At 74.4% G+C, this 57,208-nt stretch carries 50 protein-coding genes (1 of these 50 cut by a window edge); 14 read left to right on the forward strand and 36 right to left on the reverse strand.

What is annotated here, in order from left to right:
* Positions 1–48: 48 nt before the first annotated feature.
* Entirely contained in the window at positions 49–549 is a 501-nt protein-coding gene (locus tag ACWGB8_RS03740) for an SRPBCC family protein (RefSeq protein WP_452209906.1), read from the reverse strand.
* 102 nt (positions 550–651) lie between these two features.
* On the opposite strand from ACWGB8_RS03740, the gene ACWGB8_RS03745 reads away from it, so the two are divergent.
* Complete coding sequence (locus tag ACWGB8_RS03745) at positions 652–1,257, forward strand: TetR/AcrR family transcriptional regulator (protein ID WP_452209908.1); 606 nt, start codon at positions 652–654, stop codon at positions 1,255–1,257.
* A gap of 464 nt (positions 1,258–1,721) precedes the next feature.
* On the forward strand, positions 1,722–3,023 hold the full coding sequence (locus ACWGB8_RS03750) for a hypothetical protein (protein ID WP_452209910.1): 1,302 nt from the start codon (positions 1,722–1,724) through the stop codon (positions 3,021–3,023).
* Between the two features lie 162 nt (positions 3,024–3,185).
* Here the strand turns inward: ACWGB8_RS03750 and ACWGB8_RS03755 are convergent, their stop codons facing one another.
* Entirely contained in the window at positions 3,186–5,174 is a 1,989-nt protein-coding gene (locus ACWGB8_RS03755; protein WP_452209912.1) for a protein kinase domain-containing protein, read from the reverse strand.
* Positions 5,175–5,378: 204 nt separating this feature from the next.
* Between ACWGB8_RS03755 and ACWGB8_RS03760 the strand changes: the two genes are divergently transcribed.
* On the forward strand, positions 5,379–5,672 hold the full coding sequence (locus ACWGB8_RS03760; RefSeq protein WP_452209914.1) for a hypothetical protein: 294 nt from the start codon (positions 5,379–5,381) through the stop codon (positions 5,670–5,672).
* On the forward strand, positions 5,669–5,914 hold the full coding sequence (locus tag ACWGB8_RS03765; RefSeq protein ID WP_452209915.1) for a hypothetical protein: 246 nt from the start codon (positions 5,669–5,671) through the stop codon (positions 5,912–5,914). Before ACWGB8_RS03760 ends, ACWGB8_RS03765 begins: the two co-directional genes overlap by 4 nt.
* A gap of 7 nt (positions 5,915–5,921) precedes the next feature.
* On the opposite strand, the gene ACWGB8_RS03770 is transcribed toward ACWGB8_RS03765, so the two are convergent.
* Complete coding sequence (locus ACWGB8_RS03770; protein ID WP_452209917.1) at positions 5,922–6,575, reverse strand: peroxiredoxin-like family protein; 654 nt, start codon at positions 6,573–6,575, stop codon at positions 5,922–5,924.
* A 93-nt stretch (positions 6,576–6,668) separates the two neighbouring features.
* On the opposite strand from ACWGB8_RS03770, the gene ACWGB8_RS03775 reads away from it, so the two are divergent.
* Both ACWGB8_RS03775 and ACWGB8_RS03780 read left to right on the forward strand, forming a co-directional pair.
* Positions 6,669–7,283 carry a TetR/AcrR family transcriptional regulator gene (locus tag ACWGB8_RS03775; RefSeq protein WP_452209919.1) on the forward strand — a complete coding sequence of 205 codons (615 nt, stop codon included), beginning with the start codon at positions 6,669–6,671 and terminating at the stop codon, positions 7,281–7,283.
* Between the two features lie 107 nt (positions 7,284–7,390).
* On the forward strand, positions 7,391–8,602 hold the full coding sequence (locus ACWGB8_RS03780) for a threonine synthase (RefSeq protein ID WP_452209921.1): 1,212 nt from the start codon (positions 7,391–7,393) through the stop codon (positions 8,600–8,602).
* Here the strand turns inward: ACWGB8_RS03780 and ACWGB8_RS03785 are convergent, their stop codons facing one another.
* The 4 genes from ACWGB8_RS03785 to ACWGB8_RS03800 all read right to left on the reverse strand — a co-directional run bounded on the left by ACWGB8_RS03785 (position 8,603) and on the right by ACWGB8_RS03800 (position 15,974).
* Complete coding sequence (locus tag ACWGB8_RS03785) at positions 8,603–9,607, reverse strand: TolB family protein (RefSeq protein WP_452209923.1); 1,005 nt, start codon at positions 9,605–9,607, stop codon at positions 8,603–8,605. It lies immediately after the preceding gene.
* Positions 9,604–10,869 carry an MFS transporter gene (locus tag ACWGB8_RS03790; RefSeq protein WP_452209925.1) on the reverse strand — a complete coding sequence of 422 codons (1,266 nt, stop codon included), beginning with the start codon at positions 10,867–10,869 and terminating at the stop codon, positions 9,604–9,606. Before ACWGB8_RS03790 ends, ACWGB8_RS03785 begins: the two co-directional genes overlap by 4 nt.
* 66 nt (positions 10,870–10,935) lie before the next feature.
* Complete coding sequence (locus ACWGB8_RS03795; RefSeq protein WP_452209927.1) at positions 10,936–12,348, reverse strand: CBM96 family carbohydrate-binding protein; 1,413 nt, start codon at positions 12,346–12,348, stop codon at positions 10,936–10,938.
* 425 nt (positions 12,349–12,773) lie between these two features.
* Positions 12,774–15,974, reverse strand: coding sequence for a M20/M25/M40 family metallo-hydrolase (locus ACWGB8_RS03800; RefSeq protein ID WP_452209929.1), 3,201 nt, complete (start codon positions 15,972–15,974; stop codon positions 12,774–12,776).
* A gap of 332 nt (positions 15,975–16,306) precedes the next feature.
* On the opposite strand from ACWGB8_RS03800, the gene ACWGB8_RS03805 reads away from it, so the two are divergent.
* Positions 16,307–17,779 carry a helix-turn-helix domain-containing protein gene (locus ACWGB8_RS03805; RefSeq protein ID WP_452209931.1) on the forward strand — a complete coding sequence of 491 codons (1,473 nt, stop codon included), beginning with the start codon at positions 16,307–16,309 and terminating at the stop codon, positions 17,777–17,779.
* 96 nt (positions 17,780–17,875) lie between these two features.
* Here ACWGB8_RS03805 and ACWGB8_RS03810 read toward each other — a convergent pair whose 3' ends face one another.
* The 25 genes from ACWGB8_RS03810 to ACWGB8_RS03930 form a co-directional block, all read right to left on the reverse strand.
* Entirely contained in the window at positions 17,876–19,993 is a 2,118-nt protein-coding gene (locus ACWGB8_RS03810) for a molybdopterin-containing oxidoreductase family protein (protein WP_452209932.1), read from the reverse strand.
* Positions 19,994–20,011: 18 nt separating this feature from the next.
* A complete protein-coding gene (locus ACWGB8_RS03815) occupies positions 20,012–20,824 on the reverse strand; it encodes a DNA alkylation repair protein (RefSeq protein ID WP_452209934.1) in 813 nt (270 codons plus the stop codon).
* Between the two features lie 86 nt (positions 20,825–20,910).
* Positions 20,911–21,612: a hypothetical protein gene (locus ACWGB8_RS03820; RefSeq protein ID WP_452209936.1), complete on the reverse strand. Its 702-nt coding sequence runs from the start codon at positions 21,610–21,612 to the stop codon at positions 20,911–20,913.
* Positions 21,613–21,707: 95 nt separating this feature from the next.
* Positions 21,708–23,375: an MFS transporter gene (locus tag ACWGB8_RS03825; protein WP_452209937.1), complete on the reverse strand. Its 1,668-nt coding sequence runs from the start codon at positions 23,373–23,375 to the stop codon at positions 21,708–21,710.
* Between the two features lie 190 nt (positions 23,376–23,565).
* Entirely contained in the window at positions 23,566–24,186 is a 621-nt protein-coding gene (locus ACWGB8_RS03830) for a class I SAM-dependent methyltransferase (protein ID WP_452209939.1), read from the reverse strand.
* A complete protein-coding gene (locus ACWGB8_RS03835; RefSeq protein WP_452209941.1) occupies positions 24,183–24,761 on the reverse strand; it encodes a hypothetical protein in 579 nt (192 codons plus the stop codon). The genes ACWGB8_RS03830 and ACWGB8_RS03835 overlap by 4 nt, the downstream gene beginning before the upstream one ends.
* Positions 24,762–24,839: 78 nt before the next feature.
* Entirely contained in the window at positions 24,840–25,454 is a 615-nt protein-coding gene (locus tag ACWGB8_RS03840) for an NADPH-dependent FMN reductase (RefSeq protein WP_452209943.1), read from the reverse strand.
* Positions 25,451–25,687, reverse strand: coding sequence for a ferredoxin (locus tag ACWGB8_RS03845; protein ID WP_452209945.1), 237 nt, complete (start codon positions 25,685–25,687; stop codon positions 25,451–25,453). Before ACWGB8_RS03845 ends, ACWGB8_RS03840 begins: the two co-directional genes overlap by 4 nt.
* Entirely contained in the window at positions 25,684–26,310 is a 627-nt protein-coding gene (locus ACWGB8_RS03850) for a hypothetical protein (RefSeq protein WP_452209946.1), read from the reverse strand. Before ACWGB8_RS03850 ends, ACWGB8_RS03845 begins: the two co-directional genes overlap by 4 nt.
* 6 nt (positions 26,311–26,316) lie before the next feature.
* Positions 26,317–27,246: a carbon-nitrogen hydrolase family protein gene (locus tag ACWGB8_RS03855; RefSeq protein ID WP_452209948.1), complete on the reverse strand. Its 930-nt coding sequence runs from the start codon at positions 27,244–27,246 to the stop codon at positions 26,317–26,319.
* On the reverse strand, positions 27,243–28,163 hold the full coding sequence (locus tag ACWGB8_RS03860) for a carbon-nitrogen hydrolase family protein (RefSeq protein WP_452209949.1): 921 nt from the start codon (positions 28,161–28,163) through the stop codon (positions 27,243–27,245). Before ACWGB8_RS03860 ends, ACWGB8_RS03855 begins: the two co-directional genes overlap by 4 nt.
* Positions 28,164–28,235: 72 nt before the next feature.
* Positions 28,236–28,994: a class I SAM-dependent methyltransferase gene (locus tag ACWGB8_RS03865; protein ID WP_452209951.1), complete on the reverse strand. Its 759-nt coding sequence runs from the start codon at positions 28,992–28,994 to the stop codon at positions 28,236–28,238.
* Positions 28,981–30,480: a coproporphyrinogen-III oxidase family protein gene (locus ACWGB8_RS03870; RefSeq protein WP_452209953.1), complete on the reverse strand. Its 1,500-nt coding sequence runs from the start codon at positions 30,478–30,480 to the stop codon at positions 28,981–28,983. The genes ACWGB8_RS03865 and ACWGB8_RS03870 overlap by 14 nt, the downstream gene beginning before the upstream one ends.
* A gap of 16 nt (positions 30,481–30,496) precedes the next feature.
* The gene (locus tag ACWGB8_RS03875) at positions 30,497–31,168 is read right to left on the reverse strand and encodes a methyltransferase domain-containing protein (RefSeq protein ID WP_452209954.1); all 672 of its coding nucleotides are present in this window, start codon (positions 31,166–31,168) and stop codon (positions 30,497–30,499) included.
* Positions 31,169–31,173: 5 nt separating this feature from the next.
* On the reverse strand, positions 31,174–32,313 hold the full coding sequence (locus ACWGB8_RS03880) for a BtrH N-terminal domain-containing protein (protein WP_452209955.1): 1,140 nt from the start codon (positions 32,311–32,313) through the stop codon (positions 31,174–31,176).
* Positions 32,310–33,146 (reverse strand): NAD(P)-binding domain-containing protein, encoded by an 837-nt coding sequence (locus tag ACWGB8_RS03885; RefSeq protein WP_452209957.1) that lies wholly within the window; start codon positions 33,144–33,146, stop codon positions 32,310–32,312. Before ACWGB8_RS03885 ends, ACWGB8_RS03880 begins: the two co-directional genes overlap by 4 nt.
* A complete protein-coding gene (locus ACWGB8_RS03890; RefSeq protein ID WP_452209959.1) occupies positions 33,143–34,474 on the reverse strand; it encodes a phenylacetate--CoA ligase family protein in 1,332 nt (443 codons plus the stop codon). Before ACWGB8_RS03890 ends, ACWGB8_RS03885 begins: the two co-directional genes overlap by 4 nt.
* Positions 34,471–35,541: an alcohol dehydrogenase catalytic domain-containing protein gene (locus ACWGB8_RS03895; protein ID WP_452209961.1), complete on the reverse strand. Its 1,071-nt coding sequence runs from the start codon at positions 35,539–35,541 to the stop codon at positions 34,471–34,473. The genes ACWGB8_RS03890 and ACWGB8_RS03895 overlap by 4 nt, the downstream gene beginning before the upstream one ends.
* Positions 35,538–36,983: a B12-binding domain-containing radical SAM protein gene (locus ACWGB8_RS03900; RefSeq protein WP_452209963.1), complete on the reverse strand. Its 1,446-nt coding sequence runs from the start codon at positions 36,981–36,983 to the stop codon at positions 35,538–35,540. Before ACWGB8_RS03900 ends, ACWGB8_RS03895 begins: the two co-directional genes overlap by 4 nt.
* Positions 36,980–38,209: a tyrosine decarboxylase MfnA gene (gene mfnA, locus ACWGB8_RS03905; protein WP_452209965.1), complete on the reverse strand. Its 1,230-nt coding sequence runs from the start codon at positions 38,207–38,209 to the stop codon at positions 36,980–36,982. The genes ACWGB8_RS03900 and mfnA overlap by 4 nt, the downstream gene beginning before the upstream one ends.
* Entirely contained in the window at positions 38,160–39,080 is a 921-nt protein-coding gene (locus ACWGB8_RS03910) for a deoxyribonuclease (protein WP_452209967.1), read from the reverse strand. Before ACWGB8_RS03910 ends, mfnA begins: the two co-directional genes overlap by 50 nt.
* An 8-nt stretch (positions 39,081–39,088) precedes the next feature.
* A complete protein-coding gene (locus ACWGB8_RS03915; protein WP_452209969.1) occupies positions 39,089–39,931 on the reverse strand; it encodes a sugar phosphate isomerase/epimerase family protein in 843 nt (280 codons plus the stop codon).
* 38 nt (positions 39,932–39,969) lie between these two features.
* Positions 39,970–40,608, reverse strand: coding sequence for a class I SAM-dependent methyltransferase (locus ACWGB8_RS03920; RefSeq protein ID WP_452209971.1), 639 nt, complete (start codon positions 40,606–40,608; stop codon positions 39,970–39,972).
* A 38-nt stretch (positions 40,609–40,646) separates the two neighbouring features.
* Positions 40,647–41,756: a 2-deoxy-scyllo-inosose synthase gene (locus ACWGB8_RS03925; RefSeq protein ID WP_452209974.1), complete on the reverse strand. Its 1,110-nt coding sequence runs from the start codon at positions 41,754–41,756 to the stop codon at positions 40,647–40,649.
* A 154-nt stretch (positions 41,757–41,910) separates the two neighbouring features.
* The gene (locus tag ACWGB8_RS03930; protein WP_452209975.1) at positions 41,911–43,173 is read right to left on the reverse strand and encodes a TrpB-like pyridoxal phosphate-dependent enzyme; all 1,263 of its coding nucleotides are present in this window, start codon (positions 43,171–43,173) and stop codon (positions 41,911–41,913) included.
* A gap of 374 nt (positions 43,174–43,547) precedes the next feature.
* On the opposite strand from ACWGB8_RS03930, the gene ACWGB8_RS03935 reads away from it, so the two are divergent.
* The 4 genes from ACWGB8_RS03935 (at position 43,548) to ACWGB8_RS03950 (ending at position 50,041) form a co-directional block, all read left to right on the forward strand.
* Positions 43,548–44,411 (forward strand): GyrI-like domain-containing protein, encoded by an 864-nt coding sequence (locus tag ACWGB8_RS03935; protein WP_452209977.1) that lies wholly within the window; start codon positions 43,548–43,550, stop codon positions 44,409–44,411.
* Positions 44,412–44,877: 466 nt separating this feature from the next.
* Positions 44,878–45,747, forward strand: a complete 870-nt coding sequence (locus ACWGB8_RS03940) for an AraC family transcriptional regulator (RefSeq protein ID WP_452209979.1) — start codon at positions 44,878–44,880, stop codon at positions 45,745–45,747.
* 332 nt (positions 45,748–46,079) lie between these two features.
* Entirely contained in the window at positions 46,080–47,486 is a 1,407-nt protein-coding gene (locus ACWGB8_RS03945) for an amidase (protein ID WP_452209980.1), read from the forward strand.
* 158 nt (positions 47,487–47,644) lie between these two features.
* Positions 47,645–50,041, forward strand: a complete 2,397-nt coding sequence (locus tag ACWGB8_RS03950) for a penicillin acylase family protein (protein ID WP_452209982.1) — start codon at positions 47,645–47,647, stop codon at positions 50,039–50,041.
* Between the two features lie 92 nt (positions 50,042–50,133).
* Here the strand turns inward: ACWGB8_RS03950 and ACWGB8_RS03955 are convergent, their stop codons facing one another.
* The gene (locus ACWGB8_RS03955; protein ID WP_452209984.1) at positions 50,134–50,508 is read right to left on the reverse strand and encodes a cupin domain-containing protein; all 375 of its coding nucleotides are present in this window, start codon (positions 50,506–50,508) and stop codon (positions 50,134–50,136) included.
* 216 nt (positions 50,509–50,724) lie between these two features.
* Between ACWGB8_RS03955 and ACWGB8_RS03960 the strand changes: the two genes are divergently transcribed.
* Complete coding sequence (locus ACWGB8_RS03960; protein WP_452209987.1) at positions 50,725–51,342, forward strand: flavodoxin family protein; 618 nt, start codon at positions 50,725–50,727, stop codon at positions 51,340–51,342.
* Positions 51,343–51,499: 157 nt separating this feature from the next.
* On the opposite strand, the gene ACWGB8_RS03965 is transcribed toward ACWGB8_RS03960, so the two are convergent.
* Entirely contained in the window at positions 51,500–52,081 is a 582-nt protein-coding gene (locus ACWGB8_RS03965) for a hypothetical protein (RefSeq protein WP_452209989.1), read from the reverse strand.
* Positions 52,082–52,561: 480 nt separating this feature from the next.
* Here ACWGB8_RS03965 and ACWGB8_RS03970 point away from each other — a divergent pair, with 480 nt between their 5' ends.
* A complete protein-coding gene (locus ACWGB8_RS03970; RefSeq protein ID WP_452210044.1) occupies positions 52,562–53,221 on the forward strand; it encodes a DUF4360 domain-containing protein in 660 nt (219 codons plus the stop codon).
* A 255-nt stretch (positions 53,222–53,476) separates the two neighbouring features.
* On the opposite strand, the gene ACWGB8_RS03975 is transcribed toward ACWGB8_RS03970, so the two are convergent.
* Entirely contained in the window at positions 53,477–54,415 is a 939-nt protein-coding gene (locus ACWGB8_RS03975; RefSeq protein ID WP_452209991.1) for a zinc-binding dehydrogenase, read from the reverse strand.
* Between the two features lie 199 nt (positions 54,416–54,614).
* Positions 54,615–55,997: a M64 family metallopeptidase gene (locus tag ACWGB8_RS03980; RefSeq protein WP_452209993.1), complete on the reverse strand. Its 1,383-nt coding sequence runs from the start codon at positions 55,995–55,997 to the stop codon at positions 54,615–54,617.
* 136 nt (positions 55,998–56,133) lie between these two features.
* On the opposite strand from ACWGB8_RS03980, the gene ACWGB8_RS03985 reads away from it, so the two are divergent.
* On the forward strand, positions 56,134–57,208 hold the 5' portion of the coding sequence (locus tag ACWGB8_RS03985; RefSeq protein ID WP_452209994.1) for a helix-turn-helix domain-containing protein. It continues 368 nt past the right edge of the window; the window shows 1,075 of its 1,443 coding nt (coding positions 1–1,075); its start codon is at positions 56,134–56,136; its stop codon lies beyond the right edge, outside the window.

The following is a 57,208-nucleotide window of genomic DNA, read 5'->3' on the forward strand; positions in this document are numbered from 1 at the left end:
CTCGGCTGCCGCCCCCGCCGTGGCCGACCCGTCGCTGCCGCCCGGCCGTCACCGCTTGCGCTGGACCATCCGGGCGAGGCCGAACAGCAGCCGGGCGTACGGGCGGTGCCGGTACGGCCGGGCGACCGTGCCGGTGAGGTGCCGTTCGGCCTTGTCGAAGGCGTCCTCGAGGACGGCGTCGTGCGCCCAGCGGTAGGCGAGCGGCCAGCTGAACCGGGCCGGACCGACGGTGCGCATGGCGAGGGTGTGCCGCATGAGGGTCTGCCCGCCGGGGGCCGGGTCGACGGTGAACTCGTGGAACCCGAGGAAGCCGCGGGGGCCGGTGAAGGCGAACCGCACCGACCGGCCGGGCCGGTGGGAGGCCACCGTGTAGCGGACCGGCCCGTGGCCGCCGGCCGAACCGACGTCGAGCCCCCGGTCGAGGATCATCGGCTCGCAGGTGTGCACCGGCCAGAGCCGGTCGTCCGGCCCCGACAGCGACTCCAGGAGTTCGCCGGCCCGGTCCTCGCCGACGGGCAGCAGCCGTTCGTGGATGTTGAGTACCGCCATGTCGTCCTCCCCTTCGCCGTCCCGGGACGGACGGCCGTGGCGCGGGTGTGCACAGGTATTGGAGAGGTGTCTCCAATACAAGTGGAGAGTACTCTCCACTCCATGCCGAGGCCACCCCGCTACGACGACACCGTCCTGCTCGACGCCGCCGTGCGCCTCGCCGCGACCTCCGGGCCCGCCGCCGTCACCATGTCCGCCGTCGCCAGGGCGAGCGGGGCCCCCAACGGCTCGGTGTACCACCGCTTCCCGCACCGGGCCGTGCTGCTGGCCGAACTCTGGCTGCGCAGCGTCGGCCGGTTCCAGCAGGCCTACCTGGCCGAACTGGCCGCCCACCGGGAGCCGATGGCCGCCGCCCGGGCCGGGGCCCGGCACGTCGTCGCCTGGAGCCGGGCGCACCCCGAGGAGGCCGTCCTGCTGCTGCACGGCCCGCACGCCTTCGGCCGCGCCGACTGGCCCGCGGAGTACGCCGAGCGCGCGGACGCCGACAACCGGCGGGTGTTCGGCGCGGTCGCGGAGCTCGGGGGCCGCCTCGGGGCCGCCGACCCGGTCGGGCAGGAGCGGGTCGCCCTGGCGCTGGTCGACCTGCCGCTGGCCCTGGTCCGCCGCCACCTGCGCGACGGCGGCACCCTCCCGGCCTACGCGGAGGAGCTGGCCGAGCACACAACGACCGACCTGCTGACCGGACTTGGCGCACCCACCGACCGCTGACCGGGAGCCGGCGAAAGCCGGGCGGCGCACCCGCCGCGGTGCGGACGCGGAATGGCTCCGCGCGGAATTCCGGACGGGCATTCCGGCCGAGCTAACGAATTGAACGCGGAGAATCGGACATCCCGCCCAAAGCCTGATCAGCCGACCGATTAACCGGCTGTCATTGACAGGGGGGTGGGGTAGAGTCCCCTTCGGATTGCCGGGGACCGGTCGGTGGGCGAAGGGCTTCGCACCGTTCCGCACCGTCCGCCGGAATGCCGTTCCGGTCCGGCGCACGACCTGGCCGGACGCGCGGCACATCCCCGAGGCGCGGCCCGAGTTCGCCGATCGGTACTTTCATATCGCCCCCGGTTTCCGGCCGTTGACCCGATTCCTCGGAATACGGGGCCGGCCGGCGGCACCGCCGAACACCACCGCTCCGGTCGCCACCGGCGCGCTGCTCACAGGAGAATCGCATCAACATCGTGATACGTCGCACCGTCCGCGCCGCGATCGCCGCGACGGCCGGTACCGCCATGCTGACCACCGGCCTGGTGGCCTGCGGCACGGTCGAGCAGCTCAGCGCCGCCGACCGGGTGTCGAAGGCGTTCGAGAAGCTCGGTGACGGCAAGTCCTTCAAGGCGCGGCTGTCCGTCGAGGCCACCCCCGACCAGCTGATCGCGTTCGGCGACGCCGTCGACGACCCGATCGAGCGCAAGGACGCCGAGGCGCTGTCCGACCTCGCCCTCACGGTCGCGATGAGCGCGGACAAGCCGCTCAAGGACGTCGAGTCCTTCAAGAAGGGCAAGGCGCCGGGCGCCGGCAGCCTGGCCGACTACCAGGACGTCGACCTCGTCTACTCGCTGGGCTCCAAGAGCGGCAGCCAGACCTACGCCGAGGTGCGCCTGGTCGACGCCAAGCTCTACCTCAAGGTCGACCTCAAGGGCCTCGCCCGGGTGACCGGCGAGGACCCCGCCCAGTTCAGCGCGCTGAGCGACGAACTGCCGGCCGAGGCCAAGGCGCTCAAGGACGTCTTCGACGGCAAGTGGGTCTCGGTCGACGGCAAGCTGCTCGACAAGACCCTGCAGGAGAAGGCGGGCGAGGGCGCCCCCGGCGCCCCCTCGGCGCAGCCGACGCTGGACCAGAAGGCCGCCGACAACCTGGTCAACACCGTCAAGGGCGTGCTCACCAAGAACCTCACCTTCGAGGACAAGGGCAAGCACGACGGCGCCGACCACATCGTCGTCTCGGCCCCGGCCCGCGCCCTGGTGGACGGCATGCTCAAGGGCATCGCGCCGATCGCCAAGGACATCCCGCAGCTGTCCCCGCTGCCCACCGAGGTGCCGGCCGACGTCCCGGACCGCAAGCTCTCCGTCGACCTCTACCTCAAGAAGGGCGCGGTCTCCTCGCTGACCTTCGACGCCGCCCAGTTCGCGGAGAAGGCCGGCCCGGACGTCCGCTTCCCGCTGACCCTCGGCTTCAGCGCCGACGCCACCCCGGTGCAGGCGCCCAGCGGTGCCACCGTGGTCACCGAGGGCGACCTCGACACCATCGGCGAGCTGATGGCCCCCGCGTACGACCCGGACTTCGACCCGGACCTCGACCCGGGGTTCGACCCCGGGCTCGACCCGGAGCTCGACCTCGGCGGCGAGCCGAAGCCGGCCCCGCCGCTCACCGAGGCGCAGCTCAAGGAGCTCGAAGCGGCCGGGATGGGCCGGGACGAGGCCAAGGTGATGAACTCGATCGGCGCCACCTTCGAGGAGCTGAAGGCGATCGCCGGGTCCTGACCCGGCCGGCCCGCCCGGCACGGCGGTCCACCCCCCCCAGCGGTACCCGCGCAGCGGCCCACCGGCATCCCGCCGGTGGGCCGCCGCCGTTCCGGGCGCGTGCCGCCGCCGTTCCGCCGGTGGGATGCCGCCGCCGGTCCGGCGCCGTCCGGTGCTGCGGCGTCAGCGCTGGTGGTTGGCGGGGCCGGCCGAGTCCACGGCGGAATCGGCCGCGGCCTTCACCCACGGCTCGACGTCCTGGCTCTGGGTGAGGCTGACATAGACGGCCAGCGAGTGGAGCACGTACCGGTGCGTGCGGCGGATGAAGCCCGACTTGGTGGCCCGGTCGGTGTCCCGCCCGGCGTCGCAGACCTGCGAGCCGGCCCCGCTCTTCGGGCAGCGGACACCCCAGTCGTCGTCGTACACGCCGTCGAGCGAGCTGTAGAGCGACTTGGCGGACGCCAGGTCCGGCAGCGGGAGGACCCAGAGCACGACCATGATGCGCTCCGACTCGTCCAGGTAGACCCCGGTGACCATGTCCCCGCAGCCGGACTTGCGCAGGACGGACCGCAGGCTCTCCTTCATGCCGGTGTCCACGCACGGGTGCACCCCGGAGGCGGTGCGCTTGTAGCGCACGCCCTTGCCGTCGACGAACGAGGAGGCGAGCAGCGCGTCGGCCGTCAGCGGGGTGCGGTCGGTGGTGGCGCTGTCCAGGCTCTCCGGGTCGAAGGCGGGCGTACCCGTCGCGGTGGGCCGCTCGGTGGCGGGCGCGGGCCGGGGGGAGGGCGTGCCGGGCGGGGTCGAACGGCCGGTGGGCGACTGCGCGGGCGACGTCCTGGGCGGGGTCGTCGGGGCCGTCGGGGTCGAGGGCGACGTGCCGGCCGCCGCGGCGCCCCGCCGGGGCTTCACGCAGAGCGTCCGTGCGCCGGACCGCGTCGACTCCCGGATGACCGTGCCGCCCTCGCCGGCTCCGCTCGCGCCGCACCGGTCGGTGTCGCCGGAGGCCGCCACCAGCACGGTGTGGTCGGCCGAGGCCGCGAAGCACGGCACCTGCGCCCAGCCGCCCGCGCTGCCGCCGTCGGCGTCCCGGTGCAGGCAGTCGCCGCGGGCGGCCGTCCAGGCGGTACCCCTCAGGTGGAGCTCCTCGGTGACGAACTCGGAGAAGCCGCGGTTGCCGGCGTAGAAGCCGGCCGTGACGGCGACGGCGAGGAGGGCGGCGAGCACCCGCGCGGCCCGGTTCGGCCCGCTGGGGCGTACCTGCGGCGTGCGTTCCCGCGGCGACTGCTGCTGCGCCCGGTTGCCGTCCTGCCCCGGCGGCCGCTGTCGTTCGGCCTCCCGGTGCGGGGGCGGCTGGGGCGGTTCCAGCAGCCGCTGCGCCTCGGCGACGTCCGGACGGGCCGCCGGGTCCTTGGCCATGAGCCGGGTGACGACGGGCCCCAGCCGCCCGGCCCGCACCGGCGCCGGGGCCTCCTCGTACGCGACGGCGTGCAGCGCGGCGAACGGGTTGTCCCGCTGGAACGGGGAGACGCCCTCGACGGCGTGGTAGAGCGTCACCCCCAGCGAGAACAGGTCGCTCCGGGCGTCCCCGCGGTCCCCGCGCGCCCGCTCCGGGGCCATGTACTCGACCGAGCCGATGACCATCCCGTCGGCGGTCAGCGTGAGGGTGTTGGCGCTCGGCCGGGCGGCGATCCCGAAGTCGGTGAGCAGCACCTCGCCGTCGCCGGAGACCATCACGTTGCCGGGCTTCACGTCGCGGTGCACGATGCCCGCCCGGTGGGCCGTGTCCAGCGCCTTGAGCAGGGCCGCCGCGATGCCCACCGCGGTGTCCACGGGCACCGGTCCGCGGCGGATCAGATCGGACAGCGAGACCCCGCGCACCAGTTGCATGACGATCCACGGCACGCCGTCCTCGACCACGACGTCGTGCACGGTGACGATGTTCGGGTGGTCCCGCAGCCTGGCGGCGCTGCGGGCCTCGCGTTCGGCGCGGCGCAGCCGTTCGGTGCGTTCGGCGGGGGAGACCGTCGGCGGCAGGTGCAGTTCCTTGACCGCCACGTCGATGTGCAGCGCGGTGTCGTACGCCTGCCAGACCCGTCCGAAGCCGCCGGCCCCGAGCACCGCGTCCAGGCGGTAGCGGTCGCCGACCCGATCTCCGCGCTGTCTGCCCGCCACATCGCCCCCCGGTCGACGGTCGTCGGGACGAGCGGAGCGGATGACACCGTTCGCCTCCCTGTTCTTCGAGGATCTTCTACCACAGCGGGCGGTGGCCGGGTAGGTGGTTTCCCGGCCGCCCCCGTACGGGACCTGACCGATCGTCAGGATCCGGGTACGCAGCGCCGCCGCCGCACCTATGCTGGCGCCGGGAGGGGATTTCGGGTGATTCGTACAGGGATCGGTCCGCGGCTCCGGGGGAGGCCGCTCGCTGCCCCGGCGGTGCTGCTGGCGGGTGTGCTGCTGCTCGCGGGCTGCAGTTCGGACGGTGACGCGCGCAGCGGCGGCGCGGCCCCGACGTCGGCGGGGGGCTCGGCCTCGGCGGGCGGGCCGACCGCGGCGTCCGGGGCGCGGGTGGGCGGCCACCTCGCCCGCCCCGGCGGCAAGGAGGCGTACGCCTGCCTGCGCAACCTCAGGGCCCCCACCCCGGCGATCCCGGCGAGGGCGGCGGCCCGGTGATCGGCGTGGGCGACTGCGTCTACAAGGCGGTCGCCGTCGGGGGCCTGCCCGCCGGCCGCGAGACCAGGTGCGACGGGACGGGCGGCCGCAGGCCGGAGTGCAAGGTGGCCAAGGTGTACACCGTGAGCATCGCCCGGAACGCCACCCCCGAGAGCTGCCCGCCCGGCACCGCCTACGAGTTCTCCCTGCGCGCCGACGACCGGGTCCGTCTCGGCCCGATCGCCTGCACCGTACCGGTCTGACGGTCGATCAGCTCGACGGGCCGTCGGCGCGGTGCGCGGCGGCCAGGCGGAGCAGCTCGTCCACCGACCACTGGTCGTAGGCGTGCTCGCCGTACTTCGCGGCGAGCACCCGCCCGTCCGGGGCGATCAGGAAGTCGGCGGGGAGGCCGAGGCGCCCGCCCGGCTGCCGGGCGGCGGGCAGCGACTCGCGGCGGCGCAGCACCGTGACGGTGCTGCGCAGCAGGGCGCGCAGGATCGGCGGCCAGGCGCGCGGGTCGAGCAGGGCGCGGCGCGCTGCCTCGACGCCGAACTCCGCGTAGGTACCCCTGCCCGGGTCGGCCACGAGGGGGAACGGCAGGCCGGCCGCGTACGGGGCCAACTCCGCGGCGGGGGAGTGGAAGAACACCACCTCGCGGACCCCGGCCGCGGTGATCTCGGCGTGCCGGCGGACCACCGACTGCAGGTGCAGGTTGCAGACCGGGCAGCCGGCGAAGCGGCGGAACTGCAGGTGCACCAGCTGTCGCGGATCGGGCACGGCGACCGGTGCGCCGCCCCCGACCGGGGTGAGGCTGCGCGCGGTGATGCGCGAGCCGGGGTGCAGGCGTCCGCGGCCGGCGCGGGCGGTCGTGTGCGCGTTCGCGTTCTGCTGCGCGTCTGCGTTCGCGTTGGTGTCGGTGCTCATGTGCGCGTGGTCCTCCCCTGGGGCCGTACGGCACTCGTAGGCGTACGGCATACGCTTACCACTGTAGGCGTAGGGCCTACACTGTCAACCGCCATGCCACGACCACGTTCACTGACCCAGGACCGCCTGGGCGCCGCCGCCCTCGCCGTCCTCGACCGCGACGGCCTCGCCGGACTCTCGATGCGCACCGCCGCGGCCGAACTCGGGATGAGCACCATGGCGCTCTACCGCTACGTCAAGGACCGCGACGAGCTCGAAACCCTCGTCGTGGAACGGGTGTACGCCGCCGTCGACACCACGCCCCCGCCCGCCGGGCTGCCCTGGCCCGAGCGCATCGAGGCCCTGGTCCGGCGGCTGCGCGACGCACTCGGCGCCCACCCGGCCGCCGTCCCGCTCACCGTCGCCCACCGGCACCGGTCGATCGGCGGCCTGCGCTGGGCCGAGGCCGTGCTCGCCGTCCTCACCGAGGCCGGCCTCGACGGCGCGCGCCGGGTCGTCGCCCTGCGCGCCCTCGTCGGGTACGTGACCGGGGCGATCCAGCTGGAGCGGCTCGGCCCGCTCGCAGGACCCGGCACCGGCGTCATCGCCGACCTGCCCGCGGACGCCTTCCCGCACCTGCGCGCCACCGCCCGCAGCGCCCAGGACGTCGGCGCGGACGAGGAGTTCTTCGGCGGCCTGGCCCTCCTCCTGCGCGGCCTGGAGACCTGACGCCCGTACGGTCGGGGCCTGCCGCCCGCCCGCTCGGGTGCGGCCGAAGCCCGACCACCAGACCTGAACCGGCGTCAGCAGCCGGCGCGTTCCGTAGGCTTGCGGGCATGACGACGGCACCCTCCCTGGCCACCGCCCAGCGCTCGCTCGGCGATCCGCTGGTCCGCCACCCGCTGCTGCCGCCGCTGACCCGGGGCTGCCCGGCCACCGGTACGGCGGAGGGCCCCTACCCGGTCGAGGTGGACTACGACTACGGCCGGGTGCCCGCGGACTTCCTCACCGCCCGGCGGCCCGCCGGTGCCGGGCTCGACCGGTGGGCCGCGCTGCTCCCGCCGCTGGCCGCCCCGGGGCTGGGGGAGGGCGGCACCCCGCTGGTGGCGCTCGGCGACGGCCTGTACGTCAAGGACGAGTCGCGCAACCCCACCTGGAGCCACAAGGACCGGCTGAACCGGTGCACCGCCTCCGCCGCGCTGGCGGCCGGCGCGCCGGGTGTGGTGGTGGCGTCCTCGGGCAACCACGGGGCCTCCGCCGCGGCGTACGCGGCCCGCGCCGGGCTGCACTGCGTGGTGCTGACCTCGCCCGACACCCCGCCCGCCGTCGCCTCGCTGCTGGACGCGTACGGCGCGGTGGTGCTGCCCGTCCCGACCGCCGACCGCTGGCCGCTCACCGAGCGGATCGTCGAGGAGTTCGGGCTGTTCCCGGTCAGCAACCTCACGCCCGTCCACACCGGCAGCTCCTGGGGTCCGGAGGGGTACAAGACGGTCGCGTACGAGATCGCCGCCGACCTGGGCGTGCCGGCGGCGGTGTTCGTGCCGACCGGCTACGGCGAACTGCTCTTCGGGATCGGCAAGGGCTTCGCCGAACTGCACCGGCTCGGGCTCACCGGCGGCGTCCCGAGGCTGTTCAGCTGCGAACCCGCGGCGGGCGGCCCGCTGGCGGCCGCCGTCCGCGCCGGACTGCCGGCCGCCCGGGTGGAGGTCGGCGCCACGGACGCGTACGGCATCGACTGCGAGGTCGGCGGCTACCGGGGGGTGCTGGCGCTGCGCGGCAGCGGTGGCCGGCCGCTGTTGGTCGACGACCGGGCGATGCGTGCGGCGCAGGCCGAACTGGCCTCCGCGGGAATGTGGGTGGAGCTGTCGGCGGCGGCCGGCCTGGCCGGGCTGCGCACCCTGGACGAGCCGCCGGCGGGCCCGGTGGTGGTGGTCTCCACGTCGAGCGGCTTCAAGGACCGCGGCGTCGGCACCGGCCGTCCGGTACCCGCCGACCCCGCCTGGGCGGCCGTCCGCACCCGGCTGCGGCAGGAGGGGTTCCGGGGCTGATCAGGCCAGCGGGGCCGGGGAGTTGGCCTCGGGGACGAGCAGGGTCGGGGCGGCCGAGCCGTCGGCGGGGGCGGCCCAGACGTCGTTGGTGCCGTCGGGGCGCTGGAGGGCGTAGGCCACGGTCGCGTCGTCGAGCCAGGCCGGCTGGTCGTCGACCGAGTGCGGTTCGGGCAGCCGGGTGACGGCGCCGGTGGCGAGGTCCATCACGGCGGGGCGCCAGCCCTTGGCGGGGTCGGCGTCCACGGCCTGCTTGTAGGCGATCCGGCGGCCGTCGGGGGAGAGCGAGGGGCACTCGACGTTGTCGGCCAGGGTGCGGACCGTCCGGGCGGCGAGGTCGCCCTCGACCAGGTAGCGGTGGCCGTCGGTGGCGAGGGTGGCGTAGAAGCGGTTGTCGTCGGCGGTGAAGGTGACGCCCCAGTAGTTGACGTCGACGGCCCGGTACGGTCGGCCGTCCCGGGTGATGGCGAAGTCCTCCAGGGTGGTGAGCAGGTTTCCGCCGGTGGTGTCCAGGATGCCGGTGCGGGTGGAGAACGCTCCGCCGGCGTAGGAGTCGCCGCCGACGAAGACGGTCCAGGAGACCATCCGGCCGCTGGCGGAGACCCGCAGGCGGTTGGGGATGCCGGTCAGCTCGATCTTCCGGCGCTCGTTCGACCTCCGGTCGGTGACCAGCAGTTCGGGGCCCTTCAGGGCGCCGGCGGGGGCGAGGCAGGCGACGGTGTCGGCGGCGGCGTAGGCCCGTTCGCAGCGCAGCGTGCCGACCTCGCGGTTCCCGGCCGGGTGCTGCCGGGAGACCGAGGAGAGCAGGCCGTTGCTGAGCACCTGGATGCGCGGGCCGCCGGCGGCCTCCTCGGGCGCGTCCGGGTCGGGGCCGGGTGCGCCGGCGGCGGAGACGGGCCGGGCGGGTGCCGGGTCGGCGGCGTCCAGGGTGTAGCCGATCGCGCCGGCGCCGAGCAGCAGCCCGGCCAGGGCGGCGGTGAGCAGGCGGGCACGGGGGGACAGGTTCACCGGGTCTTCTCCGCGGGGTCGTCGGTCAACAGGAGGGCGGTGGCGGCCAGGGCGGCGAGGACGAGCAGGGCCGCCGCGCGGGAGGCCGCGGCCGGGCCCCACCACTGCCAGGCGAGGCCGAAGAGCACCGAGGAGGCCAGGTAGGCGAGCGCCTGCCCGCTCTGTACCAGGGCGATGCCGGTGGTCCGCAGCGCCTCCGGCAGCCGGGGGCCGGCCAGCGCCATCAGTACGCCGTCGGTGGCGGCGTAGAACAGGCCGTGCAGCACCAGCACGGTGACCAGCAGCGGCGTGCCGCCGAGCGGGCCGTGCAGCAGCAGGTAGGCGCCGGCCAGGGCGGCGTGCCCGCCGAGCAGCATCGGCAGCCGGCCGATCCGGTCGGCGAGCGCCCCGAGCGGTGCGGCGAGCAGCAGGTAGACCAGGCTGGTGCCGACGGCCAGCAGCGGGAACCAGCCGAGCGAGAGCTGTTCGCGGCGCTGGAGCAGCAGGTAGACGAAGCCGTCGCCGATGGTGGCGAGGCCCAGCAGGCCGGCGGCGAGCACCAGTCGGCGCACCGGTCGCTCCCGCAGCAGGCCGAGGGCGGCGCGCGGGGAGACGGCGCGGGCGGCCGGACCGGCGGGCAGGGCGGCCCGGTGGTCGCGGACGAAGAGCAGCAGCACCAGGACGCCGAACGCGGCCACGCAGAAGCTGGTGACGAACACCGCGTCGAACGCCTCCCCGGCCACCGCGAGCACCGCCAGCGCCAGCAGCGGCCCGGCGAAGGCGCCGGTCGCGTCCATGGTGCGGTGCAGGCCGAACGCGCGGCCGAGGCGGTCGGGCGGGGTGGAGAGGGTGATCAGGGCGTCCCGGGGTGCACTGCGCAGGCCCTTGCCGGCCCGGTCGGCGGTGATCACCAGCCCGAGCGCGGTCAGCGAGGAACCGGCCGCCAGCAGGGCCAGTTTGGCACCCGCCGAGATCGCGTACCCGGCGGCCGCGACGGCCTTGCGCCGCTGCACGCGGTCCGCGAGGTAGCCGCCGACCAGGCGCAGCAGCACGGTGGCGCCGCCGTACAGGCCGTCGATGACGCCGTAGGCGGCGGGGCCGAGGTGGAGGGCGGTCATCAGGTAGAGCGGGAGGACGGCGGTGACCATCTCGGAGGAGATGTCGGTGATCAGGCTGACCGTGCCGAGCGCGACGACGTTGCCGCTGACCAGGGACCAACGCCGGTGCCCGGGGCGGGATTCGGCGTCGGCGGCGGGCGGGCGGCCGAGGGTGGAGAGGTACACGGGTGGCCTTTCGCCGGAGGGTGCGGCGGGGGCGCGGCTCGGCCGGGCCCCCGCCGGGACGCGGGATCAGTGGCAGCCGTTGGTGCCGCTGTCGCTGTACGTCCTGCCCGCCTCGGGGACGAACTGCCAGGTGTAGCCGTTGGGGTGCAGGGTGAACTTCAGCACGCCGTAGGTGTCGCTGTTGCGCGCCTCGCTGTTGGGCTGGATGGTGCCGAAGCCGTAGTGGCTGGCGCCGCCCATGCCGGCCACGAAGTGCCGGATGCCGCGGGTGGTGTCGAGCCCGCCGCCCGGGTTCATCGGCGCGAAGCGCTCGTACTGGTGGTTGTGGCCGGTGACGACGACGTCGGCGTTGTAGTCGTACAGCGCCTGCACCAGCGGGGTGACCGCGGTGTTCGGACCGTGGTTGGAGCCCGAGGTGAAGCGCGGGTGGTGCCAGTAGGCGAGGGTGCAGGGCTTGGTGCTGGCGGCGAGGTCGGCGCGCAGCCACTGCTCCTGCGCGGAGCCGGAGCTCATCGCGATATTGGAGTTCAGCGCGACGACGTGCCAGTTGCCCAGGTCGTAGGAGTAGTAGCCCTTGCCGGGCTCGCCGGCCGCGGCGCCGAAGTAGCCGTAGTAGCCGCTCGCCCCGCTGGTGTTGTACTCGTGGTTGCCGGGGGACGGCTTGGTGCGGGCCTTGTGGCGGCCCCAGGTCGGTGCGTAGTAGCTGGTGAAGTCGGAGGCGCTGCCGTTGGGGTAGGCGTTGTCGCCGGCGTTGAACACCGTGCCGGGGATGCCGTCCAGGAGCTTGGCGGTGGCCTCGTCGCCGGAGCCGGAGTTGGCGATGTCGCCGGCGCCCACCAGGACCGGGTCGCCGCCGCCGGTCGGGGTGGGGGACGGGGTCGCGGTCGGGGTGGGGCTCGGTGTGCCGGTGCCGGTGGTGACGACCAACTGCGGTGCGGTGGCGCCGGATTCGCGTGAGTCGTAGTCGGCGCCGTTGCTGGAGGTGGAGGTGATGCCGATGCTGAAGGTGCCGTTCGCGGTGACGTACGAGGTGACGTCGACCTCGTACCAGCCGTTGCGGGCGACCTGGCCGAGGGTGCCGAGGGTCTGGCCGTCGACGGCCGGCTGGTTGTTCCAGGTGACCCCGGTCTCCGACCAGGTGGTGCTGCTCATCGCCCGGAAGGTGCCGCCGTTGTCGCTCTCGGAGCCCGACACGTCGTCGGTGTGGATGCGGAGCTTGGCGCCGGTCACCGGGGCGGTCAGGCCCGAGACCGTGAACTTCAGGAACGCCCGCTTGGCGGGGCTGTTGTCCACGCCGAGCTGCCCCGAGGTGCCGTAGTTGGTGCTCGGGCTGGAGCTGTACGCGTAGGTGTCGGCCACCGGGGTGAAGGTGGTGGTGGCGACGGCCGCCGTGGCGGAACCGGCGAGGGCGGTGACGGCCAGTGCGCTGGCGGTCATCGCGCCGGCGGTCGCCGCGACGACGACTTTGCGTCCGGGCATGGCAGGACCCTTCGTGAGTGGGGGGGCGGTGCGTCGCCGAACGTTAGGGACGACAGCGGGCCCCCGGGTGATGGCCGATGCCTTCCCCGGTGTCGGTGTGATGAACGGCAGGTGCGGCAGGGCGCGCGGCAGTGACGCACCGTTGGTTGCGCGCCGGGCGCACGCCTTCCGCGACGGCGACTCGGCCCGCCCTCCGGTCGGCGCCGCCCTGCGCCGTTGCGCCCGGCCGACCGCCCCCGGGGCCGTGGCGCCGTGCCGACACCCGGCGGTCCCGGGCCCGGACGCGGCGGGCCCGGACGCGGCGGTGCCGCGGCTCGTCCCCTCGACGAGCCGCGGCACGGCCTTCCTCCCGGTCCGGTCGGGCGCGGGGCCCGGTGGGTCCGGTGGCTTCCTTCAGCGGTCCGGCGCGGCGCCGGCCCCGGCCGTCAGACGGCCTGCCAGAGCGCCGGCACGATCGGCGGCTCCCAGCCGACCTGCGCGGTGTGGCCCTGCAGGCAGCGGTAGGAGGTGCCGTTGTACGTCACGGTGTCGCCGGCCTTGTACAGCGTGCCCGCGGCCCAGGTGCCGCCGCCCGGGTCGCCGCCGGTGACCACCAGCGAGTAGGTGGTGGTGTGGGTGGCGCTGCCGGTGCCGGTCACCGTGATGGTGTAGGTGCCCGCCGGGGTGGCCGATCCGACGGCGACCGTCAGGGTGGCGGAGCCGCCCGACTGCACCGAGGACGGGCTGAACGAGACCGTGGTGCCAGCCGGGGCGCCGGAGGCGGTCAGGGCGACCGTCTGCGCGGAGCCGGCGGTCGTCGTGGTCGCCACGGTCGCCGTGGTGCTGCCGCCCGGCGCGGCGCTGCCGGAGGCGGGGTTCACCGCGAGGGAGAAGTCGTTGGTCGGGGTGGTGCCGCCGACCGAGGTCTTCCACAGGGTGTACGCGACGCCGTCGGCGGCGCGGTTCAGCGCGGTGGCGTTGATGTTGGAGGTGGTGTCGCACGCGGCGTGGTAGCAGGGGTCGTACGAACGCCCGGCCGTGCCACCCCACTTGGCGGCCTGCGAGGAGCTCTTGGTGGCGCTCGCCCCGGTCGCGTACCCGGAGGTCGGGATGCCGGCCTGCTGGAAGGAGTAGTCGTCGGAGCGGCCCTGGCCCTCGACGTTCTCCTCCGGCTGGAGGTTCAGCGAGTCCCAGTACGCCTTCATCGGCGCGGAGGCGGCGGAGTTGAGGTTGTTGACGAAGTAGCCGCCGTTGGTCGAGCCGACCATGTCGAAGTTGTAGTAGGCCTTGATGGCGCTGCGCTGGGCCGCCGGGAGCTGGTTGACGTAGTGCTTGGAGCCCTGCAGGCCCTGCTCCTCACCGGTCCACCAGGCGAAGCGGACGTGCCGGGTCAGGGTCGGGTTCTGCTGGGCGAGGGCGAGCGCGTTCTCCAGCAGGACGGCCGAGCCGGAGGCGTTGTCGTTGATGCCGGGGCCGGCGCCGACGCCGTCCAGGTGCGCGCCGAACATGGTGACCTGGTCGGCGGGGCCGCCCGGCCAGTCGGCGATCAGGTTGTTGGAGCCGTAGGTGCAGGTGGTGCACGCCTGCTCGGTCACGGTGTAGCCGGCCGCCTGCAGCCGGCCCTTCACGTAGGCCAGCGACTGGGTGTAACCGGCGGTGCCGGTACGGCGGTTGCCGCCGTTCTGTGCGGCGATGGTGCCGAACTGCGACAGGTGCGCCTGTACCTTGGCCACGTCGATGTCGGGCGCGCTGCCGCCGGGGTTGCCGCCGCCGACCGTCAGCGTGTACTGCGCGGTGTGGGTGGCGCTGCCGGTGCCGGTCACCGTGAGGGTGTAGGTGCCCTGCGGGGTGCCGGCCGAGGTGGCGACGGTCATCGTCGAGGACGAACCGGTCTGCACCGACGCCGGGTTGAAGGTGACGGTGGTGCCGGTCGGCTGGCCGGAGGCGCTCAGGGCGACCGTCTGGCCGGTGCCCGAGGTCACCGCGGTGGAGACCGTCGCGGTGGCGGAGGAGCCGGGCTGCACCGAGCCGGAGCCGGGTGCGACGGCCAGCGAGAAGTCGTTCTCGCCGGACGGCTGGCAGGTCGGGTCACCGGGCTGCGCGGGCACGCTCACCGCGTCCCAGGCCGCCCTGGTGCGGGTGAAGAGGGTGCAGCCCGGGTCGAGGTTCTTGGCCGCGGTGAGGGTGGCGGTGCGGTACTTCTTGTGGGTCATGCCGCTGGTCTTCAGCAGCATGCCGCCGTAGAACACCCGGCCGGCGTCCTTGATGCCGATGCCGGTCACCGTGGAGCTGTTGCAGGTGGGGCTGGTCGGCTTGCCGCCGCCGGGGTTGGAGCCCTCGGAGAGCAGGTAGAACCAGTGGTTCAGCGGGCCGGCCGCCGCGTGCACCTCGGTGCTGGGGATCGAGGCGGAGTAGCAGTTCGGGTGGCTGCTCACCAGCGAGGGGTTGTGCATGTTGCGGATCGGGCCGCGCCCCACCAGGTTGACGGTCTCGCCCACCAGGTAGTCCGGCGCGTCGTACGGGCTGCTCTGGTTGGCGTACGCCTCGGTGAGCGCGCCCATGATGTCGCCGGTCGCCTCGCCCAGGCCCGCCTCGTTGTTGGCGCCGCCGGGCGTGAACTGGTCGATGCCGTGGCCGAACTCGTGGCCCACGACGTCCATCGAGGCGATCCACTCGTTCGCCTGGTTGTGCCCGATAGAGATCGAGGAGCCGTTCCAGTAGGCGTTGACCTCGTTCAGGCCGACCTTGACCGGCCAGCTGCCGCCGTTGCCGTTGTGGCCGTTGCGGCCCAGCCACTCGCGGAGCATGTCCCACTCCTTCTGCGCCGCGAACATCACGTCGGCGCAGCCGGTCTCCTTGCTCGTGGGGTTGCCGGTGCCCCAGGTGTCGCTGGACTTCGAGAACACCTGGTTGGTGCCGTAGTCCGCGCAGCTCAGCCCGGGGCGGCTCGGGTCGCGCAGCGAGAAGGTGCCGCCCGAGGAGGTGGTGTTGATGGTGATCGGCGAGGGGCCGTTCCACTTGCTGTTGATCGTCCCCGCGCGGACGTCGTCGTAGCTGTCGATCACCTCGCCGGTGCGGGCGTCGACGAAGACGTGCAGCCGGCTGGGGGCGGTGCCGGTGCTGCCGGTCACCACCGTCTCCCAGGCCAGCTTGGCGGTCTCGTCCTTCACCCGGACGACCAGGCGGCGCTCCTCGACGCCCTCCACGGTGGCGAGCTTGCCGCGCGCGGTCCGCTCGGCGTGGGCGGCGCTCACCTTCGGCACGGTCGGCACCCCGACCGGGCCGGTGGCCGCCGACTGCAGGGCGCGGACCCGGCCCTGCCCGTCGGCTATCACCACCGCGTCGCCGCCGACCACGGGCAGCCCGCGGTAGCTGCGCTCGTACGCGACGGAGAACATGCCGTCCACCCAGGGGGTGACGGTGCGGCGCTCGTAGGTCTCGCCGGGGCCCTTGGCCAGCGCGTCCAGACCGGCCGCCGCGGCCTGGTCGGCGGCGGAGACGGCGGCCGACAACGCGCTCGGCGGGGCGGGGGGTTGGGGCTGGGGGGCGGCCACCGACTGGACGGTGGCGGTGGTCATCAGACCGGCGACCACGGCCAGGGTGGTGCCGGCGGTCAGTAGTCTGCGACGGTTCGGCCGGTATGGCATCGAGGCTCCTCGGAGGTGGGGGGTCCTCGACCGCGGACGGTGCGCCCGGATGGGGCGCGCCCGGGGGCCGTCGGGTGGACGGCGGGTGTGGGAGGAGGGTGTCCGCGTTCGGGTGCGGGAACACTCACACGCCGTCATGGCCCGGTCAATGCACCTGACGTGGCGTTCGGTCCATTGGCAAGTTCTGTCAAACCCCAGTGGTCGAGACCGCGGTCTCTACCACCTCATGTACGAAGCGGCCCGCATCCAGTACCGTCCAGAGACGGCGGACGGACCGGCCGTACGGCCCCCCGGTCCGCCCGGACGGCCCGCGGGCGGGAGGGGCACAGCGCATGGCGGACGGCACGGCCACCCCGGCACCCACCACCGGCCCCTGGCAGCACTTCGGCACCCGACTGCGCCACTGGCGCCGCGCCGCCGGCCTCACCCAGCTCCGCCTCGCCACCGCCGTCGGCTACGACAACACCGCCATCAGCAAACTCGAACACGGCACCCGGCGCGCCGCGGCCCCGCTCGCCGAACTCCTCGACGCCCGGCTCGGCGCCGGCGGCGACCTGCTCGCCGCCTGGCACACCGCCGAGGACCAGGCCGAACGCCGCCCCACCGGACCGCTCCGGCCACCGGTCCCCGGCCCCGCCGACGCCGAACCCGGCCCCGGCCCCGGTCCCGCCGACCGTGCCGGCTCCGACGTGGCCGGAGCCGACCCCGGGCAGGGGCCCGCCGCCGGACTCCCCGCCCACCTGCTGCCCGAACGGCTGCCCGACTACGGACTCCTCTGCCCACTGCACGGCGCCGACGGCTGCGCCGTCCCCCCGCTCGCCGAACTCGCCGCACTCCACCGCGCGTTCTGCGCCCCCGCCGACCCCGGCCACGGCGCACCCGCCCCGCTCGACGCCGACACCGCCCACGCCCTCGCCGCCCTGCTCGCCGTCCACCTGCGGGCCGGCGAGGAGCACCCCCAGGCCGGGCTGCCGTCCGTCGAACACACCCTGCGCGCCATCCTCCGCCGCCTCCCGCACACCCCCGGCGGGCCCGGCCTCCCACTGCTCCGGCTCGCCGCCGAACACGCCCATGCCGCCGGCGGACTGCGGATGCGCCACGGCCGCAACGCCACCGCCATGGCCTGCTACGACCGCGCCCTCGACTGGGCCCAGCTCGCCGACGATCCCGCCACCCGGGTCGCCGCACTCAGCGACATGAGCACCCTCGCCCGCCTCGACGGCGACCCCGCCGCCGCCCTCGGCTACGCCCGCGAGATCGCCCGCGCCGCCCCCGGCCGGCACTGGGCGGGCGCGATGGCGCAGAGCTACCAGGCCCGCGCCCACGGGCTGGCCGGCGACGTCCACGAGACCGTCCGGCACATCGGCCGGGCCCGGCTGCACCTCGACCACATCGGCGCCCGCGACGAGTCCGACGCCCCCTGGCTCTCCATCGCCTCCATGCACCTGAGGGTCGAGTCCGCGGCCGCCGCCGCCCTGCGCGACGCCGCCGCAGCCGTCGGCGACGCCCGCCTCGCACACCGCGCCCTGGACGCGGCCCACACCGCGCTGCGCCTGCTGGGCCCGCAGCAACTCCCCAGCGCCCGGCTGCTGTTCACCGTCCGGGTGGCGGACTGCCACCTGTGCGCGGACGACCCGCAGGCCGCCCTCGACGTGCTCACCCCCGCCCTGGCCGACGCCCCCGCCACCGTCCCCGCCCTGGTCGGCCACGAACTCCGCCTCCTCCGCACCCGCCTCGCCACCCCCCGCTGGCGCCACCCCGACCTCGCCGCCGCCGGCCGCCGCCTCGCCGAACTCGCCCCTTGACCGGGGGTCGGGAAGCCTGCACCTGCGGGCCGGGCGCCTCGTCGCGCTCGCTCCGCCGGCCGCGGCGTGCCCGTTCAGTCCGCGCGGCGCACCGGCTCAGTCCGCGCGGCGGACCCGGCAGCGCAGGCCGCGGAAGGTCGACGAACCCATCTCCGGGTTCTCGTTCCCGTCGGAGGTCAGCAGGTTCACGTTGCTCTCCTGCCAGCCGCCGTCCGCCCCGCGTTCCGGGTACCACCAGGCGGCCGGGGCCACCACCACCTCGGGGGAGATGCGTTCGCTGAGCCGCACCCGCAGCCGGATCCGCCCGGCCCGGGTGGACACCTCGGCCCGGTCGCCGTCCGCCAGGCCCTCCCGGGCGGCGGCCTCGGGGTGCATCTCCAGCAGCGGCTCCGGCTCCTTGGCGCGCAGCGACGGCAGGTCGCGGAACTCGGAGTTGAAGTAGAACGGCGAGTGCGCCGAGGTCAGCAGGTACGGCCCGTCCGTGGGGTCGCCGACCGGCGGGCCGGGGACGGGCAGCGGCGGGTACCCGAAGGCCCGCAGCGCGTCGCAGCGCAGTCCGAGTTTGCCGCTGCGGGTGCCGAAGCCCCGTTCGCGGTACTTGTGGTACTGCAACGGCGTGGCCCGGTAGTGCAGTTCGGCCAGCTGCTTCCAGTCGGTGCCGATCGGCTCCAGCCGGGTGTCCAGTGAGTCGCGGGCGTCGGGCCAGAAGTCCGCCGACAGGCCCAGCCGGTGGGCGAGTTCGGTGAGGATCCACTCGTCCGAGCGGCAGTCGCCGACCTGGGCGAAGGCGCGCCGGGCGGCCACGTAGTGCGCGTGCTCCACGATCTGGTCGCGCTCCAGCCAGCCGCCCACCGGCAGCACCACGTCGGCCATCGCGGCGGTCGGGGTGAGCCGCAGGTCGGCGGCGGCCAGGAAGTCCAGCCGCTCCAGCGCCTGCCGGATTCGCGCCGAACCGGCGTAGTTCAGCAGCAGGTTGCTGCCGTGCACCAGCATCGTGGTGACGGGGTACGGGGCGGCCGGGTCGAGCACGGCGTCCCAGACCGCGCCCGGGTGCGCCCAGCCGGACATCGCCAGGATCCGGTGGCGGTCGCCGCCCAGCCGCTTGGCGGCCTGCTCGGGGGCCAGCAGTTCGGCCCGTGGGAAGGAGCGCCGGCCGTCGATGCCGGGCGGGTCCCACAGCACGTCTCCGCCGGGCCGGTCGATGTTGCCGCAGATCGCGGAGAGCAGCAGCAGGGCCCGGCAGGTGTGGAAGGAGTCCCGGTGCTGCTGCGGTCCGGTGCCCAGTTCGATGGCGGCGCTCGGTGCGGCGGCGTACGCGAGGGCGGCGGCCCGGATCTCCTCCGCGGGCACCCCGACCTGCTCGGCGACGGCCTCCGGAGCGTAGTCGGCGACGTGGGCGGCGAGGTCCTCGAAGCCCACCGTGTACTGCTCGACGAACTCCCGGTCGTACGCCCCGGCCTCGATCACCGTGTGGATCATCGCCAGTGCGAGCGCCGCGTCCCCGCCGGGGCGGACCTGGAGGAAGCGTTCGGCGCGGGCGGCCAGCGAGGTGCGCCGCGGGTCGACCACGACCATCCGGGTGCCCGCCCGGACGGCCGCCAGCAGCCGGGTGCCGATCACCCCGTCGCCGTGGGTCAGTGCCTTGTTGGAGCCCCACACCAGCACCAGGTCGGGCCCGCCCTCGTAGTCGCAGAAGGTGAACCCGCCCAGGGTGAGGATCCCGGCCATCACCCGCGGGTAGAAGCAGACGTGGGCCGGCCCCAGCACATTGGGCGTGCCGAAGCTGTTGGCGAACCGGAACAGCCACTCCTGGTAGTTGCGGTCGGTGCCCTGGGCCACCACCACCGACTCCGGGCCGTGCTGCGCCCGCGCCTTGTCCAGGGCGGCGGCGATCCGGTCCAGCGCCTCGTCCCAGCCGATCGGGCGGTAGGCGCCGCTGCCGCGCGGCCCGGTGCGCAGCAGCGGCTCGGTCAGCCGGTCCGGGTGGTTGAGCTGTTCCAGCGAGGCCCGGCCCTTGGCGCACAGGAAGCCCCGGTTGTTGGGGTTCTCCGGGTCGCCGTCCACGGCGGTCAGCCGGCCGCCGGCCACGGTGACCAGTGCCCCGCAGCCGCCGTGGCACATCCGGCAGACCGTGCGGTGCCGGCCGTCCTCGGCGGTCACCCGGACGACCGGGAGCGGACGGCGGTGCCCATCGGCGGGCGACTGCGGGAGCATCGGGCCTCCGTACGTGGGTCAGCGCGGGCGGCGCCCGTGCAGGTCGGCGTGGGCGTGCAGCAGTTCGCGGCAGGTGTCGTCGTCGACCGGCCGGATCGCCTCGCGCAGGGTGAGCCCGGAGGTCCGGGCGAGCCGGGCGCGCAGCCAGTCGGCGACGTCCTCGGGGTGGTGCTTGGCGCCCTCGCGCAGCGCCCAGCCGAGCGCCTTGCGCACGAAGAACCGCGAGTCGGTCAGCAGCGGGTCGGCCAGCTGCGCGAACTGCGGGAAGTAGTGCGGGAACTCGCCCCGGTCGCGGAGCGCCAGCAGGTAGGAGAGGATGCCGCCGCGGCGCACCCACTGGTGCTGGTCACGGCTCCAGTGCAGGAAGTCCTCGGCGGTCTCGGGCAGGCGCAGCAGCATCGCCCCGGCGCCCTTGGGGGCGATCAGGTCGACGTGCGCCCAGGTCTCGCACTCGCGGAGCAGCTGTTCCAGGTAGGCGGTGTCCTGGCGCTCCAGCAGGTCGGCGCGGCCCTCGATGAGCAGGGCGGCGCAGGAGCGCGACTCGTGGACGGGCGGCGCCCACAGCTCCTCGGTCAGCTCCAGCAGGGTCTCGCGGTCGAGCCCGGGCCGGCGGCGCAGGAAGTTCCGCACCACGGTGCGCATCGCGGGCAGCGGTACGCCGATGTGCTCCAGCGGGCTCTTCAGGTAGGCCTTCTCCCCTTCGGCGCGGCCGGGTACGGCGCTGTCCTCCAGCGCGGACCTGAGCTCGTCGGCCAGGACGGCGGCGGGCTCCGCGGCGGCGGGCTCCGCGGTGGCGGAGAAGGAGTGGGGGCGGGGGGTGTTGCGGGTCACCGAGGTCTCTCCGGGTGGGACGGGGCCGGACGGGCCGGGCGCAGTGGCCCGACCCGTCCGTTCGACAGTGGTTCTCTGACGTTAGGTCAGCTGGTGCCGTGGTAGGGGAAGGTGAGCTCGCCGGCCCACAGGTACTCGGAGGCCGGCCGGCCGCTGCGCCCCTCGGTGTAGCGGAAGACGTCCTGCCAGATCGCGCTGACCTTGTCGTTGCGGTAGGCGATGCTGGGGCCCTGCTGGTCGTACCAGCGGACGATCTCCAGGAAGAACGGGCCGGTGGCGTCCTCGCCGAAGTAGACCACGGCGCGGTCGCCGGTGGTCAGCTTCTCGTCGCGCAGGGTCGGCCAGTCGCGGGCCATCAGCTCGTGGAACTCGGCCACCTTGTCCGGGCGGACCAGGTAGTGGGCGAGGCCGGTGTAGGCGTCGTCCTCGGGCAGGTCCGGCTCGTCCTGGAAGTAGCCCATCCGGTGGACGATCGGGTAGTCCACCGGCGGCCGGCCCTCGCGGGCCTCGGTGATGGCCGACATCTCCTGCCAGATCGCGTTGACCTCGGGGGTGTTGAAGGCGCGGCTGACCGCGTTCTCGTCGACCCAGGTGACGATCTCGAAGAAGACCGGACCGTGCTCGCTCTCGCTGTGGTACACGGTGGCGGGCTCGTCGGTGACCAGCCCGTTGGCCTTCAGGGCGGGCCAGTGGCGGGCGATGATGTCGCGGGCCTGCTCGGCACAGCCGGGCTTGACCATGTACGTCGCCATCATGTGCGTGGACAGCACCACGGGGGACTGGGACATGGGATGACTCCTCGTTGCGGGTATGCGGTGTTCGGTCTTCGGCGGTTCGGTGGTCGGTGGCTCAGCGGCCGGGTGTTCGGTGGTCGGTTGTTCGGTCACCCCTTCTCCGCGGCGGCCTTGTCGCTGCCTGCGCCCTTGGTACTGCCGGTGGCCTTGTCGCTGCCCGGGGTCCGGGCGGCGGGCGGCCGGGGCGCCCCGAAGACGGGCGCGGGGACGTCGCGGATCAGCAGGTAGGCGGCGATCCAGCCGACCGCCAGCAGTGCCACTGGCAGCAGCAGCCCGGTGTGCATGGCGCCGGTGAAGGCGTCCGCGAAGGCGTCCTGCACCTTGGCGGCCTGGGCCGGGTCGGCGCCCGCCACGGCCGGCGGCGGGCCGCCGCTGCCGATCTTCAGCGCGCCGTCGGTGAGCGGGGCGAAGGCCTGCTTGAAGCCCTCGCGGGCCTCCGCGGGCAGGGCCAGGGCCTGGGTGTCGACCCAGTCCCGCAGGCCGCTGGAGAGCCGCAGCGAGAGCACCGCGCCGATCGCCGCGCTGGCGAGCAGTCCGCCCACCTCCTGCGCGGTGTTGACCAGCCCGGACGCCACCCCGGCCTGCGGCGGCGGCACCTGGCGCATCCCGACGCTGAACAGCGGCGAGAAGACCAGGCCCATGCCGAGCCCGGCGAGGACGAACGGGCCGAGCAGTTCCAGGGTGCCGGTGTCCGTCCCGGTGACCAGGACGAACGATCCCAGCCCGGCGGTGAAGAAGGCGAGTCCGGTGAGGATGACGGCCTTGCCGGAGCCCTTGTCGGACAGTTTGCCGCCGATGCCGGCGACCAGGGCCGAGGTGAGCGGCATCGCGGCGATGGTGAACCCGGCCCGCAGCGGCGACATGTCCAGCACGATCTGCAGGTAGAGCGAGATCGGCAGGAACGCCCCCAGCATCGAGAAGCCCATGATCGCGGCGATGATGTTGGCGGAGGCGAAGTTGCGCAGCCGCAGCAGGTCGAAGGGGAGCAGCGGTCCCGAGCCCTGGTGCCGGCGCTGGTCGAAGGCGAAGTACCCGAGCACCAGGACGCCCGCCGCGATGGAGGTCCAGGCGGTCGCCCCCCACTCCAGGCGCTCGCCCTCGATCAGGCCGAACGCCAGCGCGGTCAGGCCGAGGGTGAGCAGGGCGGTCGGGAGCAGGGCGAGCGGTTGGCGCTTGCCGGGCCGGTAGTCGTGCACGTGCTTGAGCACCAGGTAGGCGGCGGCCAGGCCGATCGGCAGGTTGAGGTAGAAGATCCAGCGCCAGTCCAGGTAGCTGACGATGACGCCGCCCAGGGTCGGGCCGGTCAGCACCGCCAGCCCGGAGAGCGCGCCGGTGAACCCGAAGGCGGCGCCCCACTTGGACGGCGGGAAGACCATGGTGACGATCGGCAGGATCTGCGGGGCGAGCATCGCGCCGCCGATGCCCTGCACCGCGCGGGCCGCGATGAGCACGCCCGCGTTCGGCGCCAGGCCGCACACGCAGGAGGCGAGGACGAACGCGGCCAGGCCGTACAGGTAGACCCGGCGCGGGCCGTACAGGTCGCCGAGCCGGCCGGCGACGACGAGCAGGGTGGCGTAGCCGAGGATGTAGGCGCTGAACACCCACAGGCCCTCGTCGAGGGAGGCGCCCAGGCCGGACATGACGTCCGGCAGCGCGATATTGACGATCGTCATGTCCAGCAGGGTCATGAAGAACCCCATGCTGAGCACGCCGAGAATCAGCCAGGGGCTTTTGTCCCGGCTTTGCGGGGAGGACATACGTGGCTCATTTCTTGGAGCGCCGGAAGCGGGGAGACCGGTGGGGTCGAGCCGGGTGCGCGGAATTGCGGACGGGCGCGCCGGAATCGGCCGCCCTGCTGACGGGCCGGCGCGAACGGAGGTGTCGGTATCGAACGGGCGAATGGATCGGGGGGTGATTCCGGTGCTGCCGGCGGTGGCCCGCGGGGGCTCAGTCGGCCCGGCGCAGCAGCACCGCGTTGGCGTCCAGCTTGAGGACGTCGGTGGGGAGCTGGAACGGCATCAGCGGCCCCGCGGCGAAGCGGTCGGACGGGAAGTGCCGGGCCAGCGCGGGCGCGTCCACCGCCTTGAACGGGAAGGACTCGCGCCGGCTGCCGCGCAGGTAGAGCAGGCCGCCGGGCCGCAGCAGCCGGGCCGCCTCGGTGGCGTACCGGTCGCGGTCCTCGGCGCCCAGGTGGTGGAAGCAGCCGCGGTCCACCAGCAGGTCGAACTCCTCGTCGGGCAGGTCGAGCGCCCGGACGTCGCCGACCAGCAGGTCGACCTCCAGGCCGAGTTCGGCGGCCCGGGTGACGGCGATGCCGACGGCCTCGGCGCTGATGTCCACGCCGGTCGCCCGGTACCCGGCGCGGGCCAGCGCGACGGTGTCCCAGCCGGTGCCGCAGCCCAGGTCGAGCGCGCGGGCACCGGGGTCGGGCGGGGTGGCGGCGAGGAATCCGACCAGGTCGGGGGAGGGGGCGCTGAGCTCCCAGTACTGGTGGTGGTCGCCGGACCGGTAGGCGCGGTCCCAGTCGAACGTGGTCGTGGTGGTACTGCCGGGGGTCGTCGCGGTCATGGTCGTAAACCCCTTCCGGAGGCGCGCCGGACCGCACCGTGCGGTCGGCGGGGCACGCCGGCGGGCGTGCACGGGGGGAGGTGGCCGTCGGCCGGGGCGCCGCCCGCGGGCGAGGCCGTGGCGTACCAGCCGACCACCTCGGGCCGCCCGGGCGACAGCACGGGCGAGCCCCGGTAGACCTCGTAGCGGGGCCAGGTGGCCCGCAGCGGGGGGCCGGCCGCCGGGGCGACGTGCCGGTGCCGGACCGGCGGCTCGGCCTGCGCCGAACCGCCGCGCCACAGCATCAGCCGCTCGTTCAGCACCGGCAGCACCCGGATGCCCAGGCTGTCCCGGCGGGGATCGAGCAGCGACAGCCCGGCGGCCCGCTCCCGGGGCACCGACAGGCAGGCGTCGAAACGCCGGCGGTCGGGCGCCGTGGATTCCGGGTCGTCGTACAGGATCTCGATACCGACGGTGCGGTCGTCGGAAATCCCGCGATTGAACAGGAATGCGGTCAGCCGCAGCCAGGTGGCCTCCCTCGGGGTTCCGTTCGAGGGGTGCCGGAGGCTGATCACGAGGAGGGGTCTGGGGAGCACCGGGAACCATTCTGCGGCCCCCGTGATTTGCGCACCCATTGTGTGCGTCTTATTCACAGGGGTGACGCTACCAACGGGTCAGCTCCCGCGTTTGACTGTCCTGGACACGTTCGGCACGGAATCTGCGGCGGGCCCGACCCGCAGCAGTGCCGCGGCCCGCGCGACGCTGCGCGCCAGCTCGTCCACCCGGGCGCCCAGGTCGGGGTCGACGGGCCGCCCGTCGGCCGCCAGGGCCGTCCGGGCCCCCGGCACCGCGACCTGCTCGGGCACCATCCAGGCCCGGTACCAGCGCACCACCAGCCGCAGGTGGTTGAGCGCGTTGGCGTTGGAGCGCCCGCCGAGCGCGCTGATCGCGCCGAAGACCTTCCCCTCCACGTGCTCGAAGTCCAGCAGGTCGAGCGCGTTCTTCAGTGCGCCGCCGACCGTGCCGTGGTACTCCGGCCCGGCCAGGATGATCCCGTCGGCGGCCCGGACCTCCTCGCGCAGCAGCTTGACGTCCGGCCGGCTCGGCCACGGGTCCTGCTTGTCCCCGTTGCAGAACGGCAGGTCCAGCTCGCGCAGGTCCAGCAGCGCCGTCCGGCAGCCGTCCGCGTCGAGCACGGCGAGGGCCCGGCGCAGCAGCACCTGGCTGGTCGAGGCGGGCCGCATCGAGCCGCCGAGTCCGAGGATCCTCGGCGGCCGGTGCGGGCTCACTCCTCCTCGCAGATGGCGTCGGCCGGGCAGCAGTCCATGGCCTCGTACACCAGCTCCTCCTCGTCCTCGTCGGCGGGTTGGCGCGCCACGTAGGTGTAGCCCGCGGCGTCGTTGCGGACGAAGGAGTCGGGCGCGATGCACCGGCAGGTGTCGCAGTCGGTGCACTCGGCGTTGACGAAGAACCGCCCCGGCACGTTGTCCGGCAGCCGGGCCGGGGTCGGGAAGCCGCTCACGGGTGGCTCCGCCCGGCGTGCACCAGCTCCAGCACCCGCTCGGTGTCGGTGCGCAGCAGGTGCCCGTAGGTGTGGCCGAGTTCGTCCTCCGGCGCGTACGCCAGCAGCTCGACGCCGTCGAAGCCGGCCAGGTAGTCCAGCACCCGGCGGACGTGGTCGGGGGTGTCGACGCACAGCCCCAGGTGGGACATCAGCGCCCGCTTGCGGTCCGGCTCCAGGCCGGCCCAGTCGCCGTGCGCCCGGCAGGTGAAGAACTCGACCTCGGTGCCGCGCGCGGTCCGCAGGTTGATCCAGTGCCCGGGGGTGCCGTGCACCCGGGGCGCGATGTGCGAGGGCCCGCTGGAGACCCGGCCGGCGTCCGGGTGCGCCCGGACGGCCTCCAGCCACTCCTCGAACTCCTCCTCGCGCTCGTAGTCGCCCAGGTAGACGGCGACGTGGTGGAGTCCGGTCAGCCGCAGTGTGCGGGCGTCCAGCGGCTGGCCGAAGAAGCCGATCAGCGCGTCCGCGGTGGTGGTCGACCCGGCGACCCGGTCGGCCCAGTCGAGGACGTCCTTCAGCAGCGGTTCGCGGTCCGCCCCGGTGGGCAGCCGCTCGGGGGCGGGGTAGAGCAGTCCGGTGGCCATGGGGCATCAACTCCGTCGACTGGTGAGGTAGTCGGTGATCAGGGTCTCCAGATCCTGGTGGCCGGCGTAGGGCTTCAGCAGCTCCTGGTACAGCTCGGGCCGGCGGCCGTGCAGGCAGAAGTAGAGGCTCTTGCGGAACGACAGGTCGACCTCGCGCAGCTCGCGGACCCGGTCGAGGTCGAGTTCGGCGAGCAGCACGCCCTCCTCCTCGTCCAGCGAGCCGAGCAGCTGTTCGGGGGCGGCGACGGTGCTGTGCCCGGCCACCGAGATGGAGACCTGCCGCCCGGCCCGCTCGCCGGTCACCTCGCCGACCGCGCTGGCCAGCAGGGTGCAGCAGACGTTGAACGCCGAGTTCGCCTGGATGCAGGGCCGGGTGATGCCGATGTTGCCGCGCAGTGCGGCGCCCGGCACCGCGATGATCTCGGCCCCGCGCAGCGCCAGCATCCGCGGCACCTCGGGGATCCAGAAGTCGGAGCAGACGCACACCCCGAGCCGCCCGAACGGGGTGTCCACCAGCACCAGGTCGTCGCTGGGCGAGACGGTGACCATCTCGGCGGCGAAGCGGTGCGTCTTGCGGGCCTTGGCGGCGATCCGGCCGCGGTCGTCCAGCAGCACGGCGGTGTTGTAGTAGCGGTCGTCCTCCCGTTCGACGACGGTGCCGCAGAGCAGGTAGCAGCCCTTGGCGCGGGCGACCTCCGCCATCCGGTCGATCACCGGTCCCGGCACCGGCTGGTCGATCACCCCCTGGAGGTGGGCGCGGCCGGGGAAGTAGAACGGCGGGCCGAGGAAGAACTCGGGCAGCACGATCAGCTCGACCTCGGGGACGGTGTCCAGCAGGGCGAGCGTACGGGCGAGGTTGACCTCGGGGTCGAGGTCCCAGAAGGTCTGGATCAGCGCGACCCGGGGCCGGCTGGTGGCGAGCGAACGAGCAGTCATCGGGGTCGGGCTCCGTCCGGGGTGTCGGTGGCCCAGTCGGGCAGCGGCCCGTCCGGGCGGGTGGCGGCGGTCACCGCCAGGCCCAGCGGCGAGCGCCGGAAGTCGGCGGCGAACGGCGCCGCCGCGCGCATCCGGCGCAGCTCGTGCAGGTCCAGGTCGGCGGTCAGCAGCACCTCCTCGCGGTCCGCCTCGGCGAGCACCGGCTGCTGCTTGCGGAAGTCCCGCGAGTAGGCGCCGATCGCCAGTGGGCTGCGCAGGATCGCGCTGCGCCCCATGTAGGTGAGGCCGGCCAGGGTGTTCTCGCCGGTGGCGCTGGCGAACAGCACGTAGGCGCAGTTCTCGGCGGCCCGGGCGAGCAGCATCTGCCGGACCGGCTCGGCGAAGGGCCGCAGCAGCACCGAGGGGGCGACCACGATCTCCACGTCGTCCGCGAACAGCCCGCGCAGTACCTCGGGGAACTGAACGTCGTAGCCGAGCGCGAAACCGATCCGGCCGAGCGGGGTGGGGAACACCCGGGCGCCGGTGACACCCGTGACGAAGTGCGCCTCAAGGTCGTACACCATGGTGCGCCGGGCGGTGCCGGTCAGCGTCCCGGTGTCGTCGAGCAGGACGGCGGTGCTGTGCACGTGCTCGCCGGAGCGCTCCAGCACCCCGGCGGCCAGCCAGACGCCCAGCTCGCGGGCGAGCCCGGCCAGCCACGCGGTGGTGGGGCCGGGGACGGCCTCGGCGATCTCGTGGCTCTTCGGGAGGTTGAGCGCGGTGGCGAACACCTCGGGCAGGACGACGAGCCGGCAGCCCTCGTCGGCCGCGGCGCGCACCAGCTTCTCGGCCCGGGCCAGGTTCTCCGCCCGGCGGTTGGTGGCCACGGACAGCTGGACGACGCCGACCCGGTACCGCCGGAGGTCGTCGGTGGGCATGGGCGGTGCTCCTTCCGGTCGGCGGGTGCGGCACCCCGGGGGTGCCGCACCCGCAGCTGACCCGACGTCCCGTCAGTCGAAGATCCGGTCGTAGATGCCGGGCTCGCCGACGGTGTAGCCGGTGTCCCGGGGCCGGGAGGAGACCACCAGGTTGATGCCCTCCTTGGCGACGCTCCAGTGGCCGAGCCCGACCTGCTCCAGCAGTTCGGTCATCTCCTGCGTCGAGTACGAGGCGCGCAGCGAGCGCATGAACGCGCCCGCGTCGCCGCCCGCGTACTGCAGCACGAAGGAGACCATGCCCTCGTCGGCGTCCCGGGCCAGGTCGTACAGCAGCACGGTGCCCTCGGGGCGGCAGACCCGGGCCAGTTCGGGCAGGATCCGGGCGGGCTTGTCCCAGCGGTTGATCGCGCAGAAGCTGAAGACCACGTCGAAGCTGTCGTCGGCGAAGGGCAGCCGGGTGTACCGGGCCCAGTCGCAGGCGAAGTCGCCGCCGTAGGACACCAGGTTGGCGAAGATGGTGTTCTCCCGGGCGACGTCCAGGAAGGCGTCGTTGGTGTCCAGCCCGGTGAAGACGGAGCCCGGGTGCAGGGCGGCGAGGCGCAGCGACAGCAGGCCGCTGGCGCAGCCGATCTCCAGCACCTCCTTGTCCGGGCCGCAGTCCGGCCCGATCAGCTTCATCATGTGCTGCATCGGGATGATCATCGAGGTGCGCACGCTGCGGTCGTACGCGCGGCACTCGTCGGTGGTCTCGAACGGGTCGCCCTGCGGGGCGCGTTCGGCGAGGTCGAAGATCCGCCCCCGCCGGCGGTTGGTGGTCTCAGAACTGGACAAGGGGGAGTCCCTTCCGGCCGTCGGTGCGGTCGATCTGCCACTTGAGGATCTCGGTGCTCGCCGAGGTCGGCTGGGGGAGCCGGTGGTTGGCGTCCGAGTAGAAGGTCTTGGAGATGTTGTCGATGTAGTACCAGCCCTTGGGGTAGGTGACCTGGATCGCGTCGTCGTCGACCTCCAGCAGCCCCTTGGCCACCAGGTCGTCGACCTTGTCCTTGAAGTACTCGTACGGGTCGACGCCGTGCCGATCGCGGTAGACCGCGCGCTTGACCCGCAGCAGCTTCAGGCCGAGCACCAGGCTGCGGCAGCGCTGCTCGTGCTCGTCGGTGTAGGCGCCCATGACGACCGGCAGCCGGCCCTCGTTGCAGCGGCTGATGTACGCCTCGATGTCCGGCTCGTTGAGGTACATGTGGTTGTTGAGGTAGCCGTACGCGCCGGAGCCGATGGCCACCATGTCCCCGCACCGGCCCCAGATCTGCGACAGGTGGTCGGTGAGGTAGAAGGTGTCGGTCTCCAGGCCGCGGTACGGCTTGGAGCCGTCCTTGAGCACCGGGTAGGTCTTCACCCCGGCGGCCTCCCACTCGGGGCGCATCGGCTCGATGAAGTCGTTGTAGGTGAGCGCCAGGTAGCCGGCGTCCATCAGGGTGGTGTGCAGGTACTGGTACATCGCGTCGGCCTCGCGGGTGCTCGGGCACGGCGGGGTGGCGCCGCTCTGCAGCGCGAAGAACACCTCGGAGCCGGGCATGACCGCGTAGTTGTAGACCGAGAACGAGGTGACCGGCAGGTCCATCAGGGTGCGGATGTCCTGCTCCCACAGCGCGGGGGTCTGGCCGGGGATGCCGATCATGTAGTCGATGCAGAGGTTCTCCAGGCCGCTGCGGTCGATGAGTTCGATGGTGCGGGTGGCGGACTCGCCGGTGTGCGCGCGGGCCCGGCCGAGGTAGCGCAGCAGCGGGTCGTGGAAGGTCTGCACGCCGAGGCTCATCCGGTTGACGCCGTGCTTGAGCAGCACGTCCAGCTTGTGCTGGTCGACGTCGACCGGGGTGGACTCGATGGTGATCGAGCAGTCGGCGCTGAAGTTGAGCCGCTGCTTCATGAAGCCGAGCAGGTCGTCGAGCTCCTCGGCGCGCAGCGTGGTCGGGGTGCCGCCGCCGAAGTAGCCGGAGGTGAAGACGGTGTCCTTGACGTGCGGCAGCTGCGCGTAGAGGTCGATCTCCCGCTTGAGGGCGGTGATGTAGCGCTGCACCAGGGTGTTGCGGGTGGAGAACTTGTTGTACGGGCAGCTGGTGCACACCTGGTTGCAGAACGGGATGTGCACGTAGAAGGACGTGGTCTTGGGGAACTTCTCGCGCGTGGAGTAGATCTGGTCGGCCGTCAGCGGCTTGACGTCGCACGGGTACCAGCGGACGAACTCGATGTCCCGCTCGGGGTAGTCGCGCCAGAAGCTCGGGGTGTCGAGGAAGTTCCGGGTGATCGGTTCCTGGGTCATGCTGCCTCTCCGGTCGTCAGCGTGCACGGGTGTGCTCGACGGTGAGCGCCATGGGGCCCTCCGTTCGGGTGGTCCAGCCGGCCGTCCCCGCGGCGTCGAGCCGTTCGCGCAGTTCGGCGCAGGTCCAGGCGCCGCGCAGGGAGTCCAGGTAGGTGCGCAGGCGGTACGCGCCGTCGGGGGAGTCGTCGGCGGCCATCTCGCGCAGGGTGTATTCGAGGATGAACGGATCGGGGTCCCGCCGCAGGTCGTTGACCAGCAGCCGGCCGCCGGGGGCCAGCGCGCCGGCCAGGGCGGTGAGCAGCGGGACGGGTTCGGCGCACTCGCCGAGCGCGTGCACGCTGTAGACCAGCGCGTACTGCCCGGGCGGCGGCGCGGCGCCGGGTGCCCAGTGCCCGACCGGGACGGCGCCGCCGAGGCGCCCGCGCTGCAGTGCGACGGCCTCCGGGTCGGTGCACAGCACCCGCAGGTCCACCGGCCGGCGGGCGAGCAGCAGCGCCGCGAACCCGCCGTAGCCCGGCCCGACCTCCAGCACCGGCCCCTCGTCGCAGGCCGCCTCCAGCAGGTCGAGGAACTCCTCCTTGTAGCCGTTGCGGGCGGCCACGTACCGGTCGTACGCGGCGCGCTCGGCGGCGGTGGCGAGCGGGTGCCGGGTCGGGGTGCGGACGGCTGGCAGCAGCCCGGTGGCCATGCCGCTCACACCTCCCTCAGCAGGGCGAACAGTTCCCGCTCGATCGCGCCGACGGCCTGCAGGGCGGTCCGCAGCTCGTCGGCCAACTGCCGTCGCACCGGCGCGAGCTGGCCGGCCGCCTCGGCGCGCAGGACGGGCAGCCGCTCGCCGAGCCGGGCGGCCCGGGCGAGTGCTCCGGCGCTGCCGTCCAGCAGTTGGGCCTCGCGGCCGCGGTAGGTGGTGCCGAGTTCGGCGAAGGCGGGCGTCCAGTCGGGCAGCAGCAGGGCGATCACCCGCTCCCACCGCTCCGCGCTGTCGGCGCAGAGCAGTGCGGCGTCGCCGAGCCGGTGGTCGCCGGTGAGCCGGGCGGACTCGGCGAGGAACTCCCGGAACAGGTTGCGGAACGCGTTGCCGCCCGTCCCGGCCAGCTCGAAGTCGACGTAGGCGGAGGCGAGTTCGTCGACCACCGCGGGCGCGGGGGTGTCGCCGAGCAGCAGGTGGTGCAGCCCGGCCCCGTACGAGTCGAGGCCGCGCAGCCCGAAGGTGGGCACCGGCGGGTGGAGCATCGCCCGGCAGGAGTACCGGATGCCCTGGCGGATGTCGTCCTCGGTGGGCTGCCGGGCGGCCTTCCAGTCGGCCCGCAGCAGCGCGTGCCGGGGCGGGAACGGCTGGTGCCCGGAAGCGCGGGCGGTGGCCAGTTCGGCGGTGGTGAGGGTCAGCGGGCGGGCCGGCCGGTCGGAGACGGTGACGGTGCCGGCCGCCGGGTCGTGGCCGGTGACGACGATCGCGTGCGCCCCGAAGTGCCGGGTGGCCTGGAACCAGGGCAGGTGGAAGAGGTCGGCGTAGACCACCGCGGGGCGGCCCGCGTCGAGTTCGGCGCGCAGCTCGCGCCAGGCCGCGTCGGGGTCGTCGGTGACGGCGATCTCCAGGTCCAGGCCGACCCCGGCCGCCATCCGCCGGGTGAACTCCGGGAACGGCCCGTTGCGACCGCCGGTGAAGCCGCGCCCGCCGGGGGTCGGCGGCAGGTGCATGAAGTTGATGCCGCCGGCCAGGCCGAACAGCATCGCCTCGCCGATCGGCAGGCCGTGTGCGGCGAGCTGCTTGCCGAGTGCGGCGGTCTCGCAGTGCGCGCCGCCGTGGCGGATGTCCGGGTGCGCGGTCGTCATGCGGGTCCTCCCGGGGTGGCGGGCCGCTCGGCCCACGCGGCCCAGGCGAGCGCCTCCGGGGAGTCGGGGGCGGTCGGGGCCGGTGCGGTGGCACCGACGGGCAAGCGGCCGTTCTCGGCGGCGAGCTCGTCGAGCACCGAGCGGGTGTAGGGGTTGGCGTCCGAGGGCGGGTAGTCCAGGGCGGTGCCGACCAGGACGTTGCGGATCGCGGCGCGTACGATGTCGGTCGGCAGGCCGCGGCCGGTGAGTTCGGCGGCCAGGTCGGCGCAGGCCCGCAGGGCGGCCTTGGTGGCGGCGCGGTTGGCCGGGCCGACGCACTCCTCCGGGCCGAGCACCACTTCGCCGAGGTCGGCGGCCAGGGTGCGCAGCAGGCCGATCCGGCGCGGCGCGGAGGTCACCAGCACGGTCTTCAGGCCGAGCGCGACCGCGGTGAACTGGCAGACCGGTTTGAGCCCGACCACCTCCACGCCCAGGTCGGGGAGCCGCTCGGTCGGGACGCTGGTGGCCAGGTTGACGAAGAGCGGCCGGCGCCCGACCCGGTCGGTGAGTGCGGCGAGCCGGCGCAGTGCCGGTTCGGTCTCCTGCGGCGGTACGCAGAGCAGCACGGTGTCGGCGGAGGCGATCACCTCGCGCTGGTCCATGTCCGGCAGCGACAGGTCGGCGGCGACCCGCCGGGCCACCCCGGGGTCGCTGTCGTTGAGCAGCACCGGGAACCGCTCGGCGAGCCGGTCGGCGAGCACCGCGCCGAGCCGGCCGAGGCCGACCACGGCGATGGTGCCGGGGTCGTTGTGCCGGGGCTCGGCGGGGTTCCCCGGGCGCAGTGCGGACGTCATGAGACCGCCTCCAGGTCCTCGATGGTCAGGCTGCCGGGCTTGAGCATGCGGTCCATGGCCCGCCGCACCTGGGCCCGGTCGATCGGGGCGACCGCGGCGGGCACCCCGAACTCCTCCTCCACCCGGGCGGCGACCGCGGCGCAGAGCGCGAGCGGGTCGGCGCCCTCGGCCTCCACCCGGATCTCCAGGAGGTCGCCGGCCGCCCCGGCCGCCCAGTAGAGGCCGGCGCCGTCGGTGCCGAGCACGGTCTGCTCCAGCGCCAGCTTGTTGATCCGCCGGCCGGCGACCGTCAGCTGTTCGCTGACCCGCCCGTGGTGGGCGAGCACCCGGCGCGGACTGCCGCAGGCGCAGGGCTCGGCGGAGACGGTGACGAAGTCCCCGCTGCGGTAGCGCAGCAGCGGCATCGCCCGGTTGCTCAGCGAGGTGATGACCAGTTCCCCGGCGGTGCCGTCGGGCACCGGCGCGGTGGTCTCCGGGTCGATCACCTCGAACAGGTGCCGGTCCTCGGTGAGGTGCAGGCTGCCGCGCTCGCAGACCAGCCCCAGCGAGTTGGTCTCGGTCGAGCCGTACGCGTTGGAGAGCCGGACGCCCCAGAGCGCGGCGATCTTCTCCAGCTTGGCCGCCGAGCAGGTCTCGCCGACGTACAGGAAGGTGCGCAGCCCGATCTCGGCCGGGTCGCGCCCGGTGTCCCTGAGCATGTCGTACAGCCGCAGCGCCCGGCTCGGGGTGCAGACCAGGGCGGTCGGCCGGACGGTCCACATCATCTCGACCATCCGCTCGAACGGGCAGACCAGGCTGAGCGTGCCGACCGGCACGACGGCCGCGCCGACCTGCTCCAGCGCCCGGTCCAGGTCGTACGAGGCGAAGGCCAGTTCGTACGGGATGGCGATGAAGGTGAGGTCGCCGGGGCCGAGGACGTGGCCGACCGACTGCTCGACCGCGACGTTGCCGCGGATCCAGTCCTCGTAGGTGATCATCGAGGAGGTGGGGCTGCCGGTCGTCCCGGTGGACTCGCCGTAGCGGATCAGCTCCTCGCGGCCGACCGCGAGCAGCCCGAACGGGTAGCCGCCGCGCAGCTCGGCCTTGGTGGTGAACGGCAGCCGGCGCAGTTCCCCGGGGCCGCTGGGCCGCTCTCCGTGGTGCGCCCGCCAGCGCTCCCGGTAGAACGGGGAGTTCGCGAAAGCGTGGTCCAACTGGCGGGCCAGCAGCGCGTACTGGTGGTCGGCGACCTGGTCGGGGCTGAGCTTCTCGAAGGCCGCCAGATCGGCGAGCGCGGCCTCCCGGATCTCCGGATAGCGCAGGTGCGGCGGTCGGCGGTCGGTGCTCACCGGTCATCCTCTCCAAAGGTCAGCTGGGTCTTGATCCGGGTGCGGGGGTCGAGCGCGAAGGCCTCGGCGGCGCGTTCGGCCGGCAGGCGGTGGGTGACCAGCCGGCCGGCCTCGTCGGGGTGGGCGGCCAGGAACTCCTGGGCACGGCCGAAGCCGCCGGTGCCGCCGATCGAGCCGACCAGGGTGAGCGCGTTGGCGACCAGCAGGTCGGTGCGCAGGGCGGCGCTGCGGCGCAGGCCGAAGGCGAGCACCCGGCCGCGCGGGACGGCCGCCGCCAGGGCGGTGGAGAGCCCGTCGGCGCCGCTGGAGGCGTCCACCACCAGGTCGTAGCGGGCGTGCGCGGTGAGCGCCGCGTAGCCGCCCGCCGGTGCGCCGGCGGGGTCGGCCGGGTCCGCGGGGTCGGCCGGTTCGGCGGCCGCGCGCACGGTGGCGCCGGGCAGCAGGTCGGCGACGGCCCGCGCCTTCACCGGGTCGGCCTCCAGCAGCTCCACCCCGCCGACCCCGTACGCGCCGGTGAGCAGCAGGTACGAGGCCAGGCCGAGGGCGCCGGCGCCGACCACCAGGACGCGGTCCTCCGGTACCGGGGCGACCCGCTCCAGGCCCTGGGCGGCGACCGCGAAGAACTCGCTGAGCGCCAGCAGCCCGGGCCCGAGGCCGTGGGTGTCCGGGTAGAGGTAGCGGCGGTCGACGGTGCGCAGCCGGGTGGAGAAGCCGTCCACGGTGAGGCCGAACTTCTCGATCCGGGTGCAGACGTTGCGGTCGGTGCCGCAGCGCTCGCACGCCCCGCACCAGCGGGAGCAGTCGCCGGTGACCCAGGTGCCCACCAGCGCCCGGCCGTTGGTGCCCGCGTCGACGACCAGCCCGGACCACTCGTGGCCGAAGCGCAGCGGGTAGCTGCTCGGGCCGCCGTAGCTGCCGTCGAACAGGGCCTGGTCGCTGCCGCACAGGGTGATCCGGTCGACCCGGACCAGCACCTGGTCGGCGCCGAGCGGTGCGTCCGGCTCGCGGGCCTCGCCGACCTCCAGTCTGCCGGGGCCGGCCAGCCGCAGGTCCGCCCCGGCGCTCACCGCGGGCCGTCCAGCGGCGGGAGGTGGTCGTTGAGCTCGGCCTCGATCCGGGCGGCCTCCGCGCGGGCCATCGTGATCCGCTCGCGCAGGCTGATCGAGTTGAGCCCCCACCACAGGTACCAGTTGTCGTTGGCGAGCACCCGCGCCTGGATCTCGTCGAGCAGCGCGTCGTCCTCCATGACGGCGCGCGAGGCGTAGTACTTGGGCACGATGAATCGCTCCGTTCCGGTGATCATTCCCTCGGCGACGGCGGTGGCGTGCAGGGCGGTGCCCCGACAGACGCGCAGGCCGAGCGTCCAGAAGGCGTGCACCTCGGGGGTGGCGGGCGGGACGAGCTCGTCCATCACGTCGAAGGTCTCGCGCACGGAGTCCCGGTCGTCGCCGGGGCTGCCGATGAACAGGCAGTGCTCGACCCGGATGCCGGCCGCGGTGAACTTCCGGTGCGAGTCGACGATCTGGCGCCGGCGGAAGTTCTTCTTCAGTCCGCGCAGGATCCGGTCGCAGGCCGAGTCGGTGCCGAACTCCACGTAGTAGCAGCCGGTCTCGACCATCAGGTCGACCAGTTCGGAGGTGACGTTGCCCGGGTTGACCATGCAGGACCAGGGCATCCGGATGCCGCGCCGGACGAACTCCCGCAGCACCTCCAGCGAGTAGTTCAGCGGCAGGTTGAACACCCCGTCGACGATCTCCAGGACCTCCAGGCCCTCGTCGCGCAGCCGCTCCACCTCGTCGGCGACCCGGCTCACCTCGTCGAACTTCACGCCGGTGCCGTCCACCAGGAAGTTGCTGCAGAACACGCACTCCAGCACGCAGCCCTTCTTGGTCTGGATGGTGGCCGGCACCTTGAGGCTGCGGTCGTGCGTCTCGTACGAGTAGGCGAAGTACCGCTGGTCGTACAGCGCCGGATCGGGCCGGGCGGCCTTGCGGTAGTCGATCCGGAAGACCGGGTCGCGCCGGTGGTAGCCGCCGCCGGGACGGGGCCGGATCACCCCGGGCACGTCCTCCGGCTCCCGGCCGCGCTGCAGGTGCTCCAGCAGCGGCTGCACGGACTCCTCGGCGAAGCCGGTGATCCCGTAGTCGGCCCGGACGAAGTCCATCAGGTCCTCCGGCACGGTGGAGAACCCGGGCCCGCCCAACAGCACCGTGACGCCCGGCAGTTCGTCGCGCGACCAGTCGGCGACCTCGCGGGCCAGCGGGGTGTAGACGACCGGCTCCAGCATGCTCTGCGAGTCGACGTTGCGGATCGAGATGCCCACCACGTCCGGCTCGAAGCCGCGCACCGCGGCCCGCACCACCGGCTCGTCGTCCTCCTCCCACATCAGGTCCAGCGTCTCGACCTCGTGCCCGGCCGCCCGCGCCTGGGTGGCGATGGTGACCATGCCGATCGGCAGCACCGGCCGGAAGGACTTCAGCTTGTTGATCGAGACGAACAGCACCCTCACGGCCGGCCCCCGTCCACCTCGGCCAGCACCGCGACCAGGCAGCGCAGCTGCTGCTCGCTCTGGTGCCAGTGCACGACCAGCCGCAGCAGGCCCAGTCGGCGGGCCACCGAGGCGATCAGCCCGCGCTGCTCCAGGGCGTCCACCAGCTTCTCCGGGGCCGGGTGGCGGACGGTCACCACGGTCAGCTCCGGCGCCGGGGCGACCTCGAAGCCGGCCTCGCCGAGCAGCCGCACCAGCAGCGCCCGGCGCTCCCAGAGCCCGGCCACCGCGGCCCGGTAGCCGTTCCGGCCCTGGGCGCGCAGCGCGGCCCAGGTGGCCAGCAGCGCGCCGCCCGGCCGGGTGCCGAGCAGGGCGTGGTGGTCGAAGGTGCCCCGGTAGTGCGAGGCGGTGCGCAGCGCGTCCAGGTCGTCCGCGCTGCGGAACAGCACGTGCCCGGACGGGATCGGCGCGCCGCCGTACTTGTGCGGGTCGAGGGTGACCGAGCCGACCCCGGGCACCGCGAGGCCGATGTCCGGCAGCGGCTCACCCAGCTCGCGGGCGAACGGCACCAGGAACCCGCCGGTGGCGGCGTCCACGTGCACCGGCACGCCGAGGGCGGCGGCGTGCGCGGCGATCGCCGGCACGTCGTCCACCGCGCCGGACTCCGAGCTGCCGGCGGTGGCCACGACCAGCGCGGTCTCCGGGGTGATCAGCGGCAGCAGTTGCCCGGTGTCCACCCGCAGCCGGGCGTCGGAGGGCACCCGGACGACCTCCACCGGCAGCAGGGCGGCGATCTTGTCGAAGGAGAAGTGCGCGCTGTCGCCCAGCAGCACCCGGGCCGGGACGCCCTCGCCGTGCCGCTCCCGGTGCCGGCGCACCGCGGCCAGCACGGCGAGCAGATTGGCCTCCGTCCCGCCCGAGGTGGACACCCCGTGGGCGCCCGGGCCGCCCATCAGGTCGGCCAGCATCGCCGTCACCTCCGCCTCGGCGCGCGGCAGCGAGGGGAAGATCCGGTTGTCGCCCAGGTTGGCGTGCTGGTGGGCGGCGAAGACCTGTTCGGCCACCGGCAGCGGCGTCGAGCAGATCGAGTTGAAGACCGTCCCGTCGCCGTAGCCGTGGTCCTGCGCGCAGAGCCCGGCCAGTTCGGCGAGCACCCGCTCCACCGGCAGCCCGGCGGCCGGCAGCGCGCGGACGGGCTCAGGCGGGGAGCCGGTGCGGGACGTCGAAGAACTGGGCAGCGTTGCCATGAGCGAGAGCCCTCACGATCTGCTCGGGAACACCATGGAGTCGGAGCCGGTGCACCGTCCTGGACAGACCCAGCGGATCCGCCGAACCGAAGTGCAGACCGGTGTTGAGCATCAGCCGCTCGGGGCCGAACCGCTCCAGCAGCCGCAGCACCTCGCGGTGCGACTGCTTCTCGCGGATCTGGAACAGCGCGTCCTGGCGCGGGGCGACCGCGATCCCGTAGCCGCCCAGGCCGCGCAGCTCCGGCCGGGCGGCCAGCAGGTCGATCCGCTCCTCGTCGAGGTCCAGCACGGCCAGCCGGGCCGGGTCGGTGCCGGTCCGCTCCACCGCCCCGGCCAGCCCCTCCAGCAGCGCGCGGAAGGCCCCCAGCGCGGGCGGCGACTCGACCAGCACCGGCAGCCCCCGCGCCGACGCCAGCTTCAACTGCCGCTCCAGCACCTCGATCTCGTCCGGGCTCCCGGTGCGCAGCGACAGTTCGCCGAGCGCCCGGACCCGCGGGTGGTCGAGGCGGCCCTCCAGCTCCTCGATCCCGGCCAGCGCCCCCGGCAGGCCCGCCAGGTCCGCCGCGTGCACCGCCAGTGCCACGTGCAGGTCGATCCCGTACGCGGCGGCCCGCGCGGTCTCGGCGACCGCCAGCCGCTCGAAGCGGGCGGCGAACGCCGAGCCCGAGTCGCGGGCCTCCAGCGAGGCCGAGCACGGCGCCAGCGCGGTGAGCACCCCGCTGACGGCCATCAGCTCGTAGTCGTCGGCGTTCCGCAGGTCGGTGTGGACGTGGTGGTCGAACAGCGGCGTCAGGCCGGCGCCGGCCAGCGCCCGGGGCGCGAGCGGCGGAGGGGGCGGCGGGGGCCCGGGAGCGGGCCGGTCGGCGGCCACCGCCGGTCTCAGCCCTGCTCGGCGCGCGAGGCGGCCAGCGCGGCCGTCAGCACCTCGCGGCTGCGGGCCAGCGCGAACTCGTACCGCTCCGCGTGGTTGTACAGCTCCACGCTCACGTAGCCGTCGTAGCCGCCGCGGTGCAGCACCGAGAAGAAGCCGGCGAAGTCGATGTCCCCGTCGCCCGGGATCTCGTGGTGGTGCACTCGGCCCTTGATGTCCTCGACCTGGATGATCCGGGTGTACGGCAGGTTCCGCTCCACCGAGCCGAGGTAGTCCTCCTCCACCACCCGGCAGTGGCCGAGGTCCTGGGCCAGCGCGAAGCGGTCCGAGGCGAGCGAGTCGGCCAGCCGGGCGACCGCGTCGTTGGTCTCCAGGAAGAACTCCGGCTCCGGCTCCATCGCCAGCACCGCGCTGCCCGGCCCCGCCAGCACCTGCCCGATGCCCTCCGCCAGCCAGGCGTGCGCCTGCTCCGCGGACACCTCCGGCTTGCGCTTGCCGGTCGCGAAGTTGACGTACGGGATGCCGAGTTCGTCGGCGATCCGGACGGCCCGCAGCACCAGGTCGACCCGGCGGGCCCGGCCCTCCGCGGTCGGGTGGATCAGCGACGGCTCGAACCGCTCCTCGCCGAGCAGGTTGTCCGCCCCGGCGGCCAGGCAGCAGGCGGTCAGCCCGGTGCGCTCCAGCGCCTTGCGGATCGGCTCGGCGTCGGACGGGCCGAACGCGAACGGGTCCAGGTGGGCCGGGTGCAGGGACAGTTCGATGCCCTCGTAGCCGGCGTCGGCGACCGCCTCGATCGCCCGCTCCAGCGGGACGGTGCGCAGGCCGTTGGCGTTGTAGGCGAGCTTGACCACGACAGTTCTCCTTGCTCCGTAGCGGAATGGACGCGACGTCACTTCTCGGCGGTGGCGTGCACGTGGAAGTCGTGCCAGGTGCGCAGCTCGATCCGGTGGAAGCCGGCGGCGCGCAGCATCTCCTCCAACTCGCCCAGCGAGAAGCGCAGGTGCACCTCCTCCGGGCCCGCACCGTCCGGCTGCCGGGCGTACCACGCCTCGATCTCCCGGTTGCGCTCCTTGTCGGAGGTCTTGCGGTAGTCGGCCAGCGCGACCCGCCCGCCCGGGCGCAGCACCCGGTGCATCTCGGCGATCGCGGCGGGCGCGTCGTCGGCCAGCTCGTGCAGCACGTAGGTGGAGACCACCAGGTCGGCGCTGCCGTCCTCGACCGGCAGCGGCACCACCGGGCCGACCGTGCGGGTCAGCCGCTCGGCCACCCCCTCCCGGGCGGCCCGCGCGGCCAGCACGTCCAGCAGCTCCGCGCTGCCGTCCACACAGTGCACCGACCCCTGCGGGCCGACCGCCCGGGCGGCCGGAACCGCCGCGTAGCCGGTGCCCGCGCCGACGTCGACCACCCGCTGGCCGGGGCCGGCGCCGACCGCGCGCAGCAGGTCCTGCACCTCGCCGAGCGCCCAGCGCAGCGGTCCGTCCAGCCGGTAGACCGTCTCGGCGATTTCGGGGGAATGCGCGGTGTTCATACGTAGACTCCGTTCGGCAGCAGGCCGGTTGGGGTGGGTCAGGCGTCCGCGAGGACGCTCTTCAGCAGCGGCTCGGGCACCGGCGTCTCGTGGTCGCCGTCCACCACGTGCACCCGCCCGACCTCGGGCACCAGGACGAAGCGCACCGCGCTGCCCGCCCGCCGCTTGTTGTCGCTCAGGATGACCTCGACGATCCGCTCCGGCGTGAACTCCCGCGGCACCGCCGTCGGCGCGCCCATCAGGGTGCCCAGGACGTGCTCCTGGCGCTCCAGCACCGCCGGGGCGGTGACCCCCAGCCGGATGCCCAGCCGGGCCGCCGCGCACATCCCCACGCCGACCGCCTCGCCGTGCAGCAGGCTGCCGCCGGACAGGAACTCCACGGCGTGGCCCACCGTGTGGCCGTACTCCAGGATGATCCCGGTGTGCCGCTCGCCCGGGTCGAGCTCCAGGATCCGCAGCTTGCTGCGCACCACCTCGTGGCAGACGCCCAGCAGGTTGTCGCGGATGCCCGGTACGCCGTCGGCCAGCAGCACCTCCAGCCGGTCCACCCAGGCGGCGTCGTTCACCAGGCCGTTCTTGAACGCCTCCACCAGGGCGCTGCGGTGCTGGCGCTCCGGCTCGCTGCGCAGCATCGCCACGTCCGCCCAGATGAACAGCGGCGCGTGGTAGACGCCGAACTGGTTCTTGCCCAGTGCGCCGTTGACGGCCTGCTTGTTGCTGAGCGTGCCGTCGGTGAGGTTGAGCATGGTCGTCGGGATCTCGACGAAGCGCAGCCCCCGGTAGACCATGGCCGCGGCCAGCCCCGCCAGGTTGCTGATCATGCCGCCGCCCAGCGCGCCGACCACCGAGTCCTTGGTGGCGCCGGCCGCCACCAGCCGCTCGCAGAGCGAGGTCAGCTCGGGCCAGCCCTTGGCGCCCTCGCCCTCCGCCACCGTGAGCAGGTTGACGGCGATGCCCGCCCGCCCGAGCCGGGCCGCGAGGTCGCGGCCGAACAGCTCGTACAGCGGATCGCTGGTGACCAGGTAGAACTCGTCGAACTCGTGCCGCCCCAGGTACTCGGGCAGCCGGTCCCCGATGGACTCGCCCAGGTAGTACGGGCAGCTGGGGCGGGTACCGCTGGACAGCTCGATGATGCTTCCGTCGGACACGTCGTTCCTTTCGCACGGTGGTCGGGATGTGAGGTGTCGATCGGCGGCCGCGTCCGGCCGTGCGGTCGGCCGTGCGCCCGGAGTGCGTCACCGGGTCCGCGGTGCGCCCGGGGCGGGTGACCGGCCGGTGGTGCGCCCGGCGTGCGGGACCGGGTCAGCGGTGGGCGAGGTAGCCGTCCAGGTCGAGCAGCCCGCTACCGCTCACACAGGCCACGATCACCTCGGACCGGCCGCTCTCCCGGGCCAGCAGCGCCCGTTCCACCGCGGCGCGCAGCGCGTGGCAGGACTCGGGGGCGATCAGCATCCCCTCGGTGGAGAGCACCAGCCGCCCGGTCTCGAAGGCCGCCGCCTCCTCGTACGCGACGGCGTCCAGCAGCCCCTCGCCGCGCAGCACCCCGATGATCGGGGAACCGCTGTGCTGGCGCAGCCCGCCCACGTGGGTCTCCGGCAGCTCGTAGTCCCGCCCCAGCGTGTACGACCGGCCGAGCGGGGTGATGCCCTCCGGGTCGGCGTGGTCGTAGCGCAGGGTGCCCCGGGTCAGCCGCGGCGCACTGGCCGACTCCGCGCCGAGCAGCAGCAGCCCGTCGCCGCGCTCCGCCTTCTCCGCCAGGAACGGGCCCATGAAGCCGCCCAGGTTGCTGCCGCCGCCGACGCAGGCGACCAGCGCGTCCGGCCGCTCGCCCAGGGCCGCCAGCTGCGCCTTGGTCTCCTGGCCGATCACCGTCTGGTGGATCAGCACGTGCGCCAGGTTGCTGCCGGAGATGTAGCGGGTCTCCGGGTGCAGCGCCGCGTGGTTGATCGCCTCGCCGATCGCGGTGCCCAGCGAGCCCAGCAGGTGGCGGCCGTCGCGCAGCAGCGCCTTGCCGACCGGCGTCCGGTCGCTGGGGGAGGCGTGCACCTCCGCGCCGAGCATCTCGATCAGCGCCCGGCGGCCGGGCTTCTGACGGGACGACACCCCGGCCCAGTAGACGACCGCGTTCAGCCCGAAGCGGCGCGCGGCCCAGGCGACGGCGTGGCCCCACTGCCCGGCGCCGGTCTCGGTGACCAGCGTGCCGATGCCCTGCTCGGCGGCGAAGTGGGCTTGGGCGACGGCGGAGTTGAGCTTGAAGCTGCCGGTCGGCAGCACGTCCTCGCGCTTCAGGTAGATCCGGGCCGGCGTGTCCAGGTACCGCTCCAGCGCCCGGGCCCGCAGCAGCGGGGTGGGCCGCCCGATGGCGGCCAGCTCCTCCCGCACCCGCTCCGGGATCGCGAGGAACGGCTCGGTGGCGGCGTCCTGGGCGCGGACGGCGTCCAGCCTGATCCGCTGCTGCAGGGCGATCCGCGAGCCCCAGGCGTCCTGCTCGGCCCCCTCCGGCTCGCGCGGCGGCGGCACCGGGCCCGGCAGGCTGGGCACGAGGTTGAACCAGTGCGACGGCACCTCACGGGCATCCGCCGGCGCCGGCACCGGAACGGGGTTCCACGGAGCGGCTGGGGTCGGGGCGGCAGGGGTCACGATGCATCCCTCTCGTCATCCGGATGGGGGAACCGTGCAGAGACAGTCTTCGCAGCCGTCCGACCGGGTGAGAAGCGGTTCGAGCGTTGTTGACCGGACCGGTCAAGTCTTCGATCGGTTGCCCCCCGCAGGCTTGACCGGAACGGTGGGAAGAACGGCCCGCGGCACGGGTCGGGCACCGTCCGGCCCGTCCGGCCGCCCGCGCGCGGGCACGGTGACCGCCGCCGCGCCGCCTCGTTCGCCAGGGCGGGGCACCGGGCCGGCGTCCCAGATCCGCAGCAGCACGGGAGTACCGAACGATGAGCACCACCGGCAGGACCGCGAAGGCCGACACGACGGAGAAGGGCGGGGCGAGCGCGACGAGCGGGACCACCGCGAAGGGCGGCACCACCGCGAAGGGCGGGACCACCGCGAAGGCGGCGAAGTCCGCGACGACCGCGAAGTCCGGGAGGCCCGCCGGGGCCGCGGGCACCGGGCAGGGGGGGCGGAAGACCGCGCCGGCCGGGAAGACCGCGCCGGCGGGGAAGATCGGGCAGGGCGAGAAGACCGACCACCGCAAGCTCGGCGGGGCGCTCTACAGCGCCAAGGCCGTCCCGCAGCCCGTGGAGGTCCCCGAGTTCGCCTTCCTCGCCGTCGACGGCACCGGCGACCCCCAGCAGAGCCCCGAGTTCCAGCCCGCCGTCGCCGCGCTCTACGCCGTCTCCTACGCCCTCAAGTTCGCCGTCCGCGCGGACACCGGGCTCGACTACGCGGTGATGCCGCTCGAAGGGCTCTGGCACAGCACCGACCCCGGCTTCGACCCCGTCGGAGTCGACACCTACGGACCCGGCGACCGCGCCGACTGGGCCTGGACCCTGATGATCCGCCAGCCCGTCCCGTACACCGCCGCCCAGCTCGACGCCGCGCTCGCCAAGGCGGCGGCCAAGGCCGGCGCGGAGGCCGCCGGACGGCTGCGCCGCGAGACCCTCGCCGAGGGCCGGTGCGTCCAGGTCCTGCACAAGGGCCCGTACGAGACCGAGCCGCGCACCGTGAAGCTGCTCCACGACTACCTGCACACCGAGGGCCTGCGCGAGGCCGGACGGCACCACGAGATCTACCTGTCCGACCCCACCAGGACCGTCCCCGAGAAGCGCCGCACGATCCTGCGCCAGCCGGTCGCCTGAGCCGTCGTCCGTCCCGCCCCGGCCGGTCGGTGCGCCCAGGGTCCGCCGGAACGGCCGGGCGGGCACCCCCGCGTGCCCGAACTTCGTACGCCACCTTTCACGCCGGTGCCGCGCCGGTCTCCTGCCGTGGCCGCCCCGGTGCACTCCAGCACACCCGCCCCGGCCCGCTGGACAGCCCCCGGTGCCCCCCATAGCATCGGGGATTCCTGTTCAGGGCGGAGCCGGGTCGCGGCCCGTCCTCGACCGCTCCCGGGGAGGGCCCCGGAGCGATGCCCATCGACCGCGTCCTGGGGGAACGGGGACCGGGACGTCCGACCCTGGTGCGCACGGGGGGTGACCGCGCAGGTTTGGATTGACGTGCCATCGATCGGTCCGTCGTCAGGTGTCGGTCGCCCACAGAGCCGGGCAGGGCCCCGGCAAGCCGGCACGTCGACGGGCCCGGGAAGCGGAGGGACCTCAGCCCGCCATGAAGATCGACACGCTCAGCAGCCACGACGAACGCCTGCGCCGGGCCATCCCGCGCATCGTCGCCCAGGTGAGGGACGGGGAGGCCGCCGTCTCCCTGGAGGAGCTCGCCGAGGCCACCAACACCTCGCCCGACTACCTGCGCCGGGTCTTCCGGCACCAGGTCGGCGAACCCATCCACCGCTACGTCCGCAGACTCCGGCTGTCGCTGGCGGCCTACCGGCTGGTCTACGGCGACCGCACCATCATCGACATCGCGGTCAGCGCGGGCTACAACTCGCACGCCGCGTTCACCCGGGCCTTCCGGTCCGCGTACGGCATCTGCCCCACCGACCTGCGCACCAACCCGCAGAGCACCGCGTGGCCCACCGCCGGGGCCGCCGGCACCGACGTCCGCCCCGCCGCGATCCCGCAGCGCCGGGTCGCCTTCTACTCGCACCTCGGCCCCATCGACAGCGCCGACACCGCCTGGGAGCGGCTGCGCGGCTGGCTCACCACCCACGGCCACTGTCCGGCCCGCTCCAAGGCGCTCGGGGTCTCCTACGACGACCCGGACTTCTTCATCGGCGCCCGCACCCGGCACGACATCTGCGTGCCGGTGCCGGACCGCTTCGACCCGCAGACCCGCGACGGCATGGGCGTCCAGGTGGTGCCCGCCTCCACCGGGCTGGTGATGCGCCACGTCGGGCCGCCCGAACTCATCCCGTTCACCTACATGCACCTGGCCGTCAGCGCGGCGACCAAGGGCATGCAGCGCACCGAGCGGCCCCCGTTGCCGTACTACCTGGAGTTCTCCTCCTTCCCGTCCGTCCACCCCGAACGGCAGGTTGCGGTGGACGTCTACCTGATGCCGCACACCCGCAGGGGCTGACCGCCCCGGCGGACGCCGACCGTCGGCAGCACACCGGCGCCGTGGACCCACCGGGCAGCGGCTTCACGGCGCCCCCCGACCGTCCCGTCCCCTCCCCGCACTTTCCCCGTCCCCTCCCCGCACCTCCCCCGTTCCCCCGTGCCGTCCGCGTTCCCCGGGGCCCCTTCCCGCCCCGCTCCGGGCATCCCGTTCCTCCCCGTCCCGTTCCCGGGCGCGCCTCCCCGTGCCGCCGCACTCCTCCCACCCGACTGCGGGCTGTTGTCGGGGTCCGCTCATGCCTACACTGCTGATCTCGCACGGTATTACCGGTCGGTAGGAATCGGGGAGTTCGGATGGCGGACGAGCGGGTCCACGCGTTCTGCGACGACGCGCTGGGCGAGCGCGATGCGGTGGCGCTGGCTGCGGCGGTACGGGCGGGCGAGGTGAGCCCCGGTGAACTCGCCGCGGCCGCCGCCGAACGGGCCCGGCGGGTCGATGCGGACCTCGCGCCCGTGGCGTTCGCGGCCTACGGCTCGCCGCGCACCGGCCGGGTCGGCCCGGACGCCCCGCTCGCCGGCGTCCCGACCTTCCTGAAGGACAACGTCGACCTCCGGGGCATGCCCACCAACCACGGCACCGCCGCCTTCCGGGCCCGCCCCGCGCGCCGCAGCGCGGGCTTCGCCGAGCAGCTCCTCGGGACGGGCCTGACCGTGCTCGGCAAGACGCGGCTGCCCGAGTTCGGCCTGAACGCCTCGACCGAGTTCGCCGCCGCACCGCCGGTGCGCAACCCCTGGCTGCCCTCGCACTCGCCGGGCGCCTCCTCCGGCGGTGCCGCGGCGCTGGTGGCCTCCGGCGCGGTGCCGATCGCGCACGCCAACGACGGCGGCGGGTCGATCCGGATCCCGGCGGCCTGCTGCGGCCTGGTCGGGCTGAAGCCCACCCGCGGCCGGCTGGTGCCCAACGAGCAGGGCCGCAGGCTGCCGATCGACCTGGTGACGGACGGGGTGCTGACCCGTTCGGTCCGGGACACCGCCGCCTTCTTCGCCGCCGCCGAGCGCCGGCACCGCAACCTGGCGCTGCCGCCGCTGGGCCTGGTGGAGGGCCCCGGGAAGCGCCCGCTGCGGGTCGGACTGGTGCTGGACTCGCCGCTCGCGCCCACCGATGCGCCGACCCGGCAGGAGGCCGAGCGCACGGCGGCCCGGCTGGCGGCGATGGGCCACCGGGTGGAGGAGGTGGAACTGCCGTTCGGCGACGAGTTCTCCCGGGACTTCGTCCTGTACTGGGGCTACATCGCGTTCCTGATCGCCGTGAGCGGCCGGCTGCTGCTGGACCGCGGCTTCCGCGCCGACCGGCTGGACGGGCTCACCAAGGGCCTGCGGGGCGGCTTCCGGCGGGAGTTCCTGCGCACGCCGGGGGTGCTGCGGCGGCTGCGGCAGGCCGAGCGCACCTACGCGGAGCTGTTCCACCGGTACGACGCGGTGCTCTCCCCGGTACTGGCCCACGTGGCCCCGCCGATCGGCCACTTGAGCCCGAACGTGCCGTTCGAGGAGCTGATCGAGCGGTTGCGCCGGTACGTGGCGTTCACCCCGGTGAACAACGTGACGGGCGGTCCGGGCATCGCGCTGCCCACGGGTGCGGCGCCGAACGGCCTGCCGATCGGGGTGCACCTGTCGGCCGGGCACGGGCAGGAACGGCTGCTGCTGGAGCTGGCGTTCGCCCTGGAGGCCGAGGAGCCCTGGCGGCGCATCCAGGACAGCTGACCGGTCCGCCGGGTCAACCGGAAGTCGTACCGGCGTACGACGGGGGTTGCACGCAGGGTTCGTCCGCTCGATCGATGTTTTCCGCTCCGGGCCCGGAGCAGTCTGTGCGTATGAAGAATTCTTCGACGAAGCGTCATGTCGCGCGGCGGGCGCGGAGGTTGGCGTCGGCAGCGGCGGCGCTCTGCCTGGCCGCCGGCACGGCCGCGCTGCTCCCGGCCGGCGCCGCGTCCGCCGCCCCCGACGAGGGCGCCGAGCGCGGCGGGTACACCGCGAAGATCCGCCGGACGGAGGCCGGCGTGCCGCACGTCCAGGCGCGGGACTTCGGCGGCCTCGGGTACGGGTACGGGTACGCCTTCGCGCAGGACAACCTGTGCCAACTGGCCGACCAGGTGGTGACGCTGCGCGGCGAGCGCTCCCGCTGGTTCGGCCCGACCGCCTCGGCCACCGACACCCCCGGCATCCCCAACCTGGCGAGCGACACCTACCACCAGGGGCTGCGCCGGGCCGGCACCGTCCAGCGGCTGCTGGACCGCCCGGCGCCGCTCGGACCGACCGACGACCTGCGCCGACTGGTCGAGGGCTACGCGGCCGGCTACAACCGCTACCTGGCCGACACCGGCGCCGCCCGGCTGCCGGACCCGACCTGCCGGGGCCGGGAGTGGGTGGGGCCGATCACCGCCCAGGACATCTGGAGCCTCGTCCTGGAGACCAACACGGCGGCGGGCGCGGCGGCCTTCAAGGGCGAGATCGGCGCCGCCGCCCCGCCGGCCCCGGGCGCCCCCGCCCCGGCGGCCGTCCCGGTGCCCGCGGTCCCGGTGCCGGCGACCGGCTCCGGAGCCGCTGCCGCCGAACCCGAGCAGCCGCTCGACCTGGGCAGCAACGGCTGGGCGCTCGGCCGCGACGCCACCCGCAACGGGACGGGCATGCTGCTGGCCAACCCCCATCTGCGCTGGCTCGGCAGCGAGCGCTTCTACCAGGTCCACCTGACCATCCCCGGGGTGCTGGACGTCGCCGGGGCCGGACTCTACGGCACCCCACTGGTCGAGATCGGCCACAACCGCGGCCTCGCCTGGACGCACACCACCAGCTACGCCGACCACGCCTCGCTCTACCGGCTCCGACTCGTCCCCGGCGACCCGCTCGCCTACCTGGTCGACGGCAGGGCCGAGCGGATGACCTCGCAGACCGTACCGGTCACCGTCCGCGCGGCGGACGGCACGCTCTCCACGGTTGAGCGCACCCTCCACACCACCCGCTACGGCCCGGTGCTGGCGGGCGGCTGGACGGCCGGCCAGGCGTACGCGCTGCGCGACGCCAACGCCGACAACCTGCGCTCGATGAACGAATGGCTGGCCATCGGCCGCGCCCGGAACCTCGACCAGCTGCGCGAGGCCCAGCGCACCTACCAGGGCAACCCCTGGACGTACACCATGGCCACCGACACCAGCGGCACGGTGTACTTCGCCGACACCTCCGCCGTCCCGCGCCTCACCGACGAGCAGCTCCGGCGCTGCACCCTGCCGGAACCCCTCGGCCCGAACCGCGTCCTGGACGGCTCGACCACCGCCTGCGACTGGGGCACCGACCCGGACGCGCTGCTCCCCGGTCTGCACGGCCCCGCCGCGCAGCCGCGGCTGACCCGCACCGACTACGTGGCCAACTCCAACAACGGCCCGTACCTCACCAACGCGGACGCCCCGATCGCCGGACTGCCCGCGATCTACGACGACGACACCCGGCTGGGCCCGCGGGCGCAGCTCGGCCTGCGGATGGTCGCCGAACGGCGGGCCGGCACCGACGGCCTGGGCGCCCCCGGCTTCACCCTGCCGACCCTCCAGGCCGCGATGCTGGGGGACCGCGTGCAGACCGCCGAGCTGAGCCGGGACGACGCGCTCGCCATGTGCCGCGCCCACCCGGAGCCCACCGCCACCGACGGCACCCGGATCGACGTCCGCGCCGCTTGCGAGGTGCTCGCCCGCTGGGACACCCGGGCCGACGCCGACAGCCGCGGCACGGTGCTGTGGCAGGCCTTCTACCTGGCCCTGGCCCGCAGCGGCCCGCCCACCTGGGCCAGGGTCCCGTACGACCCGGCGGCGCCGCTCACCACCCCGCGCGGCATCGACGGCGGGAACGCGACCGCCCAGCGGGCCCTGGCGGACGCCGTGCAGCGGCTGACCGCGCAGGGCACCCGGCTGGACGCCCCGATCGGCGAGGTCCAGCGCTGGGCCGGCATCCCGCTGAACGGCTGCTCCGGCACGCTGGGCTGCTTCAACGTCCTCACCGCCTCGCCGAACTCGGGCAGCGGCGGGGCGACCCACCCGACCGATCCCACCGACCGGATCCACGGGACGAGCTTCCTGATGGCCACCGAGCTCACCCCGTCCGGTCCGCGCACGCGCACCCTGCTCACCTACGGGCAGTCCGCCAACCCGCTCTCCCCGCACTACACCGACCAGACCGCCCGCTACCAGCGCAAGCAGTGGGTCGCGGAGCGGTTCACCGAGGCCGAGATCGCGGCCGATCCGCAGCTGAGGACGACCGTGCTGTTCCGCTGACCGGGTGACCGCACCGGGCGGGCGGCCCCGGGGCCCCCCGCCCGGACCGCGCACGTCCTGCGCGGGGCGCGCATCCAATGCGGGCGCGCGTCCTACGCGGAAGCGTGCTCCTCCGCGGGGAGCGTGATCATGAAGGCCTTGCGCAGGGTCTCGTGCACCGTCCAGGTGGTGCGGTCTCCGCGGCGCAGCACGGCCAGGTCGCCGGGGCCCACCTCGAAGGTGTCGCCGCCCTCGACGGCGACGGTCGCCCGCCCGCTGATCACCACGAACATCTCGTCGGCCTCGGTGTCGGTCACGGTGCCGGGCGTGATCTGCCAGATTCCCCGGAGCTGCCGCCCGTCGGGGGACTCCCACACCACCGTGCTGGACACCTCGGGGCGGCCGGCCAGGACCTGGGCCGGGTCGAGCGGCTCGGGTTCGAGCACGGCGTCGGGGATGTGCAGGGCGAAGCTTCCGAGGGCGGTCATGGTGTGGTCTCACTTCTCGCGGTGGGGCCGCCGGGGCCGAGGGTTCCAGAGAGGCTACGGGGCCCGTCCGCGGCCGCGGCACGGGGGGTCGCGCAGCCGCGGAATGCCCGACCGGCCGCCCGCGGTTGGCAAGGGAAGAAGCCACCGCCCCCGCGGTGCGGCGACAGGGCGGTGACACCCCGTCGGCACCGCCCGCGGGCCGAGACCGGAGTACCCATGACCACCGACGCGCCCCGGGCCACCGACCGCTCCTTCCTCTTCGTCCTGAGCAGTTCCCGCTCCGACGGCAACACCGAACTGCTCGCCCGGACCGCCGCCGAACAGCTGCCGCCCGGCGTCCCGCAGCGCTGGATCGACCTCACCGAGCTGTTGCTCCCCGACTTCCAGGACGGCCGCCACGAGGACGCGGACAGCGTCGCGGGCGAGGCGGAGGAGATCCTGCGGCAGGCCACGCTGGAGGCCACCGACATCGTCATAGCCTCGCCGCTCTACTGGTACAGCCTGTCCGGCCACGCCAAGCGCTACCTCGACTACTGGTCCGGATGGCTGGCCGTGCCCGGTCTGGACTTCAAGCAGCGGATGGCGGGCCGGACGCTGTGGGGCGTGACGGCGATGGCCGACCGCGACGAGGTCCGCGCCGACGGCCTGGTGACCGGCCTCAACCACACCGCGGCCTACCTGCGGATGCACTTCGGCGGGGTGCTTCTCGGCAACGGCTCCCGCCCCGGCCAGGTCGTGGACGACGAGCGCGCCATGCTCCGGGCCAAGACCTTCTTCCGGGGCGAGACCCCGCTCGCCGCGTTCCCCGCCGTGGCGCCGCCCGTCGGCGACTGACCGGCCGCGGGGGGCGGCTCCGGCAGTCCCGCCGCCGGGCCGCCGGCCCCCGCCCACCTGCGTGCCGGCCTGCCCGTTCACCCACCTGACTGCCCACCCACCTGCCCGTTCACCCATCTGACTGCCCACCCGCAGACTCGCCAACCTGCCTGCCCGCTCAGCGCCGCAGGCGGAAGCCGCCCTCGACCAGGTGGAGGTCGGCCGCGGTCGGCTCCGGCGCCTCGCACCTGCGGGCGGTCGACGGCGCCGTCGGGTCCTGGTAATCGGGCAGTAGGGGCCAGCCGACGCGGCGCTGCCCGCTGTCGTCGGTGTACAGGCTGAAGACGGTTTCGGGACGCCATCCGGCCGCCGGCCCGGGCGGCTGCTCGTGGCCGGGTGGCACGGTGAAGCGCAGCGATTCGACCCGTCCGGTGACGGCGGTCGTGGCGCCCGTGGTCACCAGGCAGTCGACGGCGACCTCGATCCGGACGGTGCTGGTGGTGCCGTCCGGGTTGGGGAACTCGTGCTCGATGGCGGCGTGGCCCCGGGCGGCTGCCGGACGGCCGGGCGCGGGACGGTGCCGGGTCCGGGCGTCGATGGTGAGGGTGAGCCGGTCGGCGCCGGGGGTGCTGCTGTACGGGTCGAGCCGCGCCCACCCGTGCAGTCCGCCGGTCGGACGGCTCGCCGCCTCGGCGGCGGGTGCGACGAGCAGCGGGGCCGCCAGGACGGCGACCGCGCAGCCGAGAACTGCCTTGCGCATGAGGGGACTCCTTCGGACGGGGCGGGCCTCGTCGGCCCTCGTTCGGGTCTCGTTCCGGCCGGAGTCGGCCGTGCTTCGACGATCGCAGCCGCGACCCGGCCGGGCGTCCGCCCTGGGAAGGGACCCGCTCACCCCTGCGGGGGAGTTCCGCCGCGCCCCCTCCTCCGACCCCTCTGCTCCGCCCCCTGCGGGGGAGTTCCGCCGCGCCCCCTCCTCCGACCCCTCTGCTCCGCCCCCTGCTTGGGCTCCGCCGACGGCCCCCGCCTGCCCCCCGCCCGCCCCTGCCGAACAGTCCCTGCGCCGTCGGGCGCCGGTGCGCCCGCCCCCGGTGCCCCGGGAAGCGCCCCGCTGCGCCCCTGTACGGGACCGGTCGGGCGTGGTGGCATGTACGCGACAACCTGCCGGGCGGTCCGCACGTGGGGGTGCGCGACCGGGAGCCCGGCGGGTCTACGGAAGGAAACGCCCGTGTCCGTCCGCACCATGGCCGTCGGCGGCGCCGCCGCGGTCCTGCTCGTGACCTCACTGACCGGCACCGCGTCCGGCACCGCGTTCGGCACCGCCCCCGGGACCGGCTGGACCACCCCTCCGCCGGACAAGATCGTCATCGACGTCGCCACCGTCAACGGCTCCGGCTGTCCGGCCGGGACGGCGGCGGTCGCCATCTCCCCGGACAACACCGCCTTCACCGTGACGTACAGCGAGTACGTCGCGCAGGTCGGCCGCGGCTCCAAGCCCACCGACGCCCGCAAGAACTGCCAGCTCAACCTGAACGTCCACGTCCCGCAGGGCTTCACCTACGCCATCGCCTCCGCCGACTACCGCGGCTTCGCCCACCTGGAGAAGGGCGCCACGGCCGTCCAGCGCGCCAACTACTACTTCCAGGGCTCGCCCCAGACCGCCGCCTACAACCACCGCTTCACCGGTCCGATCGACGACAGCTGGCAGGCGACCGACACGGTGGCCGTCACCGCCCTGGTGTGGGCGCCCTGCGGCGAGATCCGCAACTTCAACATCAACACCGAGATCCGGGTCAACGCCGGCACCTCCGACCCGGCCACCACGACCAGCTTCATGACGATGGACTCGACGGACGGCAGCGTCAACACCGTCTACCACCTCGCCTGGAAGCACTGCCCCTGATCCGTCGCCCGCGCGCCCCCGACGCCCCACTCCCGACCCCGGGTCCTCCGCGTCCGCCGGGCGCTCCGCATCCCCCTGACTCCTGGCATCTCCCCGACCCACGCAGCTTCCCGACCCACCGCATCCTCCGCCTCACCCCGCGCCCCGGCCTGCACCCCGCCCGTACGGGCGCCGCAGGCCGGGGCGCCCCGTGTACCCGGGTTCCCGGCACCACGGGCGGCGGGCGGCGGGGGACCGGCGCGAGCCGATCGGGCGTCACCGGTTCCGGTGCGCGTCGACGGGGGTGATGTCGAGGACGGCCTTGCCGGCGACGCGGCGGGACACCAGGGCGTCGGCGGCCTCGTGGGCGCGGGTCCAGGGGCCGCGCCAGCCGATCTGGGGGTCGAGGCGGCCCGTCCCGACCAGGTGGAGCAGGAAGTCGAGGTCCTCACCGAAGGGCGTGCTGACGTTGAAGTTCTCCAGCCGGCCGCGGACGCTGTCGACGCGGGCCTGTTCGAAGTCGATGAGGGTGGGCTCGCCGGAGGCCTTGCCGATGGCCAGGGCGATGCCGTCGGGGGCCAGGCGGTGGAAGGCCGCGGCGAGTTGGCTGCCGCCGACGTTGTCGAGCACGCCGTGGACGGGGGCGGTCAGCCCGGTCGGGCCGTGGACGATCTCGGCGGCGCCCAGGTCGCGCAGGCCGCGGGCGCGTTCCGGGTCCCCGACCGAGGCGATCACGTAGGCGCCTGAGAGCGCGGCGAGCTGGACGGCGAAGCGCCCGACACCGCCGGACGCCCCGGTGACCAGCACCCGGCGGCCGAGGACCGAGCCCAGCCGCCGGAGCGCCTGCAGGGCGGTGACGCCGGCCACGGGCAGTGCGCTCGCGGTGCCGAGGTCGACGGTGTCGGGCACCACGGCGAGTTCCGCGGTGTCGACCGCGCGCAGTTCGGCCCAGGCACCGCCCCAGCCGAAGCCGACCACCCGCTCTCCCGCCTGCGGGCCCGAGCCGTCGGCGGCGGGCTGCACGACCACGCCGGCGGCGTCCCATCCGGGGACGTACCCGGGCCGGGTGGCGGGGGAGCGGTAGACGATCTCGCCGAAGTTGAGGGAGATCGCGGCGACCTCGACTAGCGCCTGGTCGGGTCGCGGCCGGGGGTCCGGCGCCTCGCCGAGGCGCAGGTGCTGCGGGGCGTGCGGGTCGTGGACGAGTGCGTGCACGGCGGTGGCCTTTCCGGGCGGGCGCCTCGGCGGAGTGCGTCGGCGGTGCGGAGTGCGTCGGTGCGGACGACTCTGCCGGGGCCCGCGCACGATCCGCTGACGGTCCGCGCACGGGCCCCGGCCCGCGGCTGCGGGGCGTGCCCGCCTGGCCCGTCGCGGCTCCCTCACCACGTCACCCGCCACCGCCGTCGCGGCTCCGTCAGCGCGTCACCCGCCACGTGAGGGCGTCCGTCAGGCCGGCCCGGAGTCCGGGGTCGACGACGGCCGGGGTCGGGTCGGTGGCCACGGCGGTGAGCCGGTGCCGCAGGCCCTTGGGGCCCGGGAGGTGCAGGTCGGCGACGGTGACGGTGGTGCGGTCGCGCAGGCCGTCCAGCTCCCGGCCGTCCAGGTACCAGCGCAGGCGCGTGCCGGGGGCGGGCAGGTCGACGTGCAGCCGGTCGCCCCGGGTGAGGACGGTGTCGGCCGGGGTGGGGCTGGTGAGCGTGCTGGCGTAGCGGTAGAAGCCGGTGATCATGGCCTCGCGTCCGGGCAGGTTGAACTCGCGGCCGAGCGAGCGCATGATCGAGTTCTCGGTCGGCCGGTACAGCCCGGCCGGGTGGTAGCCGCCGCCCTCGTACGCGCCGACGGTGCCGCCGTCGGGGGAGGTCCGGCCGAGCCAGCGGTACCACTTGGTGCGGCTGCGGCGCAGCTGGTCGGCGGTCAGTTCGGTGATGTTGGCCTCGGTGGGCTCGTCGCCCTCGTAGCGGCCCTGGCCCTCGTAGAAGTACTCGTCGGCGAGCAGGCCCAGCGAGTGGCCGGTCTCGTGCACGGCGACCTGGCCGGAGCGCTCGTTGCCGCCGGAGACGGTGGCGATCCCGGAGTAGCCGAGCGAGGAGACGACGTCGTTGTAGCCGGCGCCGCCGTACTTGGCGCTGTTGGCGACCACCACCACGAGGTCGGCCTGCGGGGCCCGGGCGGCGTAGCGTTCCACGGCGTCGGTGTCGACGCACAGCAGCCGCTCGATGTCCTCGCACCAGAAGTGGGAGCCGAGCGCGGTCTCCCGGACGGTGGTGCGGTCGGGGTCGCCGGAGACGCCGGACTCGGCGGAGACGGCCTGCACGGCCCAGACGTTGAAGAGCGAGCGGTAGGTGGTGTACGGCTCGACGGCGGTGATCTCCTGCCACTTGGTGCCGGCGTCGGCGAGGAACTTCTCCTGTTCGGCGGCGGTGTAGCCGTCGCCGATGACCACCACGTCGAGCTTGCTCGCGGTGCTGCCGTTTCGGAGGAGGGGGCTGACGGTGCCGTCGCCGGCGAGGGCGCCGATCGACCGGCGGGCGGTGAACGGGGAGCCGGCGGGCACCACGGCGCGGGAGATGCTGCCGTCCTCGGCGAACACCTCGACCCGGTGTCCGGCGCCCCCGGTTTCGGCGCGTGCGGTCTCGGCGCCCGCGGGTCCGCCGCCTGTGGTCTCAGCGCCCGACGCTGCGGTCCGCGCGGGCGAGGCGGGTCCGCCGGCCGCCGAGGCGGGGGCGGCGCAGAAGCAGAGCGCGGCCAGCGAGGTGACGCCGGCCAGGACGGTGGTGGTGAAGCTGCCGTGGCGCACAGGTGCCTCCAGAAGGGCTTCCACTGATGTAAATTGATGCTCAATCAGAGTTGATTCGGCGAGTTAATCTAGGACACCGCCGCGTCCACGACAATGGGTCGGACGGGACCGGCGGGCAGGACGGGGAGGAGCGGCCGTGGACGGGCGGAGCGAACCGGAGGGCCTCGGCCGACGGATCCAACGGCTGCGGCGAGAGCGGGGGTTGACGCAGCGCGCGCTTGCCGAGCCGGCCTACACCGCCGCCTACGTCTCCACCGTGGAGGCCGGCCGGGTGCACCCCTCCGACACCGCGCTGCGCCACCTCGCCGACCGCCTCGGCACCACCTTCGACGAGCTCGCCACCGGCCGACCGCCCCATCTGGAGGCCGAGTTGAAGCTCGCCCTCGCCGAGGCGCAGGGCGTGCTCGCGGAGGGCGACACCGCCGGGGCGGCCGGGCGCTTCGCCGCCGTGCTCGACCGCGCCGCACAGTACGACCTGGCGAGCGTCCGGCCCGCCGCCGTCCAGGGCCTCGGCGAATGCGCCCTGGAGGCCGGCCGGCTCGACGAGGCCCGCGAGCGCTTCGAGGAGGCGGAGCAGTTGCTCGCCGGCGAACCGCTGCCCCGCCGGGCCGCCGCCGTCCGCGGCCGGGCCGTCGCCCACCTCCTGGCCGGCGAACTCCGCTACGCCTGCTACCTGCTGGAGTCGGCCATCGACCAGCTCAACCGGAGCGGCCTGCACGACCCCGACGCGCTGCTCCTGCTGTACTCGGCGGCCATCGGGCCGTACATGGACATGGGCGCACACGTCCGGGCCGCCCAGGCCGCCGAACTGGCCCTCGCCCTCGCCCCGAGCGCCACCGACCCCGTGCTGGTCGCCGGGCTGCACCGCAGCGTCGCCCGCACCCTGATCGCCGACGGTCGCGCCGCCGAGGCCGATGCCTCGCTGGCCCGCGCGCAGGAGCTCTACCAGCGGCTGCGCCTGGACTCCGACCTCGCCAAGTGCCACTGGATGCGCGGCTACGTGCACGCCCAGGCCGGCGACCTGGCGGCGGCCGAACACGAACTGCGCACCGCCCGCGCCATGCTGGCCTCCCGGCATGCGGAGCTGTTCACCGCCCAGGTCGACGTCGAACTCGCCGACGTGCTGCGCCGGCGCGGCCGGACCGGGCAGGCGGGCGACCTGCTGCGCAGCCTGCTGGACCGGCTGGGCCCCGAGCGCGGCGCCGTCCACG

It is taken from the genome of Kitasatospora sp. NPDC054939, assembly GCF_053610105.1.

Bases quoted from the DNA above. Each gene is read 5' to 3' on its own strand.
- ACWGB8_RS03795 (WP_452209927.1), bottom strand. From the start codon at position 12,348: ATGCCCGGACGCAAAGTCGTCGTCGCGGCGACCGCCGGCGCGATGACC.
- ACWGB8_RS03880 (WP_452209955.1), bottom strand. From the start codon at position 32,313: ATGACGACCGCGCACCCGGACATCCGCCACGGCGGCGCGCACTGCGAG.
- ACWGB8_RS03810 (WP_452209932.1), bottom strand. From the start codon at position 19,993: ATGCTCCCGCAGTCGCCCGCCGATGGGCACCGCCGTCCGCTCCCGGTC.
- ACWGB8_RS03740 (WP_452209906.1), bottom strand. From the start codon at position 549: ATGGCGGTACTCAACATCCACGAACGGCTGCTGCCCGTCGGCGAGGAC.
- ACWGB8_RS03875 (WP_452209954.1), bottom strand. From the start codon at position 31,168: ATGGCCACCGGGCTGCTGCCAGCCGTCCGCACCCCGACCCGGCACCCG.
- ACWGB8_RS03965 (WP_452209989.1), bottom strand. From the start codon at position 52,081: ATGCGCAAGGCAGTTCTCGGCTGCGCGGTCGCCGTCCTGGCGGCCCCG.
- ACWGB8_RS03855 (WP_452209948.1), bottom strand. From the start codon at position 27,246: ATGACTGCTCGTTCGCTCGCCACCAGCCGGCCCCGGGTCGCGCTGATC.
- ACWGB8_RS03825 (WP_452209937.1), bottom strand. From the start codon at position 23,375: ATGTCCTCCCCGCAAAGCCGGGACAAAAGCCCCTGGCTGATTCTCGGC.
- ACWGB8_RS03745 (WP_452209908.1), top strand. From the start codon at position 652: ATGCCGAGGCCACCCCGCTACGACGACACCGTCCTGCTCGACGCCGCC.
- ACWGB8_RS03800 (WP_452209929.1), bottom strand. From the start codon at position 15,974: ATGCCATACCGGCCGAACCGTCGCAGACTACTGACCGCCGGCACCACC.
- ACWGB8_RS03830 (WP_452209939.1), bottom strand. From the start codon at position 24,186: ATGACCGCGACGACCCCCGGCAGTACCACCACGACCACGTTCGACTGG.
- ACWGB8_RS03770 (WP_452209917.1), bottom strand. From the start codon at position 6,575: ATGAGCACCGACACCAACGCGAACGCAGACGCGCAGCAGAACGCGAAC.
- ACWGB8_RS03940 (WP_452209979.1), top strand. From the start codon at position 44,878: ATGAAGATCGACACGCTCAGCAGCCACGACGAACGCCTGCGCCGGGCC.
- ACWGB8_RS03850 (WP_452209946.1), bottom strand. From the start codon at position 26,310: ATGGCCACCGGACTGCTCTACCCCGCCCCCGAGCGGCTGCCCACCGGG.
- ACWGB8_RS03955 (WP_452209984.1), bottom strand. From the start codon at position 50,508: ATGACCGCCCTCGGAAGCTTCGCCCTGCACATCCCCGACGCCGTGCTC.
- ACWGB8_RS03920 (WP_452209971.1), bottom strand. From the start codon at position 40,608: ATGAACACCGCGCATTCCCCCGAAATCGCCGAGACGGTCTACCGGCTG.
- ACWGB8_RS03945 (WP_452209980.1), top strand. From the start codon at position 46,080: ATGGCGGACGAGCGGGTCCACGCGTTCTGCGACGACGCGCTGGGCGAG.
- mfnA (WP_452209965.1), bottom strand. From the start codon at position 38,209: ATGGCAACGCTGCCCAGTTCTTCGACGTCCCGCACCGGCTCCCCGCCT.
- ACWGB8_RS03870 (WP_452209953.1), bottom strand. From the start codon at position 30,480: ATGACCCAGGAACCGATCACCCGGAACTTCCTCGACACCCCGAGCTTC.
- ACWGB8_RS03970 (WP_452210044.1), top strand. From the start codon at position 52,562: ATGGCCGTCGGCGGCGCCGCCGCGGTCCTGCTCGTGACCTCACTGACC.
- ACWGB8_RS03780 (WP_452209921.1), top strand. From the start codon at position 7,391: ATGACGACGGCACCCTCCCTGGCCACCGCCCAGCGCTCGCTCGGCGAT.
- ACWGB8_RS03960 (WP_452209987.1), top strand. From the start codon at position 50,725: ATGACCACCGACGCGCCCCGGGCCACCGACCGCTCCTTCCTCTTCGTC.
- ACWGB8_RS03820 (WP_452209936.1), bottom strand. From the start codon at position 21,612: ATGTCCCAGTCCCCCGTGGTGCTGTCCACGCACATGATGGCGACGTAC.
- ACWGB8_RS03775 (WP_452209919.1), top strand. From the start codon at position 6,669: ATGCCACGACCACGTTCACTGACCCAGGACCGCCTGGGCGCCGCCGCC.
- ACWGB8_RS03805 (WP_452209931.1), top strand. From the start codon at position 16,307: ATGGCGGACGGCACGGCCACCCCGGCACCCACCACCGGCCCCTGGCAG.
- ACWGB8_RS03860 (WP_452209949.1), bottom strand. From the start codon at position 28,163: ATGCCCACCGACGACCTCCGGCGGTACCGGGTCGGCGTCGTCCAGCTG.
- ACWGB8_RS03935 (WP_452209977.1), top strand. From the start codon at position 43,548: ATGAGCACCACCGGCAGGACCGCGAAGGCCGACACGACGGAGAAGGGC.
- ACWGB8_RS03885 (WP_452209957.1), bottom strand. From the start codon at position 33,146: ATGACGTCCGCACTGCGCCCGGGGAACCCCGCCGAGCCCCGGCACAAC.